52 protein-coding genes, 1 tRNA gene and 2 pseudogenes (2 of these 55 only partly in view) are annotated in these 57,149 nt (G+C 58.3%); 35 read left to right on the top strand and 20 right to left on the bottom strand.

Translation table 11 applies throughout. The features are described from left to right. Positions 1-387, bottom strand: partial view of a glutamine synthetase family protein gene (locus K1567_RS05910; protein WP_169903890.1) — the start only. The gene continues 960 nt to the left of window position 1, outside the view; only the first 387 of its 1,347 coding nucleotides appear in the window; the start codon lies at positions 385-387; the stop codon falls past the left edge of the window. Positions 388-398: 11 nt separating this feature from the next. Further along, positions 399-956 (bottom strand): helix-turn-helix domain-containing protein, encoded by a 558-nt coding sequence (locus K1567_RS05905; RefSeq protein WP_034097224.1) that lies wholly within the window; start codon positions 954-956, stop codon positions 399-401. A 161-nt stretch (positions 957-1,117) separates the two neighbouring features. On the opposite strand from K1567_RS05905, the gene K1567_RS05900 reads away from it, so the two are divergent. Both K1567_RS05900 and K1567_RS05895 read left to right on the top strand, forming a co-directional pair. Further along, a complete protein-coding gene (locus tag K1567_RS05900; RefSeq protein ID WP_034097230.1) occupies positions 1,118-1,426 on the top strand; it encodes an RcnB family protein in 309 nt (102 codons plus the stop codon). Between the two features lie 88 nt (positions 1,427-1,514). After that, the gene (locus tag K1567_RS05895) at positions 1,515-2,708 is read left to right on the top strand and encodes an MFS transporter (protein ID WP_034115560.1); all 1,194 of its coding nucleotides are present in this window, start codon (positions 1,515-1,517) and stop codon (positions 2,706-2,708) included. Here K1567_RS05895 and K1567_RS05890 read toward each other — a convergent pair. The 5 genes from K1567_RS05890 to K1567_RS05870 all read right to left on the bottom strand — a co-directional run bounded on the left by K1567_RS05890 (position 2,671) and on the right by K1567_RS05870 (position 8,876). After that, entirely contained in the window at positions 2,671-2,943 is a 273-nt protein-coding gene (locus tag K1567_RS05890) for a DUF1652 domain-containing protein (protein ID WP_034097233.1), read from the bottom strand. The genes K1567_RS05895 and K1567_RS05890 overlap by 38 nt on opposite strands. A 133-nt stretch (positions 2,944-3,076) precedes the next feature. Further along, a complete protein-coding gene (locus K1567_RS05885; RefSeq protein WP_034097235.1) occupies positions 3,077-4,573 on the bottom strand; it encodes a helix-turn-helix transcriptional regulator in 1,497 nt (498 codons plus the stop codon). A 161-nt stretch (positions 4,574-4,734) separates the two neighbouring features. Beyond that, the gene (locus K1567_RS05880; protein WP_220698252.1) at positions 4,735-5,904 is read right to left on the bottom strand and encodes a hypothetical protein; all 1,170 of its coding nucleotides are present in this window, start codon (positions 5,902-5,904) and stop codon (positions 4,735-4,737) included. A gap of 14 nt (positions 5,905-5,918) precedes the next feature. Further along, the gene (locus K1567_RS05875) at positions 5,919-6,806 is read right to left on the bottom strand and encodes a nitrilase family protein (RefSeq protein WP_034097236.1); all 888 of its coding nucleotides are present in this window, start codon (positions 6,804-6,806) and stop codon (positions 5,919-5,921) included. Between the two features lie 111 nt (positions 6,807-6,917). After that, positions 6,918-8,876 (bottom strand): FAD-dependent oxidoreductase, encoded by a 1,959-nt coding sequence (locus tag K1567_RS05870; protein ID WP_220698251.1) that lies wholly within the window; start codon positions 8,874-8,876, stop codon positions 6,918-6,920. A 201-nt stretch (positions 8,877-9,077) separates the two neighbouring features. Here K1567_RS05870 and K1567_RS05865 point away from each other — a divergent pair, with 201 nt between their 5' ends. From K1567_RS05865 to K1567_RS05835, 7 genes are all read left to right on the top strand, one after another. Continuing rightward, entirely contained in the window at positions 9,078-9,422 is a 345-nt protein-coding gene (locus K1567_RS05865; RefSeq protein ID WP_034097238.1) for an FKBP-type peptidyl-prolyl cis-trans isomerase, read from the top strand. 35 nt (positions 9,423-9,457) lie between these two features. Next, positions 9,458-10,045 (top strand): GNAT family N-acetyltransferase, encoded by a 588-nt coding sequence (locus K1567_RS05860; protein WP_220698250.1) that lies wholly within the window; start codon positions 9,458-9,460, stop codon positions 10,043-10,045. Positions 10,046-10,501: 456 nt separating this feature from the next. Continuing rightward, positions 10,502-13,207 carry a magnesium-translocating P-type ATPase gene (gene mgtA / locus K1567_RS05855; RefSeq protein ID WP_047882556.1) on the top strand — a complete coding sequence of 902 codons (2,706 nt, stop codon included), beginning with the start codon at positions 10,502-10,504 and terminating at the stop codon, positions 13,205-13,207. A gap of 16 nt (positions 13,208-13,223) precedes the next feature. After that, positions 13,224-13,940: an MgtC/SapB family protein gene (locus K1567_RS05850; RefSeq protein ID WP_034097241.1), complete on the top strand. Its 717-nt coding sequence runs from the start codon at positions 13,224-13,226 to the stop codon at positions 13,938-13,940. A 303-nt stretch (positions 13,941-14,243) separates the two neighbouring features. Beyond that, entirely contained in the window at positions 14,244-14,873 is a 630-nt protein-coding gene (locus K1567_RS05845) for a response regulator transcription factor (RefSeq protein ID WP_034097243.1), read from the top strand. 1 nt (position 14,874) lies between these two features. Beyond that, the gene (locus tag K1567_RS05840) at positions 14,875-18,489 is read left to right on the top strand and encodes a transporter substrate-binding domain-containing protein (RefSeq protein ID WP_213549284.1); all 3,615 of its coding nucleotides are present in this window, start codon (positions 14,875-14,877) and stop codon (positions 18,487-18,489) included. Positions 18,490-18,624: 135 nt separating this feature from the next. Then, the gene (locus K1567_RS05835; RefSeq protein WP_034097247.1) at positions 18,625-19,047 is read left to right on the top strand and encodes a hypothetical protein; all 423 of its coding nucleotides are present in this window, start codon (positions 18,625-18,627) and stop codon (positions 19,045-19,047) included. 75 nt (positions 19,048-19,122) lie between these two features. On the opposite strand, the gene K1567_RS05830 is transcribed toward K1567_RS05835, so the two are convergent. Then, a complete protein-coding gene (locus K1567_RS05830; RefSeq protein WP_034115554.1) occupies positions 19,123-20,193 on the bottom strand; it encodes a 3-deoxy-7-phosphoheptulonate synthase in 1,071 nt (356 codons plus the stop codon). A 619-nt stretch (positions 20,194-20,812) separates the two neighbouring features. Between K1567_RS05830 and K1567_RS05825 the strand changes: the two genes are divergently transcribed. Continuing rightward, the gene (locus K1567_RS05825) at positions 20,813-21,562 is read left to right on the top strand and encodes a carbon-nitrogen hydrolase family protein (RefSeq protein WP_220698249.1); all 750 of its coding nucleotides are present in this window, start codon (positions 20,813-20,815) and stop codon (positions 21,560-21,562) included. Then, positions 21,563-21,994, top strand: a complete 432-nt coding sequence (locus K1567_RS05820) for a GNAT family N-acetyltransferase (protein WP_220698248.1) — start codon at positions 21,563-21,565, stop codon at positions 21,992-21,994. It begins immediately after the preceding gene. A 35-nt stretch (positions 21,995-22,029) separates the two neighbouring features. On the opposite strand, the gene K1567_RS05815 is transcribed toward K1567_RS05820, so the two are convergent. After that, the gene (locus tag K1567_RS05815; protein ID WP_034097254.1) at positions 22,030-22,269 is read right to left on the bottom strand and encodes a DNA-binding protein; all 240 of its coding nucleotides are present in this window, start codon (positions 22,267-22,269) and stop codon (positions 22,030-22,032) included. A gap of 82 nt (positions 22,270-22,351) precedes the next feature. On the opposite strand from K1567_RS05815, the gene K1567_RS05810 reads away from it, so the two are divergent. The 6 genes and pseudogenes from K1567_RS05810 to K1567_RS05785 form a co-directional block, all read left to right on the top strand. Continuing rightward, positions 22,352-22,717 carry a helix-turn-helix domain-containing protein gene (locus K1567_RS05810; RefSeq protein WP_034097256.1) on the top strand — a complete coding sequence of 122 codons (366 nt, stop codon included), beginning with the start codon at positions 22,352-22,354 and terminating at the stop codon, positions 22,715-22,717. Between the two features lie 151 nt (positions 22,718-22,868). Beyond that, the gene (uvrY, locus tag K1567_RS05805; RefSeq protein WP_010566015.1) at positions 22,869-23,510 is read left to right on the top strand and encodes a UvrY/SirA/GacA family response regulator transcription factor; all 642 of its coding nucleotides are present in this window, start codon (positions 22,869-22,871) and stop codon (positions 23,508-23,510) included. 1 nt (position 23,511) lies between these two features. After that, positions 23,512-25,335, top strand: coding sequence for an excinuclease ABC subunit UvrC (gene uvrC / locus K1567_RS05800; protein ID WP_220698247.1), 1,824 nt, complete (start codon positions 23,512-23,514; stop codon positions 25,333-25,335). Positions 25,336-25,367: 32 nt separating this feature from the next. After that, positions 25,368-25,928, top strand: coding sequence for a CDP-diacylglycerol--glycerol-3-phosphate 3-phosphatidyltransferase (gene pgsA / locus K1567_RS05795; protein WP_034097260.1), 561 nt, complete (start codon positions 25,368-25,370; stop codon positions 25,926-25,928). A gap of 63 nt (positions 25,929-25,991) precedes the next feature. Continuing rightward, positions 25,992-26,067 (top strand) — tRNA-Gly (locus K1567_RS05790). Positions 26,068-26,297: 230 nt separating this feature from the next. Further along, positions 26,298-27,584: pseudogene (locus K1567_RS05785) on the top strand (tyrosine-type recombinase/integrase); the annotation flags it as partial. Between the two features lie 618 nt (positions 27,585-28,202). Here the strand turns inward: K1567_RS05785 and K1567_RS05780 are convergent. Further along, positions 28,203-28,559, bottom strand: coding sequence for a type II toxin-antitoxin system RelE/ParE family toxin (locus K1567_RS05780; RefSeq protein ID WP_220698245.1), 357 nt, complete (start codon positions 28,557-28,559; stop codon positions 28,203-28,205). 2 nt (positions 28,560-28,561) lie between these two features. Continuing rightward, positions 28,562-28,852, bottom strand: a complete 291-nt coding sequence (locus K1567_RS05775) for a type II toxin-antitoxin system ParD family antitoxin (RefSeq protein ID WP_034097264.1) — start codon at positions 28,850-28,852, stop codon at positions 28,562-28,564. Positions 28,853-29,129: 277 nt separating this feature from the next. On the opposite strand from K1567_RS05775, the gene K1567_RS27905 reads away from it, so the two are divergent. Beyond that, the gene (locus K1567_RS27905) at positions 29,130-29,402 is read left to right on the top strand and encodes a transposase (protein ID WP_169903883.1); all 273 of its coding nucleotides are present in this window, start codon (positions 29,130-29,132) and stop codon (positions 29,400-29,402) included. 25 nt (positions 29,403-29,427) lie between these two features. Beyond that, complete coding sequence (gene tnpB, locus K1567_RS05765) at positions 29,428-29,649, top strand: IS66 family insertion sequence element accessory protein TnpB (protein ID WP_103387545.1); 222 nt, start codon at positions 29,428-29,430, stop codon at positions 29,647-29,649. Here the strand turns inward: tnpB and K1567_RS05760 are convergent. Further along, positions 29,615-29,757, bottom strand: a pseudogene (locus K1567_RS05760) (integrase); the annotation flags it as partial. The gene tnpB and the pseudogene K1567_RS05760 sit on opposite strands and share 35 nt — an antisense overlap. Before the next feature lie 212 nt (positions 29,758-29,969). On the opposite strand from K1567_RS05760, the gene K1567_RS05755 reads away from it, so the two are divergent. The 5 genes from K1567_RS05755 to K1567_RS05735 all read left to right on the top strand — a co-directional run bounded on the left by K1567_RS05755 (position 29,970) and on the right by K1567_RS05735 (position 33,887). Next, positions 29,970-30,383, top strand: a complete 414-nt coding sequence (locus tag K1567_RS05755) for a hypothetical protein (RefSeq protein WP_034097266.1) — start codon at positions 29,970-29,972, stop codon at positions 30,381-30,383. A 107-nt stretch (positions 30,384-30,490) separates the two neighbouring features. Next, positions 30,491-30,709 (top strand): hypothetical protein, encoded by a 219-nt coding sequence (locus tag K1567_RS05750; RefSeq protein ID WP_152331814.1) that lies wholly within the window; start codon positions 30,491-30,493, stop codon positions 30,707-30,709. A 62-nt stretch (positions 30,710-30,771) separates the two neighbouring features. Then, entirely contained in the window at positions 30,772-31,026 is a 255-nt protein-coding gene (locus K1567_RS05745) for a hypothetical protein (RefSeq protein ID WP_034097267.1), read from the top strand. Positions 31,027-31,046: 20 nt separating this feature from the next. After that, entirely contained in the window at positions 31,047-31,595 is a 549-nt protein-coding gene (locus K1567_RS05740; RefSeq protein WP_034097269.1) for a hypothetical protein, read from the top strand. Between the two features lie 1,374 nt (positions 31,596-32,969). Then, positions 32,970-33,887, top strand: coding sequence for a LysR family transcriptional regulator (locus K1567_RS05735; protein WP_034097271.1), 918 nt, complete (start codon positions 32,970-32,972; stop codon positions 33,885-33,887). A gap of 30 nt (positions 33,888-33,917) precedes the next feature. On the opposite strand, the gene K1567_RS05730 is transcribed toward K1567_RS05735, so the two are convergent. The 3 genes from K1567_RS05730 to K1567_RS05720 are packed head-to-tail and all read right to left on the bottom strand — an operon-like array spanning position 33,918 to position 36,407. Beyond that, positions 33,918-35,117, bottom strand: a complete 1,200-nt coding sequence (locus K1567_RS05730; protein WP_034114467.1) for an NAD(P)-dependent alcohol dehydrogenase — start codon at positions 35,115-35,117, stop codon at positions 33,918-33,920. Positions 35,118-35,130: 13 nt separating this feature from the next. Then, entirely contained in the window at positions 35,131-35,919 is a 789-nt protein-coding gene (locus K1567_RS05725; RefSeq protein ID WP_034097275.1) for a carboxymuconolactone decarboxylase family protein, read from the bottom strand. Then, a complete protein-coding gene (locus K1567_RS05720) occupies positions 35,916-36,407 on the bottom strand; it encodes a cupin domain-containing protein (RefSeq protein WP_169869060.1) in 492 nt (163 codons plus the stop codon). The genes K1567_RS05725 and K1567_RS05720 overlap by 4 nt, the downstream gene beginning before the upstream one ends. A 321-nt stretch (positions 36,408-36,728) precedes the next feature. Here K1567_RS05720 and K1567_RS05715 point away from each other — a divergent pair, with 321 nt between their 5' ends. The 5 genes from K1567_RS05715 to K1567_RS05695 all read left to right on the top strand — a co-directional run bounded on the left by K1567_RS05715 (position 36,729) and on the right by K1567_RS05695 (position 43,489). After that, positions 36,729-37,976 (top strand): multidrug effflux MFS transporter, encoded by a 1,248-nt coding sequence (locus K1567_RS05715; protein ID WP_310794492.1) that lies wholly within the window; start codon positions 36,729-36,731, stop codon positions 37,974-37,976. A gap of 42 nt (positions 37,977-38,018) precedes the next feature. Then, positions 38,019-38,783 (top strand): SDR family NAD(P)-dependent oxidoreductase, encoded by a 765-nt coding sequence (locus K1567_RS05710; RefSeq protein ID WP_034097277.1) that lies wholly within the window; start codon positions 38,019-38,021, stop codon positions 38,781-38,783. Positions 38,784-38,900: 117 nt separating this feature from the next. Continuing rightward, positions 38,901-41,285 carry a membrane-bound PQQ-dependent dehydrogenase, glucose/quinate/shikimate family gene (locus K1567_RS05705; RefSeq protein WP_052202187.1) on the top strand — a complete coding sequence of 795 codons (2,385 nt, stop codon included), beginning with the start codon at positions 38,901-38,903 and terminating at the stop codon, positions 41,283-41,285. Positions 41,286-41,384: 99 nt separating this feature from the next. Beyond that, the gene (locus K1567_RS05700; RefSeq protein WP_034114465.1) at positions 41,385-41,813 is read left to right on the top strand and encodes a cupin domain-containing protein; all 429 of its coding nucleotides are present in this window, start codon (positions 41,385-41,387) and stop codon (positions 41,811-41,813) included. A gap of 245 nt (positions 41,814-42,058) precedes the next feature. After that, positions 42,059-43,489 carry an IS1182 family transposase gene (locus tag K1567_RS05695; RefSeq protein ID WP_034097281.1) on the top strand — a complete coding sequence of 477 codons (1,431 nt, stop codon included), beginning with the start codon at positions 42,059-42,061 and terminating at the stop codon, positions 43,487-43,489. 213 nt (positions 43,490-43,702) lie between these two features. Here the strand turns inward: K1567_RS05695 and K1567_RS05690 are convergent, their stop codons facing one another. The 3 genes from K1567_RS05690 to K1567_RS05680 form a co-directional block, all read right to left on the bottom strand. After that, positions 43,703-44,242 carry an AAA family ATPase gene (locus K1567_RS05690; RefSeq protein WP_080758713.1) on the bottom strand — a complete coding sequence of 180 codons (540 nt, stop codon included), beginning with the start codon at positions 44,240-44,242 and terminating at the stop codon, positions 43,703-43,705. A 511-nt stretch (positions 44,243-44,753) separates the two neighbouring features. Further along, positions 44,754-45,155 (bottom strand): hypothetical protein, encoded by a 402-nt coding sequence (locus K1567_RS27900; RefSeq protein ID WP_220698244.1) that lies wholly within the window; start codon positions 45,153-45,155, stop codon positions 44,754-44,756. 51 nt (positions 45,156-45,206) lie between these two features. Beyond that, a complete protein-coding gene (locus K1567_RS05680) occupies positions 45,207-46,145 on the bottom strand; it encodes a LysR family transcriptional regulator (RefSeq protein ID WP_220698243.1) in 939 nt (312 codons plus the stop codon). A 295-nt stretch (positions 46,146-46,440) separates the two neighbouring features. Between K1567_RS05680 and K1567_RS05675 the strand changes: the two genes are divergently transcribed. From K1567_RS05675 to K1567_RS05665, 3 genes are all read left to right on the top strand, one after another. Further along, on the top strand, positions 46,441-47,286 hold the full coding sequence (locus K1567_RS05675) for an SDR family NAD(P)-dependent oxidoreductase (protein WP_034097287.1): 846 nt from the start codon (positions 46,441-46,443) through the stop codon (positions 47,284-47,286). Positions 47,287-47,288: 2 nt separating this feature from the next. Then, a complete protein-coding gene (locus K1567_RS05670; protein ID WP_034097288.1) occupies positions 47,289-48,173 on the top strand; it encodes an SMP-30/gluconolactonase/LRE family protein in 885 nt (294 codons plus the stop codon). Between the two features lie 331 nt (positions 48,174-48,504). After that, a complete protein-coding gene (locus K1567_RS05665) occupies positions 48,505-49,125 on the top strand; it encodes a TetR/AcrR family transcriptional regulator (RefSeq protein ID WP_034097289.1) in 621 nt (206 codons plus the stop codon). 177 nt (positions 49,126-49,302) lie between these two features. On the opposite strand, the gene K1567_RS05660 is transcribed toward K1567_RS05665, so the two are convergent. Beyond that, a complete protein-coding gene (locus tag K1567_RS05660; protein WP_220698242.1) occupies positions 49,303-50,796 on the bottom strand; it encodes an efflux transporter outer membrane subunit in 1,494 nt (497 codons plus the stop codon). A gap of 301 nt (positions 50,797-51,097) precedes the next feature. Here K1567_RS05660 and K1567_RS05655 point away from each other — a divergent pair, with 301 nt between their 5' ends. From K1567_RS05655 to fabF, 3 genes are all read left to right on the top strand, one after another. Then, positions 51,098-52,207 (top strand): efflux RND transporter periplasmic adaptor subunit, encoded by a 1,110-nt coding sequence (locus K1567_RS05655; protein ID WP_034112946.1) that lies wholly within the window; start codon positions 51,098-51,100, stop codon positions 52,205-52,207. Further along, the gene (locus tag K1567_RS05650; RefSeq protein ID WP_034097293.1) at positions 52,204-55,287 is read left to right on the top strand and encodes an efflux RND transporter permease subunit; all 3,084 of its coding nucleotides are present in this window, start codon (positions 52,204-52,206) and stop codon (positions 55,285-55,287) included. The genes K1567_RS05655 and K1567_RS05650 overlap by 4 nt, the downstream gene beginning before the upstream one ends. Before the next feature lie 96 nt (positions 55,288-55,383). Beyond that, complete coding sequence (gene fabF / locus K1567_RS05645) at positions 55,384-56,679, top strand: beta-ketoacyl-ACP synthase II (RefSeq protein ID WP_220698241.1); 1,296 nt, start codon at positions 55,384-55,386, stop codon at positions 56,677-56,679. 217 nt (positions 56,680-56,896) lie between these two features. On the opposite strand, the gene K1567_RS05640 is transcribed toward fabF, so the two are convergent. After that, positions 56,897-57,149, bottom strand: the final stretch of a protein-coding gene (locus K1567_RS05640) for an SDR family oxidoreductase (RefSeq protein WP_034097298.1). The gene runs 536 nt beyond the window's last position; the window shows 253 of its 789 coding nt (coding positions 537-789); its start codon lies beyond the right edge, outside the window; it ends in the stop codon at positions 56,897-56,899.

Raw genomic sequence — 57,149 nt, 5'->3', positions numbered from 1 at the left:
CACCTTGGCCAGCACTTCGCGGGGTTCGAATTCAATGGGGGCTTCGGTGCCATCGGAGGTGATCAGCATCTGGCCCAGAGGCTGCGATTCCCAACTCACCGGCTTGAGCGTGCCGGGTACCAGGCGTCGGTTAGCGTCCGGGTCGCCGTCGTTGAAGCAGTAGTCGCCGATCTTGAACAACCCGCCCTGGGTCCCCAGCAACACGGCATTCTGCGGCAGTTTCAAGGGGCTGCCGGCGGCGACTTTTTCGAGCATCTCGATCGGGTAGCGCTTGCCGTAGAAATGCCCGGGAATGTCCAGGGCGATCAGGTCGACATAACGCACATCCGGGTGGTGCTGGCGAAAGGTCCGTACTTCGGCCAGCAACGTGGAAGATTGGCTTTTCACGGGTGATGCTCCTAGTTGTAAACCCAGAGTACGCGGGCGGGCAGGTCGGTCAGGTTGGCGTAGCGGCAACGCGCAAAGCTGGGCAGGTGAAAGCTGTCGCCGGGGCCGAGGGTCACCACGTCGTTTTCACCGTCCACCCACAGCGTCAATTCGCCTTCCAGCACAAAACCGGCCTGTTCGGCGCGGTCGCTCATGCTCTGGTCACCGCTGTTGGCGCCCGGGGCAAGCAGGCTATCGAGCATCGAGAACGCGCCGTTCATGCTGGGGGAGACCAGGATGTCGGTGATGCCATTGGCGTAGTACACCGTGCGCCGCTCGTTGGGCCGGGTTACCCAGTCAATCGCCTTGGGCTTGGGCTGGCTGTAGAAGTAGGTGGTAGGCACATCGAGGGCGTGGCTGATGGCGGTCAAGTCCGCCACCGTCGGGCGCGACAAACCACGCTCGACCTGGGAGAGGAAGCCTACCGAGCGCTCGATCTTCTGTGCCAACTGGGCCAGGGTGAGCTTCTTGTGCTTGCGCAGGTCATGGATCAGGGCGGCGAGGGTGGCGAGTTCGTCTTGTGGCGTCATGAAATTTATTTCTTAAAATTTCATGAAAAATTACACGATTAATTTCATGCGGGCAATGGGCAGGTCGGGCAGGTGTGCTTTCCCTTTGCTAAGGCCCGCTGAATGATTCCGCCCCGCTGCGGTCGGAACCTGGGTACGCATCATTCATTGAAGGAGCACCTATGCAGTCCAAAACCCTAGCCGCTTGCGTGTTGGTAGCCGCCAGCCTGTCCACCGTCAGCTTCGTGGCCCAGGCCGGTGATACGCCCCAGGAAACCGTGCAGCCTTCTACGATCAACACCCGTGATTTGAAAGAGGGCGATCGTGCCCCGGACATCTTGATGCGCAAAGAATCCGCCGTCACCGACTGGAAAAAACGCGGCCTCAAGCAGCCTGAGGAAGACAGCCAATGGGCACGCGTCGGTGATCGTTTTGTGCTGCTCAAGACCACCAACGGCACGATTCTGGAGATCACGCCGGTCAAAAAATAACTCGCCGGCAGCGCCTGCTTTTTTGCAGAAACCTGGGTTATGGTAGCCGACCGCAATGGTCGCGTTACCTTCCAGGAAAGAGAGCAGGATGCTTGCCACAATCAAACATTACCCCCGCACCGTAAACCTGTTGCTGTGTGCCACCTTGCTGCTGACCTTGGCCAAGGCGATCACCTTTCCCTACCTGGTCATCTACCTCACCAGCCATTTCTCCCTGGATATCAGCCAGGTCGGCCTGGTGATCGGCAGTTCGCTGATTGTTGGCTCGTTGCTCAGTGTGTACGGCGGCTTCCTGGTCGATCGCGTCAACAGTTATCGCTTGCTGCTGGGCCTGAGTGTGGCGTTCGTGCTGGGGTTTATCGGCACGGTGCTGGCGCAGGATATCTGGACGTTCTATACCTGCCTGATTTTGATCAACCTGGCCTACGCGGTGATCGACATTGCGGTGAAAGCCGGGTTTGCCAGCCTGCTGCCCGAAGACGCGCGCAGCGAAGTGTTTTCCATCAAATACACCCTGACCAATATCGGCTATGCCGTGGGGCCGTTTTTTGGCGCGATGGTGGCCAAGCTGGATATCAGCTTGCCGTTTATCCTGTCGACCTTGTTGGGAGTGGGGTTCTTTATGCTGTACGCACGTTGGGGGGATCGCACCCTCGCCACCGCCGAGGTTGCGCAGAAACCGGTGTCGTTCCCTGCGGTGGGCCGCGTGCTACTGCGCGACCGTCGACTGGTGTGCTTTACCCTCGGCGGTTTGCTCAGTGCCGTGGTATTCGGCCAGTTCACCGCCTACCTGTCGCAGTACCTGGTGACGACCACCACCGCGGAATACACCTACACCGTCATCAGCGCGGTGCTCACCACTAACGCCGTGCTGGTGATCGCCTTGCAATACCTGATTGGCCGGCGCATTTCCCACCGTTACCTGAGCCAGTGGCTGATCGCGGGCTTGAGCATGTTTATGCTGGGGTTGATCGGGTTCGGGTTGTCCACCAGCGTGCTGGGGTGGGTGCTGGCGATGGCGGTGTTCACGGTGGGGGAGATTATCGTGTTTCCGGCCGAGTACATGTTTATCGACCGAATCGCCCCGGACCACCTGCGGGGCATGTATTACGGGGCGCAGAATCTGTCCAACCTCGGCGCTGCGCTGGGGCCGGTGCTATGTGGGGTGGTACTGGCCAGTCTACCGGCCCATTACATGTTCTACATGCTGGGCGCGTTTATCGTCGGGGGCGGGGTGTTTTACTTTATCGGTGCGTCGATAAAGGCAAGTCATCCAGCGTGAGCTTGCCCACGTTATTGCTTTGCAGCTCGTAGCGCAGTTCTTCGACCATTTTTGCCACTTCTTGCGGGGTATGCAGCCGGTTGGTGCTGATCCCTGTGACCACCAGATCCACCCGGCCGGTTTCAGCGTCGTAGACCTTCAGGGTCAAGGACGCATCCCGGCACAGGGTGAATTCGCAGGTCAGTGGCGATAGGCCTTCTTCGATGCAGTTTCGCAGTTGAGCGAGGGTGAACATGCGGTTTCCTTCAAAGCATGAAAAAGCGACGGCACAAGGTCAAAGCTCCCTGTACCCACCGGCTGAAGGTTAGGGATTGCAGACCCAGGCCATAAGGCGAATTCGCACTAGTGGCACTGGTGCATTTGCACTGTCAGCGTCTATTTTTCACCCTCAAGTCCCCTGCAAACAGCCCGCGTTCCCGCGCCCACACGATCGCCGCACTACGGCTGTGTACCCCCAGCTTGGAGTAAACCGTGGCCACATGGTTACGCACAGTGTTGGGAGCCAGTTTCAGTCGTGAGGCGATCTCCTTGTCCGCCAGACCTTCGCAGATCAACCCCAGCACATCGCGCTCGCGGGCGGTGAGGTCGGTGAAGCTCACATTCGGCAAATTGGGACTGTTAACGCTTTTGGCGTTGGCCAGTTTTTCGATCAGCGTCTGGCTGAACCATGAAGCGTCTTGCATTACCTCTTCGATGGCCGCTACCAGCTCCAGCTCTGAGCGCTTGCGCTCGGTGATATTCATCATGACCAACAGATAGCAGGGCATGTCCTGGATCACTACCGTGTCGGCCGAGACCACACAGTCGATCACTTCGTTACCTTTCTTGCGCACCTTGAGGTCTTGGCCGTCGAGATTGCCGGCCTTCTCGAGAGTGGCGAACAACTGCTCGCTCGCCGCGTTGCCGTCGATAAACCCGATTTCTTCGATGGATTTGCCGATCAGCTCTTCGCTGATGTAACCGGTAATGCTCATGAACGCTTCGTTGACGTCCACCACATGGCGATTGTCGGCGTTGCACACCAGGGTGGGCACGGGCGTCAGGCGGAACGACTTGGCGAAGCGTTCCTCACTCTGGCGCAGGGCGATTTCCGCTTTGCGCCGCGGTTCCAGATCCATGAAAGAAAACAGCATGCAATCTTCTTCGTTCATGTCCAGCGGTTGACCGGCAACGATCACCAGTTTGCTGCCGCCTTTGGGTAGTTTCAGTTCCGCTTCCATCTGTGGGATGGTGGCGCCTTCGCTCAGGCGCTGGATGGCCAGGTCCTTGCGCTCGGCCTGTTCCAGCACGTCCAGCTCGTACACCGAGCGACCGATCACCTGATCGCGGTTGTAGCCGGTCATCTCCAGGAAACCCTGGTTGACCTTGATGTAGCGCAGGTCGCTCAAGCGGCAGATCACCGCCGGCGCGGGGTTGGCGTTGAAGGTTTTTTCGAAGCGCTGCTCGGCGCTGGCCCATTGGGTGGCGTTGCTGAGGATCAGCACCAGCAATTCAGGTTCACCTCGTGAGTCGGTGATCACCAGGCTGCGCAGGCGGTGCACCCAGGTTTTGTCCGGAGTGGCCGTGGGCGTGACCTCCACGATCACATCGCTGAATTCGTCACCGGCCGCCGCGCGAGCCAGCGGGTAGCTGTCGTCCTGCAACGGATGGTTATTGCGATAGCGCAGCGAGAAACGCTCGGCGTACTGCTGCCCATTGGCGCCCAACCCCATCACGTCACCGACGCCATGCATGGTCAGCGCCGCTTCGTTGGCCCACAGGATGGTCTGGTCGACTTCGGCCAGAATCACACCGTCGGACAAGCCGGAGATGATTTGCTGCAATTGGCGGCGGTTGGTTTCTTTGGCAAGGACGTCCTGGCTCATGCTGTCTCCCGAAAAAAGCACATGAAAATTCCGACAGCCTTGGCTCGTGATAGTGCAAACAAAATGCAGGAGTGGTAGGTAAAAATGCACTCGAACGGGTGGTGCATTTGGCCTATTAGGGTTCAAGAGATGTGGTTAGGGGCGGGCCCTAACCACACACCTCAGTTTGCCAGCCAGCCGACGATCGGCACGATCATCAGCGTGCTCAACGCCATTGAGATCACGTTGCCGATATAAGGGTGGAAATGCGCGGGTAGCCTCGACGCAATCGCAAAGGCCAACGGTGGTGCGACCAGAGCACCGAGCAATGCGCTGGCGCCCATCACGGTCAAACTCCCGCCATGGGTCAACACCGCCGCCGGAACGACCGACACCAACGGAACATAGGTGGGGTACCAGCCGTGCCGTATCCATTGCCGACGCCATATCACCACGCCCGCTGCCGATGTCATTGCCTGTGCGCCGATCATGGACAGGAGCAGGCCAGAGCCATATGCCGGGCTCATGGGGTTGAGCGCATAAGCGAGCAGAACCCCCGCCAGCAGACCGAGACTGGCCAGCTCATTGCCGAAAAACGGCGCTTCGGAAAAGTCAGCCAGCACTCGGCGCAGGCTCCAGACAACACCATGGTCAGCCGGTACAACCGGAGCGGGCTTCTCGGGAGCGATGTAGTCCGAACGCACCAGCGAGGGCACTTTATGACACAGCGTAAAGGCGATCACGCTTCCAACGGCCATGCCCAATACGTTGCCGACCACGGCGGGCAAGCCCAGCGGTACGCACACCAGATTGACGATCAGCAAGCACATGGGCGTGACCAGCAAGGCACCCAGTACCGCGCCGTTGAGGGTGACCTTCCAGCCGCCGCCAAACATCAGCACCATCGCCGCCGGCAATGAAACGAACGCCGCGAAGGTAGGCTGCCAGGTGTCCGCCGTGACACTCCAGCCCCACAGCAGATTGCTCAGCAACAAGCCGATCAACGAACTGGTCACCAACCAGGGCCACAAGCCGGTGCCATAACAGATGGAAAAGCCTTGCCAGGCTTTGCCCTGCCGACTCGCCCACCAGGCCAGATAAGCACCACTCAACAGACCCAGGGATGCCAGCTCATGCTTGTAAAAGGCGACCTCGCTGATGTCGCCTGTTACCCAACGCAACCAGGCCGCCGGATCCGGCAAGGCTGTGACCATGTCGCGATAGCCCGGCCATGAACCTTGGTGAGTGGAGACCACATAGAGCATCACTAAGATCGCGATGGCTCCCAGGGCCAGGACGGTTAAATCCAAGCGTGAGCGCGTGGGTATTTTCTTGGTCAGTAAAGGCTCCATAAATCGCCCTCCGCTCAACGAGGCAGGGCAGGGTGGTGAGAGTAGCCGAGCATCTGATCGTACAAATCATGGCGGCGGTCTCTGTGCAGGTCATTGAGGCTGTTCCAGATCGGCGCGCTGCGAGCGCTGGTTACGTCGATGTCGGCAAACAGGATTTCCTGGCGATTGGCCGAGGCCACTTCACCGATCGGCCAGCCATTGGTGCCGGCGATCAACGAGCATCCGAGGTAGCGCGCATCCCGCTCTTGGCCGATGCGGCTGGCGGCGGCGATAAACACGTTATTCACGTGGGCGGCGGTCATCGTCAGATACGACGCCATGCACTTCCCGGCTTCATCGAACAGCGGCGGTGGCGTCCACACCCAGTTGTTCACGCTGCAGATAATATCGGCGCCTTGCTGGCTGAGGATGCGCGGCACCTCCGGGAACCAGATGTCCCAGCAGATCAACAGGCCGATGCGGCCTATGGCCGTTTCAAACACCGGGAATCCAGTATTGCCCGGTGTGAACCAGAGCTTTTCCAGGTTCCATAGATGGGCTTTGCGGTACTTACCGATAAAGCCTTCGGGCCCCAGCAACACCGCAGTGTTGAACAGCTGCCCATGCTCAATCTCGTTTAGACCGGCCACCAGGTACACCTGATGCTTGCAGGCAAAATCCGTCCATTCCCTTACGCTCTGGCCATTCGGCACGGCCTCTGCGTGATCGAAGGCATCCTGACGGCTGCTGAAGAAATATCCGCAATTGGCCAGTTCCGGCAGCACGATCAGATTCGCGCCACCGTTTGCCGCTTCGGCAGCGAGGGAAAGGCTTTGACGCAGGTTATCGCTTCGATTGGCGACTCCCACCTGTGGGTCGAACTGAATGACGGCAACGCGGGCGGGGCTTGTGGGTGTGCTCATGAGGTTGGCCTCTTATTGTTGTGCAACCGGATTTGGTTGGGTGTTTATAAGAGGCGGGTTAATGTTTAAATGAAAGTCAGATGATTCCTTTTGTGTTGTAGTCGGTTTCCTTTAGAGGATTGCATGCGCTGTTTTGTACTCGGGGTAGTCTCGCATGCTAAATCCACCGTTGAAGCTCGCCTTGGTTCTGTTACAGATGTTAATTACTGTGTCGACGGCGCCCCTGAAACAAGGCTCCGTCCAACCTGAATCAACAGAAAAGGATTCGCCGCATAGATAAAGTCCAGAGATGGGCGAGAAGTCTCTGTTGTATTTCATTAAGTCTACGGCCTCGTGATAAGTTCCCGGACGATAAAGCTTTGCACAGCCTAAAGAATTTTTATCTTGCATCCATCGCTGAACAATTGCCTGGTCGCGCCCTATATAAGGGGATATACGCTGTTTAATATTATTTGAGTTTAGAAGGATCCTATCTAGTTCTGCTATGCATTTGTCGACAAGTTCTTTGTCGGTGAACGATGAAAGCTTCATTGCGTCATCCTCCCATGTATAACTCAAGAGGATGCAGTCATAAGTGTCATTGTTGTTGTAGCGGTAAGTGTAAGCGTCATGAATGAAACTGTCGGTGACAATGGCTTGGGGTATTTTTTTGTTGAAGCTTAGGAATGTTTTTTTCAATGGTGCATATACTTTGCAGCTGCTTTCCCAATGAGCTGTCTTGTAGGCGGTTATCGTTTCGAAAGGCAGCATTTTTTGATCAAATCCCTCGAGCTGAATTTGCGTTTCTATCAGCCATGACGGAAGCGTCATGACGACTGAGTCAGCATCAATAAACTCTTGCTTGGTCATGAGAGGGGATGTGACGTTCCAATCGTAATAAACCCTGATTTTTGCGTTGCTAAGTTTTTTAAGTTTTGTGACAGCGCAGTTTGTCAATAATCCAGCAGGGTTTTTAATTAGATGTTCGTAAGGTGAGTCTGCGGTTTCGCGCGATTTTATAAAGAGTAGGGACTCTGCCAGCGAGGCGAGGCCAATATAGTTTGGTTTACTAAATTTTAGCCCTCTTGAATCACTGATTGTCCTTGCTTCAAGATAGGGAGATGGTATCGGTTTACCATCGCTATCCACGCGTCCGTGGATTAGCTGTAGATGACTGCTGAAGCCAAACATCGCTGTGCGTATCGGGTAAAGTGAGCATACATCGTAGAATGCCCCCCAACTGCCGTCACCAATACCGATAGAATAAAAAATAGCAGATTCCTGCGCGGTCATACCCATCCCGCCGAAATTCCCAGGATCAATCTGCGACCATTGATCTATGGCAGGCATCTTCACGAGATCACGAAACGAAGTTGCTTCGTATTTTTTCACGATCGCAGCCCACATTGTCTCCCAGTACTCGGAGCCGTAATGCTCGCAGATATGCAGTGTCATCCGCTCGGCAAAGGTTTTCCACTTGGTAAATACGAGGCGTAAGAGTTCTCCAGGCGGAGCCGTTTTTCCATCTGTATTTTTCCAAATAAGCATGTTCGGTTCACTATCCCCATCCAAGCATCCCTCACGCAGATAGATCCCGGTTGAATGGACTGTAGGGCTTCCGGGGTTTGGGAAATCGGAGTGGACCAGTTCAAACTCGCTGGCGTAATAAGCCATGAGGGACCGGCCATCTTTGGGAGGCTCATTTGTTTTGTTGAAAAAAGGCATTCTCATTGCACCTAACTCAAAAGGAGGGCGACCAACAGTGGCCGTGTTGTTGCTGCCGAGGGCCGTAAAGTGTCGGCCGCCTACGCGGCTCGACTTTTCAATCAATGTAATATTTTCGAAACCGCATCTATGCAATTCGCGAACAGTCGTTAAGCCTGTAATACCTGCACCTATTACGCAGATTTTGTGGCCTACGTCGGTCGCTTGGGCGATGCCATTGTCTTGCTCCACCAACATTCGATAGTCGAAACACAAGTCGGGTGGATTGGGGAATGAGGCTCTCCAATTTTTGTTAGCGTTTCGCTTTTTTTGACGATGCTCCCGGGCGATATCTGCGGGGTAATTGAAACTGGAGCCGATGGTCATTTTTAATCTTCCTGTTCAGAGGTATTGGTCACTCTTTAGGTTGAACATCAACACCGAATGTGAAAATCAGCAGCGTGTGATTTGAGGTAAAGGTAAGTCGCCGTCGCGTGTAGGTGGAGGGCGTCTGACGGTTGTCTCCAAGCTTGCCAAGCCCGCCCGATTCTGGGAAAACGCTGAGTTTTCAACTTTCAAAGAGTCCCTATGAACCCCAACGAACTCCAGATCACCGACATCCGCCCAGGCACCGGCAAAGCCGTGGTCAAAGGCGCGCTGATCACCACTCAATACACCGGTACGCTGGCGGACGGCACCGTGTTCGATTCCTCTTGGGAGCGCGGCAAGCCCTTCCAGTGCGTGATCGGCACAGGGCGCGTGATCAAGGGCTGGGACCAGGGCCTGATGGGCATGCAGGTGGGCGGGGTGCGTCGCTTGTTCGTGCCGGCGCATCTGGCGTATGGCGAGCGTTCGATGGGCGCGCATATCAAGCCCAACAGCGATTTGCATTTTGAGATCGAGTTGCTGGAAGTGCTGACGCGGGATGATTAATCCCTGGGCAAATGATCAGGAGGAGGGAGCGCGACATGGAGGTTTTGCCTGAATGCGGGGTTGAAGGCATTCGCGTGAGTGAATTGCACGCTGCCGACGAGGCGCAGTTGCAGTGTTTTTTTGAGCAAGCACCGGATTATTTCATCGCGGTAAATGGCGAGCCGGCCCGCCCGACCGAGGCGCGCGAAGAGCTACAGAGCCCGTTGCCGCCAGGCTGGCAGTGTCGACGGATGTATTGGCTGGGTTACCGCGATGCGGAGGGGCGACTGGTCGCGGTCGTGAACATGGCTGCCGATGTGCTTGCTGCCGGCGTGTGGCATATCGGTTTGCTTCTGGTGCACACACGCTTGCACGGCACCGGGTTTGCTCAGCGCCTGCATTCAGGCTTGCAAGCGTGGGCGGTAAAAAACGGTGCCCGATGGTTGCGGCTGAGTGTGGTGATCGGCAATCGCAAGGCCGAGCGTTTCTGGTCCCGGCTCGGCTATGTGCCGGTGCGCACGCGCGCAGGGATCGTCATGGGACGCCAGGAAAATAGCGTGTCGATTCGGGTCATGGCGTTGTGTGGCGCAGGGATGGATGAGTATTTGAGCCAGGTGCCGCGAGACCGAGCGGATGCCTCTTGACCCAGACTCTCCGTCGCCCAAGACGCCCTTCCTGAACCCATCCTGAAGAACTTTCTTATTCATCATGCAGAAACTTTCCTACGGTTTACTCTCCGGAAATCGGGGCGTAAGCTTCGCGCGTTTTCATCAATTGCGGAGACCCTCAGTGGGTACTTGTTCGAGTGACAGTAGTCGGCCGGTTCTGATAACCGGCACATACTTGGCAAGATAACGCGCATGCTTTCGATGCCGTTGTCTCGCCACTAACGCGAGAAGCGGCATCCCGGCCGCAGCCTGTCCTGGCTGTGCCTCGATCCTCTCTCATCGACGCTGACCAGCTCCCGGGTTCTCTCGGGCTGCTACGGACGCGCCTGCCTTTTATCCGGCGGGCGAGCCCGGTGTGACTGTGCCTGTTCGAGGGCGCGGTGCGCACGGGCCGTACCTGCACGACGGTTTCCTCGCGCAGGAGTAATACTCATGAACCTTGCTCTGCTTAAAGAGTTCTTCGCCGGCTTCCTGCGGACCCGGCACATTGCCCGGCACTTCCGTCGCCTGGCCATGCTTGAGACCGTCAACGACGCCAGCGTCAGCCGCGAAGTGCCGCCGACCCTGGCACAAACCCTGGTCGGCGCGGCTAACAGCAGCGCTGTGCAATTGCTCGGTACGCTGGGCAGCCACACCGACGGCCTGACCGCCGCCGAGGCCGACGCCCTGCGCGTGCAGTACGGCCTCAACGAGGTCGAGCACGAGCAGCCGCTGCCGTGGTGGGTGCACCTGTGGCACTGCTATAAAAATCCGTTCAACCTGCTGCTGACCCTGTTGGCGGTGATCTCCTGGCTGACCGAGGACATGAAGGCCGCCACGGTGATCTTCTCCATGGTGGTGCTCTCGACCTTGCTGCGCTTTTGGCAGGAGGCCAAGTCCAACAAGGCCGCCGATGCGTTGAAGGCCATGGTCAGCAACACTGCCACGGTGCTGCGCCGGGATGACGGCAAGCGCATCGAACTGCCGATCAAGCAACTGGTGCCGGGCGATCTGATCGTGCTGTCGGCCGGTGACATGATTCCCGCCGATTGCCGCGTGCTCAGCGCCAAAGACCTGTTTGTCAGCCAGGCGGCGATGACCGGCGAATCGATGCCGGTGGAGAAATTCGCCCTGCAGCAGGACGCCCAGACTCGTAACCCGTTGGACCTGGAAAACATACTGTTCATGGGCACCAACGTGGTTTCCGGTGCGGCCACGGCGGTGATCCTCACCACCGGCAACAGCACCTATTTCGGCGCGCTGGCCCAGCGGGTCACCGCTACTGACCGTGCCACCACCTCGTTTCAGCATGGGGTGAACAAGGTCAGTTGGTTGCTGATCCGCTTTATGTTCGTGATGGCGCCGCTGGTGCTGTTCATTAACGGCTTCACCAAAGGCGACTGGACCGAAGCGCTGCTGTTCGCACTGTCGATTGCCGTGGGCCTGACCCCGGAAATGCTACCGATGATCGTCACCTCGACCCTGGCCAAGGGCGCGGTATTTCTGTCGCGCAAAAAAGTCATCGTCAAGCGCCTGGACGCGATCCAGAACTTTGGCGCGATGGACGTGCTGTGCACCGACAAGACCGGCACCCTGACCCAGGACAAGATTTTTCTGGCACGCCATGTCGACGTGTGGGGCGAAGAGTCCGATGACGTATTGGAAATGGCCTACCTCAACAGTTACTACCAGACCGGCCTGAAAAACTTGTTGGACGTGGCGGTGCTTGAACATGTGGAAGTGCACCGTGAACTGAAGGTGGGTACGGCGTTTCAGAAAGTCGATGAGATTCCGTTCGACTTCAACCGCCGGCGCATGTCGGTGGTGGTGGCTGAACAAGGCCTGCCGCACCTGCTGATCTGCAAGGGCGCCGTGGAAGAGATTCTGTCGGTGTGCAACAGCGTGCGCCACGGCGACACCAATGAAGCGCTGACCGAAGAACTGCTGGCGCGCATCCGGCAGGTGACTGCTGCGTTCAATGAAGAAGGGCTGCGAGTGGTAGCGGTGGCCGCGAGGCCAATGACAGCGGGGCGTGACACCTACAGCCTGGCCGATGAAAACGACCTCACGCTGATCGGTTATGTAGCGTTTCTCGATCCGCCCAAGGAAAGCACTGCACCGGCACTCAAAGCGCTCAAGGCCCACGGCGTGGCAGTCAAGGTGCTGACTGGCGATAACGAACTGGTCACCGCAAAGATCTGCCGCGAAGTCGGCCTGGAGCAACAGGGCCTGCTGATGGGGAACGACATCGAAGCGATGACCGACGCCGAACTAGCCGTGGCGGTGGAAACCACCAACGTGTTCGCCAAGCTCACGCCGGCTCACAAGGAGCGCATCGTGCGCCTGCTCAAGGCCAACGGGCATGTGGTGGGCTTTATGGGCGATGGCATCAACGATGCACCGGCGCTGCGTACGGCGGATATCGGTATTTCGGTGGACAGTGCGGTGGATATCGCTAAGGAAGCTGCGGACATCATCCTGCTGGAAAAGAGCCTGATGATCCTGGAGGAGGGCGTGCTGGAAGGTCGGCGCACCTTCGCCAACATGCTCAAGTACATCAAGATGACCGCCAGCTCCAACTTCGGCAACGTGTTCTCCGTGCTGGTCGCCAGCGCGTTCATTCCGTTCCTGCCGATGCTGCCGATGCACCTGCTGGTGCAGAACCTGCTGTATGACATCTCGCAGATCGCAATTCCGTTCGACAACGTCGATGCGGACATGCTGGCCAAACCGCAGCGCTGGCAGCCGGGGGACGTGGGGCGCTTTATGTTGTTCTTCGGGCCGATCAGTTCGATCTTCGACATCACCACCTTCGCCCTCATGTGGTACGTGTTCGATGCCAATACACCGGATCACCAGACGCTGTTCCAGTCCGGCTGGTTCGTGGTGGGCCTGCTGACCCAGACGCTGATCGTGCACATGATCCGCACCCCGAAAATCCCGTTCCTGCAAAGCCGCGCGGCGCTGCCGTTGATGGTGATGACCGGCGTGATCATGGCGGTGGGCATCTTTTTGCCAATGGGCCCGCTGGCGCACTACTTCAAATTGCAGGCGCTGCCATCGCTGTACTTTGTGTTTTTGCCGGTGATTCTGCTGGCGTACATGGGGCTGACCCAGGCGGTGAAGGGCTACTACATCCGTAAGTTTGGCTGGCAGTGAAACGGGGCGATTTACCATGCAGGCAATCAACAACATCAACCTCGATTCCCTGATCGATACCCTGGTCAGCCTCACCGCGGCGTTTATTCTCGGTGGGCTGATCGGCTTCGAACGTCAGTACCGCCAGCGCACGGCGGGGCTGCGCACCAACGTGCTGGTGGCGGTGGGCGCGGCCATTTTTGTCGACATGGCCAACCGCCTCGGCGGTGCGGACGGCGCGGTGCGCGTGGTGGCGTATGTAGTGTCGGGCATCGGCTTTCTGGGCGCGGGCGTGATCATGCGTGAGGAAGGCAATGTGCGCGGGCTTAACACCGCCGCCACGCTGTGGGCGTCGGCGGCGGTGGGTGCCTGCGCCGGCGCGGACCTGATTCTCGAAGCGCTGCTGGGCACCTTGTTTGTGCTGGCGGCCAACACCTTGCTGCGGCCGATCGTGAATAACATCAATCGTCAGCCGCTGGATGTGGTGTCGGCGGAGGTCACCAATATTCTGTATGTCATCGCGCGGCGTACCCAGCAAAAGGCCGTGTTGGCATTGCTCGAAGCGGAACTGGCGCGCTGCAACTACCCAGCCAGCGACGTGGACGTGCGCCCGTTCGGTCCTGAGGAAGTGGAGATCGAGGCCACACTGGCCGTGACCTCGGTGGACGGTGACGAGTTGGATGCGCTGGTGGCGCGCATCTCCATGTCGACCCTGGTGGTGCAGGCGTTCTGGAGCCCCAGTACCACCGAGTAAGCCCCTGAGGGCGGACGCCTACGCTGCCGAGCTTGGCTATGCTCTAGTGAGGAAAACTCCTACAAGTATTCGGGACTAGCCCTTCATTTGAACACGCGCACCGTTGCTATGGTTGCGCGCTTGCGCCCGCTTTGCATCAAGGCGCAACGCTACGTTTTTACTGTGTGTTCGAAAAAGAGGGGGCCTGTACTGCCTGTAGGCGTTGCGCTGAGTGATCAGAACCGTTTGTCGGAACTGTTACTTTTCACAGGTAGATGAGGCTCGCTTGATATGTAAGCGTATTGATCCTCCCAGGGGAGTCTTATGAGCAACAAAGCTTTAATTGTGGATGATCATCCTTTTATACGTGCCACCGTCAAATACCTGTTGAAGCAAGAAGGCTTCGATAAGATTTTTGAAGCAGGCAATGGTGCCGATGCGATGCAGATTGCCCGAGAGGAACGCCCGGACCTGGTCATTCTCGACTTGGCGATGCCCAAGCTCGGGGGGTTGGAGGTTATCAGTCGTATCAAGGCCCTGGAACTTCCCTGCAAGATCCTGGTGCTCACGTCGTATCTGGCGGAGTTCTTTTCCACTCGCTGCATGCGCGCCGGTGCGATGGGGTTTGTCGCTAAAACCGGTGAACTCGATGAACTGCAAAAGGCTATCAGAGCGATCCGCTCGGGCTACAGTTGTTTTCCCAGCCTGGCCACCAGTTCGGTACGCCGTGACGATCTGCAGTCCTCGGAGAAGGAATTGGTGGATTCGTTGTCGGACCGCGAACTGACTGTGTTGCAGAAACTGGCCCTGGGCCTGGGCAACAAGCAGATCGCTGCGGATATGCTGTTGAGTCACAAGACCATCAGCACCTACAAAACCCGGCTCAAGGAAAAACTACGCATGTCCTCGGTGGTGCACTTGTCCAAGTTCGCCCAACGCAATCATCTGATTTGAAATGATCACCTCTCGGCTGGCGAAACTCACGGCCATCCTTCTGATAGGGCTGTTGCCGCAGGCGGCGATGGCCCTGGACGAACCGCATCAACTGCAGTTGCTGGGTCACTCCACCCTGAAAGACGCTTCCGTGACGCTGGACGAAGCCGACTGGCGCTGGCTGCGGGAGCGCCGCGTGCTGGTGATGGGCGTGTCCGGGCCGGATTACGCCCCGTTTGACTTGACCAACAACAAGAACGAACTCGAAGGCATCACCGCCGATTATGCGGCGTTGATTGCGGACATATTGAATGTGGCGGTTGATGTGCAGCGCTTCGACACCCGCGATGAGGTGATCGAAGCCCTCAAGACCGGTGTCGTAGATTTTGTGGGTTCGGCCAATGGCTATGAAGCGGCCGACCCGCAACTAGTGCTGTCCCGCTCTTATGCCAATGACCAACCGGCATTGGTCACACGCAGCGGCGACAGTCACGCCCTCAGCGCGGACCTGGCGGGCAAGCGCGTGGCGATGCTTTACCACTATATGCAGCCCGACGCCGTACAGGCCTTTTATCCCGATGCGCAGTTGCTGTTGTTTGGCTCGACGTTCGAAGCCATCGGCGCCGTAGCGTTCGGTCAGGCGGATGTGTACCTGGGCGATGCGATCAGTGCGCGTTACCTGATCAACAAGAACCATCTCAATAATGTGCGCTTGGCGGATTTCTCTGCGTTGGAGGTCAACCCGTTCGGCTTTGCCTTCGTCAAGGACAATACCCGTCTGCTGACGATTATCAACGCTGCGCTGGCCGCGGTGCCGGCTAACCAGCAGATGGAAATCCTGCGCCGCTGGAGTGCAGGCGGCAGCGGCTTCCTGGACGCCGACCGGCTGCGTTTGAGTGCGAGTGAGCAGCGTTGGCTGGAGAAAAATCCCCGAGTGAAAGTGGCGGTGCTCGATAAGTTCCTGCCGCTATCGTATTTCAACGAGCAAGCGCAATTCGAAGGGTTGAGCGCCGAGGTCTTATCGCGCATCAGCCTGCGTACCGGTTTGAAATTCGATGTGGAGCGTGGCAGTTCGCTGCCTCGGCAAATTGATGAGGTCAGTACTGGGCGAGCGGACATGCTGGCGGTCGTCACGCCAAGCGTGGAACGCTCGGAGAAAATCCGTTTTACCCGGCCCTACCTGTCTAACCCCTATGTACTAGTGGTGGCCTCCGGCAATGAGAACCTGATCACCCTGGAAGACATGGTCGACAAGCGTCTAGCGTTGATCGGCGGTGGCGGTCTGGCGTCCTACATCGCCGTGCACTACCCGCGGGTTGTTTTCGTCGATGTGGAAAACCCTGAGCAGGCCATGGAATTGGTGGCCAATGGCAGTGTGGAGGCTGCCGCGGTTTCGCTGATCAGCGCGCGTTATATGATCGCGCGCCATTACCGTGATGGACTGCGCATCACCAGTACCATCGGCACCGAGCCGGCGCGCATCACCTTCGGGGTCAATCGTGGCCAACTGGAGCTGTACTCGATTCTCGATAAAGCCTTGTTGAGTATCACGCCAGAAGAAATGGACGAGCTGACCAATCACTGGCGCAACGAGATCATCGTGGAAGACAGCTATTGGATGCGTCATCGCAATGTGATTATTCAAGGCTTTGGCCTCGCCGCGTTGCTGCTATTGGTGACGTTGGGCTGGATCCTCTATCTACGCAACCTGATTCGCAAGCGTGCCCAGGCCGAGCGGGCGTTGAGCGATCAGATGCGGTTTATGAGCGTGCTCATCGACGGCACCCCCCATCCGATTTACGTGCGTGACCGCCAGGGTCGGCTGATGGCCTGTAACAATGCTTACCTGGACGTGTTCGGCTTCAAGCTCGAAGACGTGATCGGCAAGACCGTGGTGGAAACCGACACCGGCAACCCGCCTCAGGCCCAGTCGTTCCATGCCGATTACCTGCAGTTGATGGAGCGTGGCGAGCCACAGATTCATGACCGCGTGCTCAAGCTTCCCAGTGGCGAAGTGCTGACCATCTATCAATGGATGCTGCCGTACCGTGACGGTGACGAAAAGGTCGTGGGCATGATTGCCGGCTGGGTCGATGTCAGTGAGCGCCAGCGCTTGCTGGGCCAATTGCAGGAAGCCAAGGAAGACGCCGACGCCGCCAACCGCGCCAAGACCACGTTCCTGGCCACCATGAGCCATGAGATTCGCACCCCCATGAACGCCGTGATCGGCATGATCGAACTGGCGCTGAAGAACGCCGAGCAGGGCCGAGCCGATCGCGATGCACTGGAAGTGGCCTCGGTGGCCTCGCGCGGCATGCTGGAGCTGATCGGCGATATTCTCGATATCGCGCGCATCGAGTCCGGCCATCTATCCCTGACCCTGGCTCCGGCCAACCCGCACGAACTGCTGACGTCAGTCGCACGGGTGTTCGAGGGCCTGGCGCGAGACAAGGGACTGGCGCTGCAGGTGGAACTCGATCCGTTGATCGACTGTGCGGTGATGCTTGACCCGTTGCGCTTCAAGCAGGTGGTGTCCAACCTATTGGGCAATGCGATCAAGTTCACCGCCACCGGCCAGGTGCGCCTCGGCGCAATGGGCGCGACCCATCTGGACGGTCACTTGAACCTGAGGTTATGGGTTGAAGATACGGGCATCGGCATCAGCGCCGAAGACCAGCAGCGTTTGTTCAATCCGTTTATACAAGGCGGCAATCACGAACAGTCCGCGCGCAGCGGTTCGGGCCTGGGCCTGGTGATCAGTCGCAACTTGTGCGAGATGATGGGCGGCCAACTGCACCTCACCAGTGTGCTGGGCAAAGGCACACGGATTGACGTGGCGTTGGTGCTGGCACTGACGACCGAGGCGCCGGTCTCTTTGCCTGTGCCGCACATCCCGCCGGCCCGGGCGCTCAACATCCTGGTGGTGGACGACTACCCGGCCAATCGCGTGCTGTTAGCGCGGCAACTGAGTTTCCTTGGGCATCATATCGTGACGGCCGACGACGGCGAGCAAGGGCTGGCGTTGTGGCAGAGCGGGCATTTCGATGGGGTGATCACCGATTGCAACATGCCCCTCAAGGATGGTTACGCGCTGACCCGCGACATCCGCGCCCAAGAGCGCCAACGTGGCCTGGTGCCGTGCCTGGTGTTGGGATTTACCGCCAATGCCCAGCCCGAAGAAACCGCGCGTTGCCGTCAGGCCGGCATGGACGGGTGTCTGTTCAAACCAACCGGTCTGGAGGATTTGCGCTCGGCGCTGGCGCCACGCACAGCGTGTGTCGTCAGCGACGAGGCTGAACCGGCGTTCAACTTGAGTGCATTGACCGCGCTGACGGGCGGTGACAAGGCCGCGCTGGAGGAGCTGTTGGCGCCGTTGCTTGCCAGTCTTAAAGAAGATAGCGCCATGTTGTCGACGCTGTACGAGCAGCGCAATTTTCCCAAGCTGCATGATTTGGCCCATCGTGTTAAAGGAGGGGCGCGTATGGTCAGAGCCCAGGTGCTGATCGAGTGCGCCGAAACCTTGGAAAACGTTTGTGAGCGTCGTCAGCTCGACGCCTTGGGCCCGGCGGTCGAGGCCATAAGGTCGGCCATCGACAGTCTGCATCACAGCTTGGCACTTCACTGCAATCAGACATGACGGGGATAGAAGGTCATTCGGCCGATTTGGGAGAACTCCTACGTGAACGGGGAACATGCCTGATTTTGTCGTCGGAATATGTCTGGACAATGGGCGGGGCTCAATCACGAGCACTGCCTGCCCAGGGGGGTTGCCATGCCGAACAAAGCACTGACTATCCTGATTGCCGATGAACAGCACCTGCAACGGCTGTACATCGAAAAAATGCTCAATCAATTGGGGTACCACCGGATTGTCCCGGTGCAAACCTTTGAAGAGGTTCAGATACTCACGGCCATCCCGGCCGAGCCGTTTGATGTGCTGATCATCAATGCGGGGCTCCTGGTCGATACTTGCGAGCCGCAACCTCAGGCGCGCCATGTGCTGGTCTACGACCACCTCGATCTCTGCAAGCCGACCGGCGCTACGCCGGCGGTACTGGTGCGCTTGCCGGGTGTGCCTGACAACGTCAATCTCGAACACTTCATGGATATCATCGACCCACCCGAGGCCGCTACCGGCCTTCGGGTGTTGCCGTGGCTGCGCGAGCTATCGCGCCAGCCGGTGGCAGGCGCCTAGCCTCACTGCGAAACGATGCCTGGGCCGCTCAGCGGCGGACATGTCCGCACTACGCGGCGAGCAAGTTCGGCTGAATCAGCAGCGCTCGCGCAAGCGTTGTGCCGCGCCGCGTAGCATCTGCTCGGTGCCATCCCAGCCCAGGCATCCATCGGTCACCGACACACCGTATTGCATCGACGCGCTCAAGGGCTGGCAGCCCTCGAACAAATGGCTTTCAAGCATCATGCCGATCAGCGAGGTGTCGCCCTGCAGGCGTTGCTCCAGCACGTCGTTGAATACCGCTGGTTGCCGCAATGGGTCCTTGCCACTGTTGGCATGGCTGCAATCGACCATGACCCGAGCCGCCACCTTGGATTTGGCCAGGTCGCCCTTGACCTGCGCCACGCTCTGCGCATCGTAGTTCGGGCCACGGTGGCCACCGCGCAGCACCAGGTGCGTATCAGGGTTGCCTGAGGTCTGGATGATCGCCGGATGCCCCTGGCTGTCGACGCCGAAGTGGCGATGTGGGTGGGCCGCCGAGCGCATGGCGTCACAGGCGATGGCAACGCCACCGTCGGTGCCATTCTTGAAGCCTACGGGCATGTCCAGGCCGCTGGCCATTTCGCGGTGGATCTGCGATTCGGTGGTGCGCGCGCCAATCGCCACCCAACTGAGCAGGTCGTCGAAGTACCCGGCGGCCATGGGTTGCAGCAGCTCGGTCGCGACCGGCAGGCCCAGACGCAGCATTTCTCGCATCAATTGGCGTGACAGGGTCAGGCCGGCGGCCATGTCATCGCTGCCGTCCAGGTGAGGATCATAGGCCAGGCCTTTCCAGCCGATGGTAGTGCGCGGTTTTTCGACGTAGGCACGGATCACCAGCAGCATCTGGTCGCTGACGTCGAGGGCAAGTTTCTTTAACTTGCGCGCGTATTCCATGGCCGATTCCGGGTCGTGGATCGAGCACGGGCCGACAATCACCAGCAAACGCGAATCCTCGCCATTGAGGATGGCACGCACGGCTTGGCGATGGGCGTGGATCTGTTCGACAAGGAACGGACTGAGCGGCAACTGGTGCTTGAGCTCAAGGGCGCTGGGCAGACGCTGGGTCAGGGCCTGATTGGCGCTGATCAGGGTGGAGACGGGCAGAGCGGCGACGGAGGAGTTCATATTCAAAGCTTCCTGGGCGAGCAGCGGGCGATTCCCGCGCTCGGCCCTACAGGGGTGTTCGACAATTGGCCATATCGGCGATGTGTGTTGGTTTGCCACCCATAGGTGACCGATCGGAGGCGGCAGACTGTCCCGAGCGGAGCTGGCTAAATCGCCATGCGGTGGAAGTGTCGTAGCGGTAATAAGTGGCGTAGTTCATGTCGTGCTTCCTGTTAAATATTCGTGATCAAGCAAAAAGAATTAAGGGCCAGAAAAAACAAAACCCCCGGTCGGGGAGCCGACCGGGGGTTAGATTTCTCTGGCAGGCGACCCCTTGAGTAGTGGCCGCCGATTTCAGGTATCAGGCGCGCCAGTGGCTAAACCAATACCCAAAATACAAGCTGACAGGTGCGCTCGAACCGTTCACGCAGGCGACCGACACCGAACGCATGGCGCTGGCGGCTAGGCAAACCTGAGGGTGGGCGAGTTGCAACATGTTATGTCTCCAAACGATGGCGGGAGCTTACTAGAGACGTGCGATGGGATTCAATCGGTAATTTCTATTGCGTGATGGGACTTACCGCTATGGGGGAGTGCCGATATGCTGGTAACACGTTGCGACTGATTATTCGGACACCCCATGACGGCCTTGACTCTTGCTGCGGCTCAATCGATTTCCCTCCCCGGCGATGTACCCGCCAACATTAGGCAGCACTTGGCGTTTATGCAGGTGGCGGCAGAACAGGGCGTACAACTGCTGGTATTCCCTGAGCTGTCGCTGACAGGCTATGAACCTTCGCTCGCGGCCGACTTGGCCATCGCACCAGACGCTACGCAACTGACGCCTTTGCGCGTAATGGCCAGGGAGCTTCGGCTGACCGTCGTGGTGGGGATGCCGATCCGGATGGCGCCCGATGCCGGGGTCATGATTGGCGCACTGGTACTGGGAGCGGATGGTTCCCGGGCGGTCTACACCAAGCAGCACCTGCATCCAGGCGAAGAAGTGGCGTTTGCCCCGGGGCAGGGCGGTGTGGCCTTAGAGTTCGGGGATGACCGCATCGCTTTATCGGTATGTGCGGACTTCACTCATGCCAGTCATCCGCATGCCGCCGCTGAAGCGGGCGCGAATGTCTATGCCGCCAGCGTGCTGATCAGTGAAGGCGGTTATGCAAAGGATTGTGCACAGTTACAAACTTACGCCGCCGAATATCGTCTGTTGGTGTTGATGGCCAATCATGGTGGCCCTTCGGGGGGCTGGGATTGTGCTGGCCGTAGCGCAATCTGGTCCCCCGATGGCCGATTGCTTGCCGCTGTGCCTGGCGTGGGCGAGGCGCTCTTGGTGGCGCGCCGCAATAACGACGTGTGGGCGGGCCACGTAGTGGCGCTCTGAATGATGTTTAACCTGCGCGCCGCCACGGACAATGACCGAGCTTTCGCCCGAACCCTGACCTATGAGGCGATGAGCCGCTACTACCAGCAGTACGGTTTGCTGTGGTCCAACGATGGCTTTGATGTGGCGTGGGGCGGTCGCGAAAACTGGCTGATCTGCCGCGAGGCTTCAGTTTTGGGCTTTATCAGCTTGAGCCGCGACAGCAAGGCGCTCTACATCCGTGAGCTGCATATGCTCGAAGGCTGTCGTGGGCTGGGTGCCGGCAGTTGGGTGTTGCAGCAAATGGCCGTGAAGGCGCAATCCTTGGGGCTATTGCGATTGACCGTATTCAAAACCAACCCGGCGCGCAGGCTGTATCAGCGCATGGGGTTGAGTATTGTTGGCGAAGAGGATTGCTTCTGGCGCATGGAGCGCGTCTGTCGTCCAAGCTAAACAGTGCGTGTAAACCTAATAAGCGCATACTGGCCTCAGGAGTCGACTTCCTGATCGTTGTTTTGGCCATCAGCCTCAGAAAGGATGATCCCTTCTTTCATGCCCAAAAGGACCGCTACCTTATGGGCTTCTCCACGTCGCCCCTTTTTGCGCCCAGCGAGCACTTGATAGGTGGTTGCCGGATCTACGCCATGTTCACGGGCGAACGCTTGAACTGACTTTCCTTGATGTTCCAGCCAGGCCTTGGCTTGTGCAGCAGTACGGATTCCGGGCATAGTTCAAAACCGTTCAAGTTCGTTTAACGAAGAGATGATGGTGTCACCTCTTGGGGTGTGCCAACTAGGATCATACATCCAAATGAGTGGAATCGGTTCGCGTTTGAGGCAAGAAAGAGAGCGACTTGGCCTGTCGCAGAAAGTTTTTGGTGAAATTGGAGGTGTCGAAGCCAATGCACAAGGTAAATACGAAAGCGGCGGGCGCGCGCCTAAAGCCGATTATTTGTCACGCGTCGCAGCAAGAGGCGTAGATGTGCTCTATGTATTGACTGGCACCGCCACGCCCCTTCAACTCGATAATTTGAGCCAGATCGAAGAGAAAGTATTGGGTGACTACCGCGCGATGTTCAAGGAGGACCAAGATGCAATTCGTCGCCTCACCTCCACCTTGGCCGAACACAGCGCTTCAGTGAACGGAAAATCCAAGGTCCAGCCCTCGGATTCCTGACCTTTCGTCCAGCAATTGCGGCTATCCGCCCCTCGGCGGATGGCCTTTGCTTATCCAACGTCCATATATATGACGCGTGCAGCTAGGTCTGCGCCTTGGTTTTTTGCTAAGGTGTTCAGCAACCTATAAGACCATATCGCGAGGTGTCTGCTTGATTAGGGTGCTAGTAGTCGATGACCATGATCTCGTTCGTACAGGCATTACACGAATGCTGGCTGACATCGACGGCCTGCAAGTAGTCGGTCAGGCCGAGTCGGGGGAAGAGTCCCTGATCAAGGCCCGGGAATTGAAACCCGATGTGGTGTTGATGGACGTCAAGATGCCAGGCATCGGCGGTCTGGGTGCCACCACCAAATTGCTGCGCAGCCATCCGGATATCAAGGTCGTGGTAGTGACTGTGTGCGAGGAAGACCCGTTCCCTACGCGCTTGCTGCAGGCCGGCGCGGCCGGTTACCTAACCAAGGGCGCCGGCTTGGCGGAAATGGTGCAAGCCATTCGTTTGGTGTTTGCCGGTCAGCGCTATATCAGCCCGCAGATTGCCCAGCAGTTGGCTATTAAATCGTTCCAGCCCACCAGCGACTCGCCGTTCGATGCTTTGTCTGAGCGGGAAATCCAGATCGCTTTGATGATCGTCGGTTGCCAGAAAGTGCAGGCCATCTCCGACAAGCTGTGCTTGTCGCCCAAGACCGTCAACACCTACCGTTATCGTATTTTCGAGAAGCTCGCCATCAGCAGTGATGTTGAATTGACCCTGCTCGCGGTGCGCCACGGCATGGTGGACGCCAGCGCCTGACATGACCACGCCGTTTGATCCCAGCGCCTTTCTCTCGACTTGCAGCGGCCGCCCCGGCGTGTACCGCATGTTCGACAGCGAGGCGCGCCTGCTTTATGTGGGCAAAGCCAAGAACCTGAAGAACCGCCTGTCGAGCTACTTTCGCAAGACCGGACTCGCGCCGAAAACTGCGGCCCTGGTGGCGCGTATCGCTCAGGTCGAAACCACCATCACCGCCAACGAAACCGAAGCGCTGTTGCTTGAGCAGACCCTGATCAAGGAGTGGCGGCCCCCCTATAACATCCTGCTGCGGGACGATAAGTCTTACCCGTACCTATTCCTGTCCGACGGCAACTTCCCACGCCTGAGTATTCATCGCGGGGCCAAGAAGCAGAAGGGCAAGTACTTCGGGCCGTATCCCAGCGCGGGGGCGATTCGTGAGAGCCTGAGCCTGCTGCAAAAAACCTTTTTTGTGCGCCAGTGCGAAGACAGCTTCTACAAAAACCGCACGCGGCCTTGCTTGCAATACCAAATCAAGCGCTGCAAGGCGCCCTGTGTGGGGCTGGTGGAGCCGGCGGAGTATGCCGAGGATGTACGGCATTCTGTGATGTTCCTCGAAGGTCGCAGCAACGCGCTCACCGACGAGTTGTCAGCGGCCATGGAGCAGGCAGCCAATGCCCTGAATTTCGAACGGGCTGCCGAACTGCGCGACCAGATCTCGTTGCTACGGCGGGTGCAGGATCAGCAGAGCATGGAAGGTGGCAGTGGCGATGTCGATGTGATCGCCGCGTTCGTCAACCCGGGCGGTGCTTGTGTGCACCTGATCAGCGTGCGGGGCGGGCGGGTTCTCGGTAGTAAGAATTTCTTTCCGCAGACCGGTATCGACGAGGATGTGGCCGAAGTCATGGCGGCGTTTCTGGGGCAGTACTATGTCAGCAGTCCGGAGCGCGACTTGCCTTCGGAACTGATTGTCAACGTGGTCCATGAAGACTTCCCCGCACTGATCGAAGCCATTCACGAACTGCGCGGCCGCGAGCTGGATATCAGCCATCGCGTGCGTGGCACTCGTGCGCGTTGGCAGCAACTGGCGGTGACCAACGCTGAACAGGCTCTGAGTGCACGCCTGGCCAATCGACAGCATGTTGCCGCACGCTTCGATGCCTTGGCTGAGGTGCTCAATCTGGACGAGCCACCGCAGCGCCTTGAATGCTATGACATCAGCCACTCCAGCGGCGAAGCCACGGTGGCCTCCTGCGTGGTGTTCGGGCCGGAAGGGCCGATCAAGTCCGATTACCGACGCTACAATATTGAAGGGGTCACCGCCGGCGACGATTACGCGGCCATGCATCAGGCCCTCACACGGCGCTTCAGTAAATTGAAGGATGGCGAGGGCAAACTCCCTGACATCCTGTTGGTGGATGGTGGCAAGGGCCAACTCTCCATGGCCCGTGATGTACTCAACGAACTGGCGGTGCCCGACCTGATCCTGCTGGGTGTCGCCAAGGGCACCACGCGCAAGGCCGGTTTTGAAACGCTGTACTTGAATGATGCCGCCCACGAGTTCACCTTGAAGGGTGACTCGCCGGCCCTGCATCTGATCCAGCAGATCCGCGACGAAGCTCACCGTTTCGCCATTACCGGCCATCGCGCCCGCCGTGGCAAAACTCGACGAACCTCAACCCTGGAAGGGGTTGCGGGGGTGGGCCCGACGCGCCGCCGCGACTTGCTTAAACATTTTGGTGGCTTGCAGGAGCTGTCCCGTGCCAGCATTGACGAGATAGCCAAAGCACCCGGTATCAGTAAAAAGCTCGCTGAGTTGATTTATGCGAATCTGCACAGCGAATAGAATGCCTTTCCACCTCGTAGCCAGTTGTGCCGATGAATATCCCTAATCTGATTACCGTTCTACGCGTCCTGCTCATTCCGATTTTTATTTTGCTGTTTTATTTGCCCTACCAATGGAGCTACCTGGCCTCAAGTTCGGTATTCGCCTTCGCGGCAGCGACCGACTGGCTCGATGGCTACCTGGCGCGTCGCCTGGAGCAGAGCACGCCGTTCGGCGCATTTCTCGATCCCGTGGCCGACAAGCTGATGGTGGCTGTGGCCCTGGTGCTGCTAGTACAGGAGCACGGCAACCTGTGGCTCACGTTGCCTGCCGCCGTGATCATCGGCCGCGAGATCGTGGTGTCGGCCCTGCGTGAATGGATGGCCGAAATCGGCGCCCGCGCCCACGTTGCGGTCTCCAACATGGGCAAGTGGAAAACCGCTGCGCAGATGCTTGCCCTGGTGATCCTGCTGGCCAATCCGTCCGATTTCACCTTTTGGGTCCTGTTGGGCTACGCCTTACTGCTCATCGCCGCTGGCCTCACCTTGTGGTCCATGCTCCAATATTTACGCGCCGCCTGGCCTCATCTGCGCACCACCGTTGAAAAGAAATAAAACATTTTTGAATCAAGGGGTTGACGGGTGATGAGGATTCTATAGAATGCGCACCACCAAGACGCGGGAATAGCTCAGTTGGTAGAGCACGACCTTGCCAAGGTCGGGGTCGCGAGTTCGAGTCTCGTTTCCCGCTCCAAATATAGATCTACAGAGTTCCATGGAAGTCTGTAAGTCATTGAAAATAGACGCTTAGGCGTCTTTTTTCGTTCCGTTGGCATCCACTCAAAGCTACGGGTATCTGGACTAGATTTAGTCCAGAATCTAGTCCATAAAAATGGCGGGCTTCGAGATCGGATTGTTGCAGGAGCCCAACGAGTCATTTGCTGAACATCTAGCCCTGAATCCAACCTTCAGGAGGCTAGAAGCATGGCTCTTTCAGATGCTGCCGTCCGGCAGGCCAAGCCCACCGGCAAAGACTACACTCTCGGCGATATTGACGGTCTGTCCCTGGCGGTGACGGCTTCGGGCGGGCGTTCGTGGCACTTCCGTTACTGCTGGAACGGTAAGCAAAAGCGCATGTCGATGGGCACCTATCCCGAAGTCAGTTTGCGTGAGGCGCGTTCCCTTCGGGACGAAGCGCGCAAATTATTGGCGCAAGGGGTCAACCCCCAGGCGCATCGCCGGCACACCCGTGAAGCTGACCGGCTGGCAGAAGAAAACACATTTAAGAGTACGTTCGACCACTGGGTCGAGCATCGGTCGCTCTCCCTCAAGGAAGGCCGGCAAAGCACGCTGTCTCAGATTCGGCGGATCTTTGGCAAGGACGTGCTGCCCACGCTTGGCCTGTGCTCCATCGGTGACATTCGTCGCCCTGATCTGCTAGCGGTGTTGGCGCGGATCGAGCAGCGCGGCGCGTTCACGACTGCCGAGAAGTGCCGGACCTGGTTCAATCAGCTGTTTCGTTTCGCCATGGTCAAGGTTCCGGCGCTAGAGCAGAACCCCGCCTCAGACCTGGACGTGGTGGCGATGCCCAAGCCGTCGGTGGTCCATCAACCCTTCCTGCGTATGGCCGAGCTTCCGGCCTTGTTACACACCTTGCGTGATTACGGCGGGATGGAACAAACGCGGTTAGGAATACGGCTGTTGCTGTTGACGGGAGTACGCACGGGAGAACTGCGTTGGGCGACCCCCGCTCAGTTTGATCTTGAGCGAGGGTTGTGGACCATTCCCTCCGAGGTGGTCAAGCAGTTGCAACTGAAGATGCGCAAAAAGCGCAGGCGTGCGCAGGACATCCCTCCCTATATCGTGCCGCTGTCGACTCAGGCGATGGAGGTGGTGCGCCAACTGTTGAAGCGAGTGCGTCCCGCGCAACGCCACTTGCTGGCCCATCGCAGTAACCTGGGCCAGCGGATCAGTGAAAACACCCTCAATGGCGCCCTGCGCCGGATGGGTTATGTCGATCAACTGACGGGGCATGGAATCAGGGCCACGCTGTCCACTGCGTTGCATGAGATCGGTTACCCCAAACCGTGGATTGACGCCCAGCTATCCCACGCGGATCCAGACAAGACCAGTGCCACCTACAACCACGCCGAGTACGTGGAGTTGCGGCGGCACATGATGCAGGACTGGGCCAATCGGCTGGATCTGCTGGAGCGGGGCAATCTGAAAGCTGCCAGTACACGACTGATCATTCGTCTGGAGGGCGTGCCTCAGTTGGGCGAGGGGGTAGAGCTGAATCCTGCGGTTGCTTTGGCTGTGCAGGCGGGATAGGGCCTTGGGTCAGTCGCAGATAGGGGGTTGTCGAACGTAGCTGACGGCATCACTGCCTGCGGGTCGCGCAACAGGTACCCTAGAATTTCATATAAGGTTTGGTTGTTCATGGGGCATTCTCGAGAACCAGGTGACGTCCAAGCGCGTGGGTGGCGAACTCGGGGTTGCGTCATTTTGAGTATTTATCAAACTCGCCAAAATTAGTGACTTTGAAGGCACTTAAAGACTCTCGGGAACGCCGAAAAGCATTTTCACTAGGCTCTAGGACAATTTTTTCAGCTCAAAAAATCTTTAATATGCCCCCAGATTTGCCCCCGCTCGCACTGGGTGCACGAGCGATCGCGAATGGCGATTTCTGACACGGACCTCGGTGGCCGTGGCTGGTATTCAGTGCACTTCCTTATACTGGATGAGCAACCCGTCTCTGGCAAACCCTTGCTCGTTCGGAAGAGGACGTGGGTGATGAGTCGATACCTTTAAGCGGCGTTGTCGGGGCTGTTTTTCAGCACCTATCCTTCGCTGTTCATGGCCAGTTAAGCCTTTGGGCCAGGTCGGTGATCAGTCGTTAGGCAAGTGCAACTGCACTTCCATGGCGTCATGCAGGAGTCGGACGACCTCGATCACGTCGTCATTTGCCACGCGATAGAACACGACATGGCGCGGGCTTTTGACCGTTCCATGAGGGTGTTTAGCCTGCTGGCGTGAGTAGATGAGGTGATAGCTGCGAAGGCCCGGTGCAAGCTCATCGCGGTCGTGGCTGCCAATTCGATAGAGCGTGTCGGCGATAGCTTGTAATGCGGAGAGGATCAGCGCCTGGTAGCGGTGGCGTGCTTGATCGCCGAACTGCGTCTGGGAGAGCCTGAGGATGTCGACAATGTCGGTGCGCGCCGCGTTGGAAATCCGATATTGCGGCATGCTCAGTGTTTCTCGCGCGCGGGGAGGGTGGCCTCCAGGCTCAAGCCCTCGAGGTAGTGCTCCAGATCTCCTTCGTTCAACTGAGTAAAGTGCCCGTGCTCAAGATCCATGATGCCGATCGAGGTCGCCTGACGCAGGGCCTCAATTTTGGCGGTGTCTTCGGCGACGCGCTGTTCCAATAGGCGCAAACCTTCTCGCATCACTTCGCTGGCATTCTGATAACGGCCGGACTGCACCAGGTCCTGGATAACCTGTTCCTGGTGAGGGGTGAGCACAACGTTTCGCGTCGCCATAACTAGCTCCAGGTCCATGCAAACAGGTACTTTTGATTGTTGGCATATTATGCCATTTTCGTTCAGGGGAATAGTTTGGGGCCGACATTCGGCGATCAGCTGATGGCTGACTCGGCGCTAATCAGCAAGATTCAAAGTGATCCACCCATTAATAAAACAACCTGTAGATTGATTGTATGCGTCCGGCCAAGTCATCTACCCAGCCCCGCAAAGCCAAGAGATGGTGTGCACTTAAATTTAAGTGGGCACCAGCTCTAGCCGTTTAAGCGGGTATTTCATGCGGCCAACACGCCGTTCCTATTCCAAATCCTTCAACGCCCAGGTCATTCAAGAGTGTGCCCAGCGCGGTGCTTCGATTGCCAGCATTGCGCTCAGCCATAGCCTCAACGCAAACCTCGTCCACAAATGGATTCGGGTGCACACGCACAAAAGCGTCGTGCTTTACATGCATTTATTCCATTACCCATGCCGTTGGCCGCAGCAAGTTCGCACGCAGCGTCATCGAATATCTGCGTTGAGATCCAGCACCCACGCGGCATCGTTAAATTGAACTGGCCCACTGAAAATGCTGCTGCATGCGCGACCTTTCTTCGAGACCTGTTGCGATGATCCGCATCGACGCCATCTGGCTCGTCACCGCTCCGATGGACATGCGCGCTGGTACCGAAACTGCGTTAGCTAAGGCGATCGTGGTGTTCGGTGCGGCGCAGCCGCACTGCGCTTATCTGTTCGCCAACAGCCGCGCCAATCGCATAAAGGTGCTAGGAGCTGAAGTGCCCTCAGGTTTCTGGTCCTGAGATAGGTCAGTGACGCCTTCATACGTCTCATCATGTGGGTGCCGAACATAGCCGGTTCAAGGCCAATAGCTTTTTTCCACGCTTGACGATTCGGGCGTACTGCCGGGTCAGGGCTGGTCTGTGAGAGCCAGCAATGCCAGTAAGCTTTTACGGCCGCTCATTTCCTCCGCAGAAGTTGCTCCAGTAATAGCTCACGGCTCGAGGTATGGGGCGGATGAAGCTACTGGGTGCCAAAGTGCTAGTGTCGAGACTTTTTCGATTGCTAGAGCACCGCAAGGAGTAGCGCATGTCATGGCTAATTAAGCTGGAGGGGGCGCCCGATGGTTTTGATAAGTATCTCGCGAGATTCCATTGCCAATCTACCGGACGCCCAAGGCATGCTTAGAAAAACCACGGTGTATGACTTTGGCGGTGCATTCAATGTCTATCGCGCCGATGAACAGCTGGCCTATTTGCAAAATCGCGCAGCCGTCACCGACCCCGTCGAACGGGCGAACCTGGTCCTTAAGTACGAGGTCCATAACTACGACCCGGTAGGTACGTGGTTCATCATGGGCAATAACCCAGGCACCGGCGGGGTGATACCCCAGGGCAGTAGCCTGTTTAAAGAGCTTATCAACGTATTGAAGGGCGAGACGACAATGCACAGCTGTTACGCCTACGGCCCAAATGCCTGCACACGATACTGGCCCGAGGGTCGGCCCGTGCTGGCGCCGGTGAGCCCGCGCAAATAAGGAAATTCAGGATGCAGCTCAAACGTCTGGCGTTAATTGTGTTGATTGCACCTTTTGTCAGCGCTTGCTTTAGCAAGCCCTTCTAGCCCCCCACGGCCGATGCCGACTTGTGGGAGAAGCCCGGCGCCAGCCACCAGGATGTGGTTGCGTCCATGTTGGCGTGTGGTGAAAAGAATGGTTCCGGCATTGATCCCAGGGCCAGCTTCCAGGAGATGGCCCAGCGCTTTGTGTGTATGAAGCGCGCGGGCTACACCCGGCGTGACGGTTTCGATATCTGTGCATCGCACCCCAAGGAGCCGTTGAAGGCCTGCGAGTCGGCGCAATGAAACCACAAAAAAACCGCCTTCTTTTTGAGGGCTCGTCACTCAACACGATAGGGACATCACCTGTGAAATATCCAATCTGCGCCACCTTGGCGCTGTTACTGAGCGGCTGTCTGACCATGTCGGGTGAATACACCGTGACGGCTCAGGACGCCTCCGGCGGCCCGTTAACCAAGCTTGGCACCTTCACCGCCGAGGGCCATAACATCTACCCCATACGCAATGCGTTCTGCCTCAATGCGCCGGGGGCGACGGTCATCATTCGCGATGCCCGCACCGGCGAGGAACTGCGCAGCGAAAGCCCTTATCACTGCCGTTAAGCCTCAAAAAAAGGATTTCCATGAGAGCGTTTCTGATCGCAGGCCTGGCTCTGGCCGTGAGTGGCTGCGGCAATATTTCCAATATCCGTGCTTACAATACGGCCTATGTTGAACCCACATCCGGGGATACCGCACGCTTGCGTGTGATCACCAATGGCATGGCGCGCGGCGTGCCGGGCCGTGACTGCATCGACTGGCGTGTGCCTGGCGCCGGGGTGATGGCCGTGTCCGAGTCCGGCTTTGCGGGGCAGAATAATGGTCGCAGCCTGGGCATGCCCGAGAGCAACCGCCGGGTGGAGCCGCAAGGCTCCGCGCGTAGCGAACTGAAGGTGCCGGCGAACAAGCCTTTTGCCATGAACTTCCAGAGTGAGGGCTATGTTTCCGGCGGTAATTCCTATAGATGCAGGCAAAGCTTTCACTTCACCCCCAAGGCCGGGCAAGATTACGAACTGATCCTGCTCGACGGTGGCCAGTGCCTGGTCGCGTTGCAGCGCTTAAACCCAGCTGGAAAACCTGAAAACGAGCCTGTTGAGAAGGCAGGGCTGTGTAGAGCATTGGATGCCTTTTAGCTTGGGATATTCAGAATTCCAGCGATAGGTAGCTATCCGGACATTGCGGATAGTTCAAACCTAAACGTGAGCCGAATCAATGCGCATCGGGGGCGTGGCCTTTAGCCGACTTGACATACCAGGCGTATCCAAGAGGCAGAGAAGTGAGCCAGCTTGCACTTGCGGAGGAGGCAAGCTGGGCGAAACCAGAACCGAGTTGGTCGTCCGCTTTTGAGGTAGACATCCAGACAAAGGCCAAGCGTTTTCTGGCGCTGTCACGAGATGGAGATAGATGGCATCACCGACCACAATTTTTCTGACATGTCCGCTTATGGCCGAATTCAATCGGTCGTCACAGGCAGAAAACGGCCAGAACCGGATGTTTAAAGCTGGGACAATGAACTTGTCGAATTTCTTCCCGCTTTAAGAGTTTGCCGGCGCGCTTTTACACACTCTGGGCTGGCAAGTAGAGTTAGGAAATCAGCTCGTCCCTTTTTATAAAGTAGGTGCAAATGGTGGCTCCCTTCGTTCTCCAGGACTTTGATGTTGGATGGGTCGCCACCGACGCCGTCGGGCAGGTTGCGCTCTTCACTACGGGGGGGCCGGGGCCGGTTCCTGATTCCGCAATGCCCTCCGTCGAAAACTCCGAAGAATTTGTCCTCTCATTGCCGGAGGTGTCCGATGCAGATCGGGTCACTGCCAGGGCTGGCGTAAACGCTTTCGTTGAATTTGCCAAACGTGGGTTCTTCGCGTACGACTGGTCAGACGTTCATCGCGATTCACGCCAAGCCTTGAGGGGGTATGAGCTGCAATGCCGCCCACTGAATCCACTGACACTTTTCGATTTGCCTGCCCCTTTACGGGCATTAGCTGAGGCTACTCGGCTATCTGATGTAACCTTCGGAGCACCCATCATAGTGATCGGTGATCAGGTTTCTTAGCCTTCATTCGGCGATTCGGAGCCGCTTTTTTGGGCCGGAAGCTTTCAGTTGCGTACCGCAGCTCCCGGCCAATAGCTGCGCTTCGCGATTGACGACTTTCGACCCAAAGCGGTCATCCCGGGGCTAGCTCCCTAGACTGCCTCACAGTTGGGTATTAGCTGCTAGGTGACGTTCCAATCGCTCATCCCCGACAGAACATTAGGACGTCCGGTACAGCTCCTCGCGAATCAGAACCGATGTCGATTACCGACTACTCGTGTCACTCGCAACTCATTAAGCAGATTCGTGAGGGTGGAGCCCATAACACGCGCACAATCGACCCTAAAAATATTGATGAGCAATTTATACTTATGTGCTGATTAATGCTCATCGGTCATCAGCTCCATAACCCGTAGAATGGTGGCCACTTTGGATGGCTAACGGGGCCTCGTCCATCACGAACGGACCATGGGATATGAATCTTAACCGTGCGAATCTTGCCGATTTCGTTTATTTCCTGGCCATTGTCCGGCACGAGAACTTCAGCCGGGCGGGCAAGGAGGTTGGCATCAGTGCGTCTGCGTTGAGCCATGCCATCAAGGGGCTTGAGACGCGTCTCGGCGTTCGTCTCCTCAACCGCACCACTCGCAGTGTCACGCTGACGGCGGCAGGCGAGGAGTTGCACGGCTTTATCTGCAAACCTATGGACGAAATCGCTCAAGCAGCCGAAGCGTTGAATCGTTATCGGGATGAGCCTACCGGGCGTATTCGTCTTAATCTTCTCAGTGACGCTGCCGATCTCTTGTTGGGCCCGGTTCTCCCGGTGTTTAACGACCGCTACCCGGACATGCAAGTCGATTTGACAGTCACCAACCTGATCGTCGACGTCATCGGCGGCGGGCACGATGCCGGTATCCGTTACGGCGGTACGGTGCCCGAGGACATGATCGCTCAGCGTCTGTCGCCGGACATCCGCTGGGTGGTGGCGGGCAGTCGGGGCTATCTCAAACGTTTCGGCGTGCCACAGCATCCGAACGATCTTGTGCAACATCGCTGCCTGCGCATTCGCCTGGGCAATGGTGCCATGTATGACTGGGAATTCGAAAAGGACGATGAGCAGTTGGCAATTGCCGTCCCGGGCTGCATCACCATCGACGAAACACGCGTCGGGCTTTCGCTGGTGCGCCAGGGAGCTGGTCTGATGTACGCCCCGGAGCCTGCGATTGCTCCTCTGGTGGCGCGCGGGGAGGTGATCCGGGTGCTCGATGACTGGGCCAGCGTAGCCCCGGGATTCCACATGTACTTTTCGAGCCACCGGCAGGTCCCGATGGGCCTTACGCTGTTGATCGACCTGATCAGGGAACTTAAACCAATGGGCGAGTGCCTGCCGTAGCCGCATCAGACCTCGACGCGGCTGGGTATCTCAGGCTCGTTTCGAGGCGGCTATATCGACGACGAATCGATAGCGCACATCCTTATCGACAACTCGTGCATAGGCCCGGTCAATCTCGTCTGGATTGATCAATTCGATATCCGCGGTGATGTTGCGTGCCGCACAGTAGTCGATGACTTCCTGAGTTTCGGCGATCCCGCCAATCAGGGATCCAGCGAATGTTTTGCGCCCAAACGCCATCAGCATTCCGCTCAATCCTTGCAAGTCATCCAGAGCGCCGACATTAACGAACGTCGCATCCAGTTTCAGCAGGTTGACGAAGCGCTGCATGGGGTAGGCCTGCGGCACCGTGGAAATGATCAGGTCGAAGTGGTTGGCGAGTCGAGCAAAGGCTGCTTCATCGCTCCACAAGATCGCCTCACCCGCACCCAAGCGCTTGGCGTCCTGAACTTTGCTGGCAGTGGTGGTGAAGACCGTCACCTCGGCTCGCCGAGCGGCACCCAGTTTCACTGCAACATGTCCTAATCCTCCCAGGCCGATGACGGCGACTTTTTGCCCAGGTTTGAGGTTCCAGTGCTGCATCGGTGAGAAGGTCGTGACGCCCGCGCAAAGCAGTGGCGTCATGGCTGCCAGGTTGGCGCCCGACGGCATGCGGATCGCAAAATGCTCGGCCACCACGATGCGTTCCGAGTAGCCGCCATACGTCATCCCTCCCAACACCTTGTCTGGGGATGCGTAGGTGAATGTCGTCCCTTCGAGACAGTTCTGTTCGCGGTCTGCCAGGCAGTTTTCGCAGTTACCGCAAGCGTCCACCATGCACCCGACACCTGCATAATCACCCACCTTGAATTTGCTGACCTGCGCTCCAACAGCTGAGACCTTTCCGACAATTTCATGGCCAGGCACGCAGGGGTAGGGTGTCTCGGACCATTCGCTGTGTGCGATGTGGATATCCGAGTGGCAGACGCCTGCATACTCAATATCGATCAACACATCTTTGGGGCCTACGGCCCGGCGCTGGATCTGCATGGGCGCAAAGCCCGCCCTGGCCCCTTTCGTGCCGTAGGCACGGACGCTGAACGGCCCTTTGAGTTGTGCGGGTTCCGAAGCCTGGGCTACTGATTCGCCTGCTCCGCTCAGCAAGGGAGCAGCCGCCAGTCCTGCTCCCGCCATCAGTACTTTGCGCCGACTCATGGCCGAAGGCGTCGCGTCAGATGTCTTTTCACTCATGCAGCTTCGCTCCTTAGGTTTTCTTGCGGCCAGCAAATACATCGTTGACCACAGGCACTGCGGTAAACACATTTGGCCATCCGGTGTAGAACGCCAGTTGTGTCAGCACCTCAGAGGCTTCTCCCTGAGTCAGCCCGTTGTCCATGGCTCGGTTGAGGTGTGCGCCGAGCTGTGCGACCTGCCCGGTGGCGATTAGAGCGCTGACCGTTATGAGGCTTCGATCTCGTGGGGCGAGCCCGGGTCGTAGCCACAAGTCATGAAAGAGCGCAGCGCTGGTGTAATGCACCACACCCGGTGATACCGGACCGACTGTCTTGTCGACAAAGGTCGTGCGAACTTTCTCGGATGCTTGGTCGATAGGTAGCAGCGGAGGGGACACGGGGGGGAGTTGCTCCACTGTGACGCCGCGCTGGGCGAACACCTGCTTGGTCACCAGGATGGTTGCGGTGGCATTGCCCCAACCGGTGTAGAAAGCCAGATGGTTGATGACTTCGGAAATTTCCGAAGGCTTAACGCCGTTATCCAAGGCCAGGTTCAGGTGGTAGGCCAATTCGACCGTTTGCTGCTTGGAAATCAGCACTGCGAGGGTGACCAGACTGCGGTCGCGAGGAGACAACCCGGGGCGTTTCCACACTTCTCCGAGCAGCATCGATTCAGTGTTGTGTGCCAACGTTGGAGACACGGCACGCATGTCATCCAGGCTTGGAACAGGAGGTACTTGAGCCGAGTCGCCGGGCGTATGGTTGGAGCACGCTGCCAGCAACAATGACAGTGAGGCCAGTCCGGCCTTTGCCCATTTCATCGCGACGCCTCGTACTGTGCCTCAGTGACAGGCTCCAGCCACTCCACATTCTTGCCATCCTGAGACTCCTGGATCGCAATGTGGCTCATCCCGGTCGTTGCAGTCGCGCCATGCCAGTGTTTGACGCCGGGTGGCGTCCAGATCACATCGCCAGGCTTGATAACGATTTTCTCGCCGTTTTCCTGCTGGATCCAGCCCATGCCAGCCGTGACGACCAATGCCTGCCCCAAGGGATGGGTGTGCCACACCGAGCGCGCGCCGGGCTGAAAGGTCACTGCACCTGCCGACACTTTCGAGGGTGCACGTACCGCAATCAGAGGATCGATCCGGGCGCTACCCACAAAATTTCCGGGCGCACCCATGATGGACGCCTGCTCGCCGTTGCGAACCACGTTCATGGTTTTCTCGGTGGGAATTTCGGCGCCGTAACCAGACATTGAGGCCATCAATGTCGCGGCCAGCGCAGATAGGGTGGCGAGTGCTTTCATCGGTAAGCTCCTGCTCGTTATTCGGAGGAGCTGAAACGCTAGAGGAACATCTTCGACAGAACTACCCCTCAAATCCTGCATGAAGCGATGAGCAATGCTCATCAGTAGGCCGTCAGACCACTGCCAACGCGGCGGGGACTATTGATGAGCATTCCTCACAGGAACATCCCGATCTTGGCGGGTTATCGTCTCAATCGAGGTTGATTACCGTAATCCCATCGAACAATGGCGTCGCGTTCCCCTTTCCAGCATTGAAGATCAAGGCTCCAGGAGAATAATCCTGCGCGGCAAGCATTCGTATTTTCCCCGAGAGAACACACAGTGAGCAAACTGGAGTTGATTGCGCCGCGTAGTGACGTCGCGCTGGCCGATGTATCGAAAAATACTGTTGAGCATGGGCTGCGGGTTCTGTTGATTCTCAGTGCATTGTTGGCGTTCGCCTCTATTTCCACTGACCTCTACCTGCCCGCGATGCCGGTCATGGCGACGTCGCTGCATGCCACCAGCGGCATGATGGAACTGACGGTCAGCGGTTATCTGGCGGGGTTCAGTCTGGGCCAGCTGTTCTGGGGGCAGTTCAGTGATCGCTTCGGGCGGCGCCTGCCAGTCGCGCTGGGGTTGCTGCTGTTCATCATCGGTTCCAGCGGCTGCGCGCTTGCTGCTGACGGCTCGACGATCATTTTCTGGCGAGTTGTTCAGGCATTGGGCGCGTGCGCCAATGTCGTCCTGGCACGAGCCATGGTACGCGACCTTTACGAAGGCCAGCGGGCAGCGCAGAAGATGTCGACGCTGATGACCATCATGGCAATTGCCCCATTGGCCGGTCCGACTGTGGGTGGGCAGATTCTGCACTGGTTGTCCTGGCAGGCGATCTTCTGGACGCTGGTGCTGGTCGCGCTGACGACATTGGCCAGTCTACTGTGGCTGCCCGAGACCCTTCCAGTTCGCCGTCGAACGCCTACTTCACCCCGTGCAATCCTGATGCGCTACGGAAGTTTGCTAAGCCACCGCAAATTCATTGGTTATGTCGCTGCGGGTGGGTTCTTTTACGCCGGAACGTTCGCCTACATCGCCGGCTCTCCGTTTGCCTACATCACCTACCACCACGTCACTCCCCAATGGTACGGCGCCTTGTTTGGCGCCGGGATCGTCGGGCTGATGCTCACCAATCAGATCAACGCCAGGCTGCTCAACCGCTACACCAGCGACACGATGATGACCGTGGGTGGGTTGGTCTCTTGCGTGGCCGGACTGGTGCTCGCCATCAATACGTGGGCCGATCTGGGCGGACTGCCTCTGATGATCTGCGGCTGCCTTTTATTCGTATCAGCCACAGGGCTGGTGTTGGCGAACTCGATCTCGGGTGCGCTGGGCTGTATGCCTGAGTTCGCAGGCTCAGCCTCGGCGCTGGCCGGTGCTCTGCAATACGGCGCGGGCATTTTCGGCTCGGCGCTTGTGGCGATTTTCGCTGACGGCACACCCTGGCCGATGGGGTTGGTACTGGCCGTTTGCGGAGTGGGTTGCCTTGCCAGCGCGGTATGGGTGCTGCGCGCCCCTGACGATCACTGATCCATTTTAGAACTTGAACCATTGAAACTGAGGAACACCCCCATGAGCTTTTCATTCGAGAATCAGGTCGCACTGGTCACCGGCGCTGCGTCCGGTATCGGTCTGGCGACCGCGCAGGCCTTTGCCCGTGCAGGTGCCGCTGTGGCATTGGCCGACGTCAACGGCGAAGCCGCGCAGGCGGCTGCCGAGGCTTTGATCGCCGAAGGTCATCGCGCCATCGGTATTCGTTGCGACGTCTCTGACATGGATCAGGTCGAAGCGATGGTCAAGGCAGCCGTCGCCACTTTTGGCCGTCTGGACGCGGCGTTCAACAACGCCGGTATCCAGAACAAGCTGGCGGAAATCGCCGATGCGACGGTCGAGGACTACGACAAGGTCATGTCGGTCAACCTGCGCGGCGTCTGGAGCTGCATGAAGTTCGAATTGGAACACATGCGCCGCCAAGGCAGCGGCACCATCGTCAATTGCTCGTCTTTGGGTGGCCTGGTGGGTGGTGCCGAGCGTGCCAACTATCACGCGGCGAAGCACGGCGTGATCGGCCTGACCAAGAGCGCGGCCCTGGAATACGCCGCTCGCAACATCCGCATTAACGCGGTCTGCCCAGGGCTGATATGGACGCCGATGGCCGATCAGATGGTCGCAGCGGGGCAGGGTGACGCGCTAGCTGGCATGACCCGGATGATTCCGATGGGCCGTCATGGAAAACCTGAAGAGATTGCCGATGCCGTGCTCTGGCTGAGCAGTTCGACTTCAAGCTATGTCACTGGCCAGTCCATCTCCGTGGACGGCGGGTTCATCATGCGCTGATGTGATTGCAGCCGCATACACCTGACGCCTAACGACAAAACCCCGGATTTCAGATTTCAACCTTGTTGAAGTCGTGGCCACGCTTCGCCTGAAATCATCTGAAAGGAACCCAGACCCATGCCGCCATTGAGCACTTCCAGGTTAACAACTGCACTGCTGATCATCCTCGGTATCGTCGTCTTACTTGTTGGTTTGGCGTTGCTTGTGGGGGGCGGGTATCTCGTCGTGCTGGGCGGGTCGTGGTATTTCGCGTTGGCGGGAGCGGGACTGTTTGTCAGCGGCCTGTTTTTGATACGGCAGCGGTTACCGGGAGCGGTGGTGTATCTGCTGGTGTTCGCCGCGTCGGTCGTCTGGTCGGTGTGGGATGTGGGCCTGGCGTTCTGGCCACTGTTTTCCCGGCTGTTCGCGTTGGGCGTGGCGTTGGTTTTTGTGCTGCTGGCGGCCCCGCATCTGCGGGCTCGCCGACGTCCCGCATCGGCACCGCTGGCATACCTTACGGCGGCAGTGGTGGCGGTTGGTCTGGGCGTAACCTTTTACACGGCGCTGCAACCGCAGCCTATCCAGACGGCTGACGGAACGCCAGCGCCTGTGCCGGGCAAGGCAGTCGGAACGGTTGAGCCTGCGACCGACTGGCGCTATTTCGGTCACACACCTTCAGGCACACGCCATGCGGTGGTCGACCAGATCACACCGCAGAACGTATCGGGTCTGAAGGTGGCGTGGACTTACCGGACAGGCGAAATTCCCGCAGGCAGCCAGGGCCATGTCGTGACGCCGCTTCATGTCAACGGCATGGTCTACGGCTGCACCCAGTCCAGTCAGTTGTTCGCGCTCGACGCCGACACCGGCAAGGAGATCTGGCATCACGATCCCAAGGTGCAAGCCAACAACACCTACCCGCGCTGTCGCGGCGTGGGTTACTACGACGCGACACCTGAGCAGGCCGCCACTGTCACGGCTGCTGGCCCGCAAGCCTGTGCGCGACGGATCATCGCCACCACCGTCGATGCACGACTGGTCGCAGTGGATGCGCGGACCGGGCAGGCCTGTACTGACTTTGGCGACCATGGCAGCGTGAGTTTGCGCATCGGCATGGGAGGCCAGGATCAGGATCTGTATTTTCCGACTGCGGCACCCACAGTGGTTCGTGATCTGATCGTTGTCGGCGGGCTGGTGTGGGACAACCAGAAAACCGGCGAACCGTCTGGCGTAGTCCGCGCGTTCAATGCGCGAACCGGGCAACTCGCCTGGGCCTGGGATCTGGGTAATCCGGCGATTACGCGTGAGCCGCCAGAAGGTCAAACCTACACCCCCGGCACACCGAATGTCTGGTCCACACCTGCCTTCGATGATGCGCTGGGTTTGATCTACCTGCCGACCGGCAACGCGACCCCGGATTTTTGGGGCGGCCATCGCACCGAAGCCGATGATCGCTATTCCTCTTCCATCGTCGCGCTGGACATTGCTACCGGCCGCGAACGCTGGCGTTTCCAGACCGTTCATCATGATCTGTGGGACTACGACGTACCCTCGCAGCCAGCGCTTTATGACGTTCCGGATGGCCATGGCGGCATGCTCCCGGCGCTCATCCAGACCACCAAGCGCGGCCAGATTTTCATGCTTGACCGTCGCACCGGCACCCCGATAGCGCAGGTCGAGGAACGACCGGTTCCACAGGGCGGCGTGGCTGACGATCGTACCGAACCGACGCAGCCATACTCTGTGGGCATGCCGTCCATTGGCACCGAGCCTCTGAGCGAAAAGCGCATGTGGGGTCTCACGCCGCTGGATCAGTTGATCTGCCGAATCGATTTTCGCAAGGCGCGCTATGAGGGTGAATTCACGCCTCCGAGCGAGCGCCTGACGATTCAGTATCCGAGCTGGTTGGGAGGCATGAACTGGGGTTCGGTTTCCATCGCTGAAAACCTTGGCTACATGATCGTCAACGACACCCGCGTTGCCATCTGGAATCGCATGATTCCACGCGCCGCCTACGACGAGAAAACCCTCAGTGGCGGTGGCCATGAAGGCAACGCGCCGCAGGCGGGCACTCCGTGGGGTATCGAGCAAGGTCGCTTCCTCTCGCCGCTGGGCATCCCATGCCAGGAACCGCCTTATGGCACTCTCACGGCCATTGATCTGGCGACGCGCAAGATTGCATGGTCAACGCCCTTGGGTACGACCGAGCAAACCGGTCCGTTGGGTATTGCAACCCATTTGTCGATGCCAATCGGTATGCCTACTCGGGGTGGTCCGATCACCACCTCGACAGGGTTGGTGTTCATGGCCGGCACTCAGGATTTCTACATCCGCGCCTTCGATGTGCGCACGGGCAAAGAACTCTGGAAGGGACGTTTGCCGGTCGGCGCTGAGGCGACGCCAATGACCTACGTCTCGCCCAAGACCGGCAGGCAATTCGTGCTCATCAGCGCGGGCGGCAACTCCGCCACTACGCAAAAAGGAGACTACATCGTGGCATACGCGCTGCCTGATCAGGCCTGATGGCGGACATCGCTGATATCAGTCGGCATTGCAGCGGCCTGACCCAGGTCACCGCTGCATACACACCTCAAAACCAACACCGAAACGAAAGGAAAAGTCATGGAACTCAAACGCCCAGGTTCGCAGCCCTCCATCAAAGGCCCGGAGGAGTGGTTCACCGGTACTGTGAGGATCGACCCCCTGAACTTCCCGCCGGAACCGGCCCGAGTGTCCGTTGCCAGTGTGACCTTCGAACCCGGGGCACGCACTGCCTGGCACACCCACCCGCTCGGACAGACCCTGATCGTCACCGCCGGCTGCGGCTGGACGCAGTGCGAAGGCGAGCCCATCGTCGAGATTCGTGCAGGCGACGTCATCTGGTGCCCGCCCGGCCACAAACATTGGCACGGCGCAACCGCCACCACCTCAATGACTCACATTGCGGTGCAAGAAGCGTTGAATGGCAAAAACGTTGAATGGTTGGAAAAGGTTACGGACGAGGAATATGGCGTTGGTCCTGCTGTTGCGCCTCATGACCACAGCCACTGAAGCGTTGGTCAGCTATTTAACATTTATTCATGATCACTGATTGATCGCACTCGGGCCCATTTGGCTAAGCCTTGGTATTCAGGACGCAGTGCTGCTTCACCGCTGACCGATCCTTGCAACCTACTGTGGAAATGCTGAGCCAGAAGCCGTCTTTTTTTAAATGACCGCTTCTGGCCCAGAGTGTGTAAAAACGCCCGGACATACCCTTGCTATGATTTCTGAGAATTTCATCGCAAGGGAAGCCCATGAAACGGTTTATCCAGGGTGAGCACCGAGGGCAAAGCACCTTACTTCCCGAGAGGCTCGACGACTACGTCAGCGATTCCAACCCGGTACGGGTGGTTGATGCCTTCGTCGATGAACTCGATTTGGCCTCGTTGGGTTTTGATGGCGTCATTCCCGCCGAAACCGGCAGACCTGCGTATCACCCTGCGATCCTGCTGAAGATCTATATCTACGGCTACCTCAATCGCATCCAATCGAGTCGACGTCTTGAGCGAGAAGCCCAGCGCAACATCGAATTGATGTGGTTAACCGGGCGCTTGATGCCCGACTTCAAAACCATCGCCAACTTCCGAAAAGACAACAGCAAAGCCATTCGCGGCGTGTGCCGCCAGTTCGTTGTGCTGTGCCAGCAGTTGGGGTTGTTTAGCGAAAACCTGGTGGCCATCGACGGCAGCAAATTCAAGGCAGTGAACAACCGCGACCGCAATTTCACCAGCGCCAAACTGAAGCGGCGAATGGGAGAAATCGAGTCGAGCATCAACCGTTACCTGACCTCCCTTGATGCAGCTGATCGGCAAGTGCCAAGCGCCGCTGAGCCAGACGCTACGCGCCTGGAAGAGAAAATCGCCAAGCTCAAAGCTCAGATGAAAGAGCTTCAGGTGATCGAGTCTCAGCTCAACGACTCTCCAGACAAACAGGTCTCACTGACCGACCCCGATGCCCGCTCGATGATGACGCGTGGCAATGGCATCGTCGGCTACAACGTACAGACGGCGGTCGATACCCAGCACCATTTGATCGTTGCTCACGAGGTCACGAACGTTGGCTCTGACCGCGACCAACTCAGCTCGATGGCGAAGCAGGCGCGGGAAGCCATTGGTTCAGAAACGCTGTCCGTCGTGGCTGATCGAGGCTACTTCAAAAGCGAGGAAATCCTGGCCTGCCATGATGCAAAAATTACCGCCTATGTACCCAAGTCGATGACTTCAGGAGCTAAAGCGGACGGGCGTTTCAACAAAGATGCCTTCGTTTTTAACGCAGCTAAAAATGAATACCTTTGCCCGGCTGGCGAGGCATTGATTTGGCGTTTCTCCAGCGTCGAGAAAGGCCTGAACATGCACTGCTACTGGAGTTCGAACTGCCAAAGCTGCGCCCTGAAAACTCAGTGCACGCCGAGCAAGCAGCGACGAGTGCGGCGTTGGGAGCATGAAGCCGTGCTAGACGAAATGCAGAACCGGCTGAACCAGGCGCCGGACATGATGCGAGTCCGAAAGCGCACTGTTGAGCATCCCTTCGGGACGCTCAAACAATGGATGGGATCCACGCATTTCCTCACGCGTAGGCTGGCCGGCGTCAGCGCGGAGATGAGTCTAAATGTGCTCGCCTACAACATGAAGCGGGTCATGAGAATCATCGGTGCCGAAGGCTTGTTGAAGGCAATAGCGGCGTAAAAACCTCCGGCTTTTGCTGCTCCAGGTTGCGCTAAAACGCTTCATAAGCGCTCCGGAGCGTTACCGATGCTGATCGTGGCAAATACGTGGCCAATCGACTCGCCTGGCTGCGCTGGGCTGAGGCATCCACGATACGGAAGTGTTTTTACACACTCTGGGCCAATAGCAGCCACTCGTAAACGGTAGTCCCGCATCGCATCAGGCAACCGTCGATCAATCTCGCGGAGTCTGGACGTTCGAATTTTCAATGCTCGCGAGAAAATTGCAGGTATCCCGATTAGAACGCAGACAAACCACGCGGCAAGCTGGTGGTGCTGTTGCAACAAGTTGCCGCATCTTTTCTCGCGCTGATTTTTTCGTCCGCCACATGAATCTAAAAAACTCCGGCAGGTTCATCAGCAGTTCGGGGCAGTTCTCAGGCAAGTCAGGCCGAGACTGACCGCGTTGGAGCAGGGTTCTGCGCAGTACGCGTAAGAATCGAAGCGTCGCCGAACGATCAATCCATATCAAAAGGTCTGCACGGGCCAGCCGGTTGTCCCAAGTGGCTGAATGGCCGCCTTCGAATATCCAACAATCTCGGGCCTCAACATCGAGACAAAGCTGTGTCTTCTCGTCCGGACTTCGCTCGATCCACCCTGGCTGCCAGTGAATAGTGTCGATATGAATGACCGGCAAACCTGTGCGCTGACCAAGCTCACGCGCCAAAGTGCTTTTGCCTGACCCAGGTTGACCAACAATCATCACCCGTTGCATCGAAGCTCCTTCTCACTATGCCAGCTGATTTTTCCGGGGCGGCGATTTTACGTCAAGACCTATCTCGGTCAACAAAAAGCGGTCAGTATGACAGGCAGCTTCTGGCCGATTGTGTTGAAAAAGTCAGTTTTCCCAAAACACTCGAATATTAATGTATGAAAACACCTCTGTTGCCCGCTGCTACGTGAGCTCCGAGTACTGAACCTTCTGCCAAAAATTCAGATTTCAATCTCAGGCGCGTACTTTTCTGGCGTGGAATTCGAAGCCGACTGTTTTCAACAGAATCGGCCAAAAGCGGTCACTCCGCATGCCTACGAAGCCAGGGGCGATTCAGGTGTCGCCGAAAACATAAAAACTGTACGCCCGAAAGTCACATCCCCTCATGGAACTTCCCGAAAAAATGATGTCAATTTGATTGCTCGTTACAGCAACAAGATCATCTTGGATCAGTCAGCGTCAGGCTATTTCCTGAGACCCCATGGAGAGAGTGATGAGAGCCATCATTGCGATGTTATTGATGTTGAGTACCTACGCTCATGCTAGTTGCGGCAGCATCAGTGACAGCGATCAACGCGCTTATTGCGAGGCCAAAACCAATGGCCAAAGCTGCGGCAATATCCGGGACAACGACCTTCGGGCCAGTTGCTCGGCGGAAATGAACGGTCAAAGCTGCGGCAACATCAGTGACAACGATCAACGCGCTTACTGCAATGCCAAAGTCAACGGTCAAAGCTGCGGCAATATCCGGGACAACGACCTTCGGGCCAGGTGCTCGGCGGAAATGAACGGTCAAAGCTGCGGCAACATCAGTGACAACGATCAACGCGCTTACTGCAATGCCAAAGTCAACGGTCAAAGCTGCGGCAACATTCAAGACAACAACTTGCGTAACGAGTGTGATGCCATAAAGCATTGATCTCCGAATCACGCATGACCAGCCGCTCTTCATCGATCCGCTGGCGCTCTAACTGATCTGGGCGGCGCTCATCCCCTCGACCCGGGGAGCGGCATTGAAGTCCAGCATGGAAATGAAGCTGTCCATCAACGGTGATTCGTTGTGGGTGTTCCAGCTCATGTACAGACCGATGGCCGGGTTGGGGGAGGCGGTCACGGGGCAGACCCGGCGGAACAGGACCTTGTCGCGCATGATTGTGTTAGCAATCGACTCAGGCACCAGGGCAACGCCAAAACCGCAGGCTACCAAGCCGATCAAGGTATGGATCTGCGCGGCCTCCTGCATCACCTTGGGGTAAAAACCGGCGGCCTCACACAAGGCGATCAACTGGCTGTGATAGCCGGTGCCCAGGGCTTCGGGGGTGAATACGAAGTCTTCCCCAGCGAAATCCCTCAAGTCGATCGGACCTTCCTTCGCCTTCGGGTGACGGGCGGGCAGCGCCATCACGATCTCTTCGTCGAGCAACAGGCGTGACTCAACGTTTTCCGCCGAGATCGGCAACTTGCGCATAAAGGCAATATCCGCTTCCCCGGACAGAATAGCTTTGGCCTGGCTGGCAGAGGGCATCTCCTTGATGATCAACTGGACTTTGGGGTAGGTCTCGCGGAACTGGCGCAGGGTGCTGAGCAGCGACTCATAGTAGGCGATCGACACCGCAGTCACTGTGAGTTTGCCGGCAATACCCTCGGATACTTGGCGTGCGTGTTCGATGCCCAGCTCCAACTCCTTCAATGTGCTGTAGGCGGCGTTCAGAAACGCACCGCCGGCGGGGGTCAGCTTGACCCCGCGTTTATTGCGCGTGAACAGACGGAACCCCAGTTTGTCTTCCAGTCGATGGATGGCTTGGCTCAACGGGGGCTGGGCCATATGCAGGCGAATGGCGGCCCTGTGGAAATGCAGCTCTTCAGCCACGGCGATGAATTGACGTAGCAGGCGGGTTTCGATCATTTCTTCTGGTCCTTCATTTGAACTGATCTGTGGACTGGGCGAGGCAATGTTACCTGTAAACAGGCGCTCGACAGGGTAAGTTGAACTTCGGACCTAAAGCTTGCAAGTGCTGTCGAGCAAGCCTGAACGCCGTGGGGAAGTTTTGAGACGGGCATCCAGGCGAATAATCGCCAAGGGTTCATTCGCGTTGAGCATCAACTTGATACGAACCAAGTATCAACTTGGGCCGCCGTTAGTATTAAACAGAGAGAATATACATTGTTAAGGTGAGGTGGCACTCAAGAGGAAACAGCCAATGAACTTTACAGGAAAGACGGCAGTTGTAACGGGCGCTGGCCGAGGGCTCGGTTTTAGTTATGCGCAGGTGCTAGCCACGCTGGGTGCCAATGTCGTGATCAGTGATATCGGCGCAGACAAGCTGGGCGCCGGGGGCGATGGCTCCATCGCCATGGAGGCTGCGCAAACCCTCAGGGACAAAGGTTTCAACGTGGTGGGGCATCATGGCGACTTGTCCAGTGAACAGGGTTGCGAGCAATTGGTGGCAACGGCCATCCAGACGTTTGGCCAACTCGATATCTTGATTCACAACGCCGGTTGGGTCGGTTATCAGGCGATTGAAGAGGCCGATACAACATTCATCGACCGCGCGGTGGATATCAATATCTATACCCCCGTGTGGTTATGCAAACATGCCTGGAAACATCTCAAACAGTCTGCTGCCCCACGGGTCGTGCTGACGTCATCCGACCGCGCGATGTACCAGCAATATGCCCAACCGGGCCTGGTGGCGTATGCCGCCGGCAAGATGGCGCAACTGGGCATCATGAATGCGCTGAGCATGGAAGGCACGGATGCGGGCATCCTCGTCAATGCGGTATCCCCAGTGGCCAAGACCCGCATGTGGGGCGTGACGGGCGAACCGGAGAACCTCAAGCCAGAGTGGGTGACGCCTGGCGTGGTGTTTCTGGCGTCGCAGCATTGCCAGGACTCCGGTTATGTCCTGCGTGCCAGCAATGGGCAATTTACGGCGACGCGGTTTGTCGAAAACCCAGGTGTCGACTACCCCGTCAATCTGGCCCGCGTGAAGGCCACCAGCGCCGAACAAGTTGCCCAGCTTTGGGACCAAATTAAGGAGCATTGAATATGCCTGCTCAGGAAGAGCTCAAACTGTTTTCAGCGTGCCAGGCCGATCTGGGTGAAAGCCCGGTCTGGGATGAAGCCCATCAGTGCCTGCTGTTTGTCGACATCAGTGGCGGCCAGATCAATGCCCTGGACCAACATGGCCGCCTGACGCGGCTGTATGAGTCGCCTGCGCGCATCGGCGCCCTGGCCTTGACTGACAAGGGCAACCTGATTTTTACCCAGGATGCCGGCGTTGCCGTCCTCGACCGCACAAGTCTGCGGGTCACCCACAACTCAAAGTTGGCCATTACGCTGTCGTCCTATCGCTTCAATGATGGTGCATGCGACCCCCAGGGGCGCTTCATCACCGGTTTGATGGATGAAGGTCACAGCCGCAATACGGGCAAGCTCTATCGCTACGACGCCGGCCTGAACGCCTCGGTCATAATGGACGGCATCAGCCTGCCCAATGGACTTGCGTGGTCGAGCGATGGCAGCGAGTTGTTTTTTGTCGACTCAGTGGCCCGTACCCTCTATCGCGCCCGTTATCCGGCGAACGGAAACGGCCTGGAACAGGTATTGGTGTTCGCCCAGACACCGGCTGAACTTGGCCGGCCAGATGGTCTGGCGCTGGATGTCGAGGGTAACCTGTGGGTCTGCCAATTCAACGGCAGTTGCGTGCTCCAGTACGACCGCCATGGCGTGCTGCTCCAGGCCTTGCCAATGCCGGTGCCACGCCCCACCAGTTGCTGCTTTGGCGGGCCGGACATGCGCACCTTGTACATCACCACCGCCAAGTTCGGCATGTCGGCGGCCGAGCAGGCGGACTATCCGGCGGCGGGCAATATCTACAGCATCCGTTTGCCAGTGCCCGGAAGGCCGCGACACCGTTTCAAGGAACTTTAATCGCACAGGCATCAAGGACGTGGCAGGCCAGCAGGTATTCTTGAATAGTCGATCAACGCCATCACCTTTTTCTCGAATCTGGCCCACCATTGCGCCGTGCTCCGCGGCGCTTTTTTCTTTGATGGCGGACTATTCCTGGTCAGCCATCAGGTTTACCCAACCCATGCGCTTCCATCCGCCCACCTGATCAGATAGACAAGCTCAGTACCGTGGTTCTGGAAAGCTTGGGAGTGGGGCGGGTTTGTGTAATATCGATGGAGCAAGTCTGAGTGACAAAAGGATAATTTGGTCACTCGTTGTCAAGCGCATTTCGGGTGCGTAAGCTAGCCGCATGAATAAGACAACCATCGCTTCCACGAGCATCCGTGGTCCTGCCGATCATGAAATCCGGAACCAGATCGTCGCAGCGGCCAACCAGCACTTCAGTCAATACGGCTATAGCAAAACCACGGTTTCCGATCTGGCGAAGGCGATCGGGTTTTCCAAGGCGTACATCTACAAGTTTTTTGATTCCAAGCAGGCGATTGGTGAAGCTATCTGTGCCAATTGCCTGGCGCAAATGATCGCGGCAGTGGAGCAGGAAATTAACGTTGGTGGCCTCACGCCGACCGAGCGTTTACGACGCTTGTTGAAAACGCTGGTGGCTACCGGTGTGAATTTGTTCTTCAGTGAGCGAAAACTCTACGACATCGCTGCTTTTGCAGCGTCTGAAAACTGGCCTTGCGCTCAGCAATACGATGCCTTGATCAGGGGCTTTGTCGTGCAGATTGTGCGTGAAGGGCGAGAGCTCGGCGAGTTTGAACGTAAAACGCCGTTGGACGAAACAGTCGATGCAATCCACCTGGCGCTACGGCCTTTCGTCAATCCGTTGCTATTGCAGTACAACCTTGATGTTGTCGAGGTGGCTCCGGTCCTCACCTCCAATCTCATTCTGCGTAGCTTGATGCCGTGAGCCTACGCCAAACCCTGTATATCTTTTTGCGCTGATATCAACGTTTAGTCTGTGGGCGAACACTGCCCAACTGGGCCTGTCCGCTTGCCAATAATGTGACTGTTTTTGGAAGTGGTCACGTTAATAAACCTCACATACCTGTCCTTGAGAGATTGCCCTCAAGCAGCGCTGTTGCAATCAACGACTCATGGTGGCGGATCTTCCGCTGAGCGGATATCGACTCGTCAGTTGGGTATCCGAGGGCTGCCAGCCGCCGCCCAGTGCCCTGAACGTGGCGACGGCCGCGCGTGTCGATTCGGTCTGTGCCTGTGCCCGAGCGTCGGAAGCTTGAAGCAAGGTCTCGTCAGCGTGCAGGACGTCCATCAAGCTCGCCGTGCCTTTCTCATAAGCAATGAACGACGATTGGCGAGCTTGAGTAAGAGACGTCTCGCCTCCCATTAGGGTGGTGGCTTGGGCGCCCCGATTGACCAGCGAGGAGAGCGCGTTCTCGACGTCCTCGGTGGCGCGCAGCACCGATTGACGGTAAGCGGCCAGGGCTTCGCCTTCCTGTCCTTTGGCTTGGTCGATTTGGGCGTTGATGCGGCCGAAATCGAAAAGTCTCCAGCGCAGTCCCAGTACGCCAGCCGATTGACTGGCGCCGCCGGAAAAAAGATTGCCTGCGGACACCGCCGTCGCGCTCCCCAGTAGCGCACTCAGCGAGAACTTCGGGTAGTACTCGGCAATCGCTTCCCCGATGCGTGCGTTGGAGGCGGCAAGGCGGCGCTCGGCCACGATGAGGTCAGGCCTGCGCCGCAGTAAATCGGCGGGGGTTCCCAAGGTCTTTAACTGCGGTGCCACCGGAATGCTCCCGACCATGGCAAGTTGCGTACGGTGAGTACCGGGTGGCGTGCCGAGCATGACATCGAGTGAGTTCATGGCAGCATCCAGACCGGCCTGCAGGACCGGCACCGTGGCTTGGACCTGGGCTAACGCCCCCTCGGTTTGACGCACCTCGTAGCTGGCGGCAAGCCCTTTGCTATAGAGCAATTGGACTTTCTCCAGCAGTCCTTGCTGGGTTTTGACTTGTCGATTCGCAATGTCCAATCGAGCCTGCAGCCCACGGATAGTGATGTAGGTATCCGCGGTCTGCGCGGCGATGGCCAATCGTGTGGCAGCGGCGCCTGCCTCGCTGGCCTGGTACTCGGCCAGCGCCGCCTCGCGTCCGCGTCGCAGGCCGCCAAAGATATCCACTTCCCAACTGGCATTGAGGTCGGCCTCGTAGGAACTCCCATACCGATCGTAGCCAGGCGTTGAGTTCAACACCTGGCCGAGTGGGGTCTCGATGGATTGATAAGCGCGTGCGGCCTGAGCGCTGATGTTTGCTGAGGGCGCCAAAGCGGCATTGGCGGCGCTGAGTCCGGCCCGCGCCTGCGTGACTCGCGCCTGGGCCTGTGCCAGATCGAGGTTCTGCTCAAGCGCCTTGGAGACGAAGCCGGCGAGCAGTGGGTCCCCGAAACTCTCCCACCAGATGACGAGACTGGCAGGCGTTGCCGCTGGTCTCTGCCCGACAGAAAACTGGCCCCAGTATCGGTCCGGGAGCGGGGCGTCTGGACGGCGATAGTCCGGGCCGACCGCACAGCCTGTCATCAAGGTGGCGCTTATCAGAAAAGCAGCGGGGCGCAGGGAGAGCATTGAGATTCCTTGAATCGCGAGATGTTTGTGACCATATTACTTTATGGTCACAAACTGTCAATTGAGGCCACTGAGCTAAATTCAGGCATGGCTAGAAAATAACCCTCGACTGCCTCACATGCAGCCCTTGCAAAACGTCGCCTTGTACCGATCCCGTCTGAGTGAAGGGGCACCTAGAGCTTTCGCGTAAGGGGCATTGCACGGCTAAGGTCCAGCTGGATTCTTGGTTTGTGACTGTTGACAACAATGGTCACCAGTCTGAATATAGCGCTCCTGCTCTCTCTATTTAATAAGGGAACCTATGCTCCGGCTCCGACCTTTCCCCATTGCCGCCTGCTTGTTGCCTCTCGTCCTGACGGCGTGTGGTGACTCCTCCAATCTTGACGATCCGCGCACGCAGGCTCCGCTGGTAAGGCCCGGAACGGTTGAGGGTGCCTCAGAGGCGTCACGCTCATTCACAGGGGTAGTGGCGGCCCGCGTGCAGAGCGATCTGGGCTTTCGGGTTTCCGGCAAGATTCTTGAGCGGTTGGTCGAAACCGGCCAGAGCGTTAAACGCGGTCAGCCGCTTATGCGCCTTGACCCTATCGACCTCGGGTTGCAGGCGCGAGCACAGCAAGAGTCGGTCATCGCCGCCAAAGCCCGAGCCAAGCAGACAGCCGATGACGAGGCGCGATACCGCAGCCTGGTAGCCGCAGGCGCTATTTCTGCATCGGCCTATGACCAGATCAAAGCCTCAGCAGATACCGCAAAGGCGCAGCTTAGCGCCGCTGAAGCGCAGGCTGACGTTGCCCGCAATGCTTCAGGCTACGCAGTGTTATTTGCCGACTCCGACGGTGTCGTGGTGGAGACGCTCGCCGAGCCCGGGCAAGTCGTCAGCCCGGGGCAGCCTGTGGTTCGACTGGCGCGCGCAGGTCAGCGCGAAGCCATCGTGCATCTGCCCGAGACGTTGCGTCCTGCCCCAGGTTCCACTGCGCAAGCGACGCTTTATGGAGATACCGCCAACGCAGTGACTGCGAAGCTGAGGCTGCTTTCCGACTCTGCCGACCAAGCCACGCGCACGTTTGAGGCGCGGTACGTGCTGGCGGGCGCGCTGACCAATGCGCCGATAGGTTCGACGGTTACCCTGCGCATCGCAGAAGGCGCCGCGCAAGCGCAGGCTTTACGAGTGCCCATCGCGGCCCTTTATGACCCAGGCAAAGGCACAGGCGTGTGGGTGATCGCCGGCTCACCGGCAAAAGTTTCTTGGCGCCCTGTTCAAGTGCTGGGGTTGAGCGACGATGCCGCGCGCGTGGCAGGCGATCTCAAGGTCGGTGAGCAGATCGTAGCGTTAGGCGCCCATCTGTTGCGCGATGGCGAAGAAGTGCGAGTGCCCGGGCAGGATCAAGCCAACGTTGCCGGGAGCCATCCATGAGCGAAGGCCGCTTCAATATTTCAGCGATCGCCGTTCGTGAGCGATCTATCACGGTATTTCTGATCTTTTTGATCGCGGTGGCAGGCACCCTGGCGTTCTTCAAGCTGGGGCGTGCGGAGGATCCGCCGTTTACGGTCAAGCAGCTGACAGTCATTACCGCGTGGCCCGGCGCAACCGCGCAGGAGATGCAGGACCAGGTAGCCGAGCCCCTTGAAAAGCGGTTGCAGGAATTGAAATGGTACGACCGCACGGAAACCTACACGCGGCCGGGTCTCGCTTTCACCATGGTGTCGCTGCTCGACAGCACGCCGCCGTCGCAAGTGCAGGAGGAGTTTTACCAGGCGCGCAAAAAACTCGACGACGAGGCCACCAAGCTACCGGCGGGTGTGATCGGGCCATTGGTCAACGATGAGTATTCGGACGTGACGTTCGCGCTGTTCGCTCTCAAAGCCAAAGGCGAGCCGCAGCGCCTGTTGGTGCGTGATGCGGAGTCGTTGCGTCAGCAACTCTTGCATGTGCCGGGCGTGAAGAAGGTCAATATCATCGGCGAGCAGGCCGAGCGCATTTTTGTGTCTTTCTCCCACGATCGGTTGGCCACTTTGGGCATTGCGCCTCAGGAGATCTTTGCCGCGTTGAATGATCAGAACGTACTGACGCCGGCCGGTTCGATCGACACCAACGGGCCGCAAGTCTTCCTGCGCCTGGACGGTGCCCTCGATAAGCTGGAGAAGATTCGCGATACGCCGATTGTGGCTCAGGGGCGCACGCTCAAGCTTTCCGATGTGGCGACTGTCGAGCGTGGTTATGAAGACCCGGCCACCTTTGTGGTGCGCAATAACGCAGAAGAGGCCCTGCTGCTGGGGGTCATCATGCGCGAAGGTTGGAACGGCCTGGATCTGGGCAAGGCGCTGGACGCCGAGACCCGCAAAATCAATGAGCACATGCCACTGGGCATGACCCTGACCAAGGTCACCGATCAAGCCGTCAACATCGACTCGGCCGTAGGCGAGTTCATGGTCAAGTTTTTTGTCGCGCTGCTGGTGGTGATGCTCGTTTGCTTCCTCAGCATGGGCTGGCGTGTGGGCGTGGTGGTCGCCGCTGCCGTGCCATTGACACTGGCGATCGTGTTTGTGGTGATGGCGGCCACCGGAAAGAACTTCGACCGTATTACCCTCGGGTCATTGATCCTGGCGCTCGGGTTGCTGGTAGATGACGCGATCATTGCTATCGAAATGATGGTGGTGAAAATGGAGGAGGGCTACGACCGCATCAAGGCCTCGGCGTATGCCTGGAGTCATACGGCCGCGCCGATGCTCTCCGGCACACTGGTAACGGCGGTTGGCTTCATGCCCAACGGTTTTGCCCAGTCCACTGCCGGTGAATACACCAGCAATATGTTCTGGATCGTGGGCATTGCGTTGATTGCGTCCTGGATTGTCGCAGTGGCTTTCACCCCTTACCTGGGCGTGAAGTTGTTGCCAGAGATCAAGCCGGTCGAGGGTGGGCATGCTGCTATCTACAATACTCCCCGCTACAACCGCTTCCGCCGGGTCCTGACACGGGTCATCGCCCTCAAGTGGCTGGTGGCTGGCACGGTTATTACGTTGTTTGTTGTAGCCGTTCTGGGCATGGGGCTGGTGAAGAAGCAGTTCTTCCCGACGTCGGACCGTCCCGAGGTGATGGTCGAGGTGCAAATGCCCTACGGAACCTCCATCGAACAGACCAGTGCCACCGCGGCAAAAGTCGAGGCTTGGCTGCAACAGCAGGAAGAGGCAAAAGTCATCACCGCCTACATTGGCCAGGGCGCGCCGCGCTTCTTCCTGGCGATGGCACCCGAACTGCCGGACCCATCGTTCGCCAAGATTGTGGTGCTCACGGCCAGTCAGGAAGCGCGCGAAACCCTCAAGGTTCGTTTGCGTGAGGCTGTGGCTGCAGGGCTCGCCCCAGAGGCCCGTGTCAGGGCGACGCAAATTGTGTTCGGTCCGTATTCACCTTTCCCTGTCGCTTACCGAGTGATGGGGCCTGACCCGACCAAGCTGCGCGAGATTGCCGGGCGCGTACAAGCGGTCATGCAAGCGAGCCCGTTGATGAGGACGGTCAATAGCGATTGGGGCCCACTGACACCGACTTTGCATTTGCGCTTGGATCAGGATCGCTTGCAGGCGGTAGGGCTGACCTCCAGCGCAGTCGCCCAGCAGTTGCAGTTCTTGCTGACCGGCGTGCCGATCACAGCGGTTCGTGAAGACATTCGTTCAGTGCAGGTGGTGGGGCGCGCCGCGGGTGACATCCGCCTGGATCCGGCTCGGATCGAGGGGTTTACAGTGGTGGGCGCGGCGGGCCAGCGTATCCCTCTGTCCCAGGTCGCAGAGGTGGATGTGCGTATGGAAGACCCCATTCTCCGGCGCCGTGACCGTACCCCGACGATCACCGTGCGCGGCGATATTGACGAAGGTCTTCAGCCACCTGATGTGTCGGGTGTGATCGTCAAGCAACTACAGCCGATTATCGACACGCTTCCCAACGGCTATCGGATCGAGCAAGCGGGTGCAATCGAGGAGTCGGGCAAGGCCGGCCAGGCGATAGTGCCGTTACTACCCATCATGATTGCCCTGACGCTGCTGATCATCATCGTTCAGGTACGTTCGATCTCGGCAATGATCATGGTGTTTTTCACCGCACCGTTGGGCCTGATTGGCGTAGTACCGACCCTGCTGATGTTTCATCAACCGTTTGGTATCAACGCCCTGGTTGGTCTCATCGCGCTGTCGGGCATCCTGATGCGTAACACGCTGATTTTAATTGGGCAGATCCATCACAACGCTCAGGAAGGCTTGGATCCATTTCACGCCGTCATCGAAGCCACCGTGCAGCGGGCTCGTCCGGTGCTGCTGACGGCGATGGCGGCGATCCTGGCATTCATCCCGCTGACCCATTCGGTGTTTTGGGGCACCCTGGCCTACACGCTGATCGGAGGCACGTTAGTCGGCACCGTTATGACGCTGGTATTCCTGCCGGCGATGTACGCCATTTGGTTCAAGATCCGTCCTGACAATGCAGGTCAAACCGAGCCAGCGAATTAAGTAAGCAAACCCAGTGGATGGGGCGCCATCCCGTCCTCTCGTCGTGCACCTCATCGTTGTAGCATGGGCGGCGACTGAAAAAATGAAGAGGGTTCAATGAGTAATCTCGAAGCTCAAAAGCGAATCGTGGTCACCGGCGTCGGCATTGTCGGGCCTTTGGGGTGCGCAGTAGAGGAAGTCTGGAAGAGATTGCTGGCCGGGCGTTCTGGTATCCGCAACCTGCCCGACGACATTACTGAGGGTACGGGCATCGCAGTGGGCGGCCAGGTGCCGTCTCTCGAAGAGGATGCCATCGCCGGTTACGACCCGGAGCGCATCATCTCGGCCAAGGATCGCAAAAAGATGGATCGCTTCATCGAGTTTGCATTGGTGGCAGCGCACGAAGCGCTGGAGCAGGCCGGCTGGCATCCAACAGAGGTCACCGACCAAGTGCGGACGGCCACGATCATTGCGTCGGGCGTGGGTGGCTTCGGCGCGATTGCCGACGCAGTCCGCACCACCGATGCGCGTGGTCCTCGCCGACTGTCGCCATTCACTGCACCGTCCTTTCTCGCCAATATGGCGGCCGGGCACGTCTCCATCCGTCACGGCTTTAAAGGCCCGCTCGGCGCTCCCGTCACGGCCTGCGCCGCAGGGGTACAGGCCATCGGCGACGCGGCCAGAATCATCAGAGCCGGTGAGGCGGATATCGCGATATGCGGCGGTACCGAGGCGGCGATAGACCGTGTGACCCTAGGCTGTTTCGCAGCGGCCCGCGCGCTATCCACGGGGTTTGCCGAGCACCCGCAGGCAGCCTCGCGACCGTTCGATCGTGATCGCGATGGCTTCGTCATGTCCGAAGGTGCCGGTTTATTGGTGATCGAGTCACTGGAGCATGCCCTCAGGCGTGGGGCCAAGCCCCTGGCGGAGTTGGTCGGCTACGGCACCAGCGCTGACGCGTATCACCTGACGGCCGGTCCGGAGGACGGCAGCGGCGCACGTCGCGCCATGGAGCAGGCGCTGCGCCAGGCGGCGGTGAGTCCCGCCGACGTTCAGCACATCAACGCGCATGCAACCTCCACCCAGGTCGGCGACAAAGGCGAGTTGGCAGCGATTCGCTCGGTTTTCGGGAGCGGCGCCAGTGTCGCGATCAGTTCGACGAAGTCCGCCACCGGGCATCTGCTTGGCGCAGCTGGAGGTATTGAAGCGGTGTTTACGGTGCTAGCGCTTCGCGACCAAGTGGTGCCACCCACGCTCAATCTCAATCATCCCGATGAGGCAGCCGACGGCCTTGATCTGGTCGCCCTGAACTCGCGACAGTTGCCAATTACCCATGCGCTCTCGAATGGGTTCGGATTTGGCGGTGTGAACGCCAGCGTGCTGTTTCGCCGCTGGGCGCCGGAGGTTGAATAATGAACGCGGCGTGACGTGGCGAGGGTTTTGTCCAGTGGGCCGAAGCGATCTGGCCGTCGGGTTTGAGCACCCCGCGGCTTTTTCACGCCCTCATAGCCGCTCAGCACCTGTTCAAAGCCAATATCCGGGGCTTTGCCGTAGCGTTTGAAGGCCAGTGCTTTCAAAACTGCCTTGGGCCCGATGCCATTGAAGGAAATGAGCGGCTAATGACGTTTGCTCAGGACTGCGCCTGATACCGCTCGGCGGCGCGCGCCTGGCGGATATCCGAGAGCAGCCCCTGGCGCGCCTGATCCAGTTGGTCCCAACGACCTTCGACGTGCAGCGGCGGGATGGTCACTGGCTCGCGGCGGTCGAACCCCAGCAGCGCCGCGTCCACCAGCTCATCCACGTCCATCACTTCCGGCAGTGCGTTGATATCGATGCCGGCGCGTTCCCAGATTTCGGTGCGGGTGGCGGCGGGCAGAACGGCT

The sequence above is a fragment of the Pseudomonas sp. S5F11 genome (assembly GCF_019641515.1).
Classification (GTDB): domain Bacteria; phylum Pseudomonadota; class Gammaproteobacteria; order Pseudomonadales; family Pseudomonadaceae; genus Aquipseudomonas; species Aquipseudomonas rhodesiae.
The sequence above is the reverse complement of the archived record's forward strand: the minus strand, read 5'-3'. Positions and strand labels throughout refer to the sequence as shown.

Bases quoted from the DNA above. Each gene is read 5' to 3' on its own strand.
- K1567_RS05890 (WP_034097233.1), bottom strand. From the start codon at position 2,943: ATGTTCACCCTCGCTCAACTGCGAAACTGCATCGAAGAAGGCCTATCG.
- K1567_RS05810 (WP_034097256.1), top strand. From the start codon at position 22,352: ATGAGTGGAATCGGTTCGCGTTTGAGGCAAGAAAGAGAGCGACTTGGC.
- K1567_RS05655 (WP_034112946.1), top strand. From the start codon at position 51,098: ATGCTCCGGCTCCGACCTTTCCCCATTGCCGCCTGCTTGTTGCCTCTC.
- pgsA (WP_034097260.1), top strand. From the start codon at position 25,368: ATGAATATCCCTAATCTGATTACCGTTCTACGCGTCCTGCTCATTCCG.
- K1567_RS05860 (WP_220698250.1), top strand. From the start codon at position 9,458: ATGGAGGTTTTGCCTGAATGCGGGGTTGAAGGCATTCGCGTGAGTGAA.
- K1567_RS27900 (WP_220698244.1), bottom strand. From the start codon at position 45,155: ATGCTTTATGGCATCACACTCGTTACGCAAGTTGTTGTCTTGAATGTT.
- K1567_RS05710 (WP_034097277.1), top strand. From the start codon at position 38,019: ATGAGCTTTTCATTCGAGAATCAGGTCGCACTGGTCACCGGCGCTGCG.
- K1567_RS05705 (WP_052202187.1), top strand. From the start codon at position 38,901: ATGCCGCCATTGAGCACTTCCAGGTTAACAACTGCACTGCTGATCATC.
- K1567_RS05695 (WP_034097281.1), top strand. From the start codon at position 42,059: ATGAAACGGTTTATCCAGGGTGAGCACCGAGGGCAAAGCACCTTACTT.
- K1567_RS27905 (WP_169903883.1), top strand. From the start codon at position 29,130: ATGCGGCCAACACGCCGTTCCTATTCCAAATCCTTCAACGCCCAGGTC.
- K1567_RS05905 (WP_034097224.1), bottom strand. From the start codon at position 956: ATGACGCCACAAGACGAACTCGCCACCCTCGCCGCCCTGATCCATGAC.
- uvrC (WP_220698247.1), top strand. From the start codon at position 23,512: ATGACCACGCCGTTTGATCCCAGCGCCTTTCTCTCGACTTGCAGCGGC.
- K1567_RS05870 (WP_220698251.1), bottom strand. From the start codon at position 8,876: ATGACCATCGGCTCCAGTTTCAATTACCCCGCAGATATCGCCCGGGAG.
- K1567_RS05720 (WP_169869060.1), bottom strand. From the start codon at position 36,407: ATGAAAGCACTCGCCACCCTATCTGCGCTGGCCGCGACATTGATGGCC.
- K1567_RS05880 (WP_220698252.1), bottom strand. From the start codon at position 5,904: ATGGAGCCTTTACTGACCAAGAAAATACCCACGCGCTCACGCTTGGAT.
- K1567_RS05850 (WP_034097241.1), top strand. From the start codon at position 13,224: ATGCAGGCAATCAACAACATCAACCTCGATTCCCTGATCGATACCCTG.
- K1567_RS05875 (WP_034097236.1), bottom strand. From the start codon at position 6,806: ATGAGCACACCCACAAGCCCCGCCCGCGTTGCCGTCATTCAGTTCGAC.
- K1567_RS05885 (WP_034097235.1), bottom strand. From the start codon at position 4,573: ATGAGCCAGGACGTCCTTGCCAAAGAAACCAACCGCCGCCAATTGCAG.
- K1567_RS05730 (WP_034114467.1), bottom strand. From the start codon at position 35,117: ATGAGTGAAAAGACATCTGACGCGACGCCTTCGGCCATGAGTCGGCGC.
- K1567_RS05740 (WP_034097269.1), top strand. From the start codon at position 31,047: ATGAGAGCGTTTCTGATCGCAGGCCTGGCTCTGGCCGTGAGTGGCTGC.
- fabF (WP_220698241.1), top strand. From the start codon at position 55,384: ATGAGTAATCTCGAAGCTCAAAAGCGAATCGTGGTCACCGGCGTCGGC.
- tnpB (WP_103387545.1), top strand. From the start codon at position 29,428: ATGCGCGACCTTTCTTCGAGACCTGTTGCGATGATCCGCATCGACGCC.
- K1567_RS05820 (WP_220698248.1), top strand. From the start codon at position 21,563: ATGATGTTTAACCTGCGCGCCGCCACGGACAATGACCGAGCTTTCGCC.
- K1567_RS05735 (WP_034097271.1), top strand. From the start codon at position 32,970: ATGAATCTTAACCGTGCGAATCTTGCCGATTTCGTTTATTTCCTGGCC.
- K1567_RS05775 (WP_034097264.1), bottom strand. From the start codon at position 28,852: ATGGCGACGCGAAACGTTGTGCTCACCCCTCACCAGGAACAGGTTATC.
- K1567_RS05680 (WP_220698243.1), bottom strand. From the start codon at position 46,145: ATGATCGAAACCCGCCTGCTACGTCAATTCATCGCCGTGGCTGAAGAG.
- K1567_RS05830 (WP_034115554.1), bottom strand. From the start codon at position 20,193: ATGAACTCCTCCGTCGCCGCTCTGCCCGTCTCCACCCTGATCAGCGCC.
- K1567_RS05825 (WP_220698249.1), top strand. From the start codon at position 20,813: ATGACGGCCTTGACTCTTGCTGCGGCTCAATCGATTTCCCTCCCCGGC.
- K1567_RS05725 (WP_034097275.1), bottom strand. From the start codon at position 35,919: ATGAAATGGGCAAAGGCCGGACTGGCCTCACTGTCATTGTTGCTGGCA.
- K1567_RS05755 (WP_034097266.1), top strand. From the start codon at position 29,970: ATGGTTTTGATAAGTATCTCGCGAGATTCCATTGCCAATCTACCGGAC.
- K1567_RS05665 (WP_034097289.1), top strand. From the start codon at position 48,505: ATGAATAAGACAACCATCGCTTCCACGAGCATCCGTGGTCCTGCCGAT.
- K1567_RS05835 (WP_034097247.1), top strand. From the start codon at position 18,625: ATGCCGAACAAAGCACTGACTATCCTGATTGCCGATGAACAGCACCTG.
- K1567_RS05840 (WP_213549284.1), top strand. From the start codon at position 14,875: ATGATCACCTCTCGGCTGGCGAAACTCACGGCCATCCTTCTGATAGGG.
- K1567_RS05700 (WP_034114465.1), top strand. From the start codon at position 41,385: ATGGAACTCAAACGCCCAGGTTCGCAGCCCTCCATCAAAGGCCCGGAG.
- K1567_RS05650 (WP_034097293.1), top strand. From the start codon at position 52,204: ATGAGCGAAGGCCGCTTCAATATTTCAGCGATCGCCGTTCGTGAGCGA.
- K1567_RS05865 (WP_034097238.1), top strand. From the start codon at position 9,078: ATGAACCCCAACGAACTCCAGATCACCGACATCCGCCCAGGCACCGGC.
- K1567_RS05780 (WP_220698245.1), bottom strand. From the start codon at position 28,559: ATGCCGCAATATCGGATTTCCAACGCGGCGCGCACCGACATTGTCGAC.
- K1567_RS05845 (WP_034097243.1), top strand. From the start codon at position 14,244: ATGAGCAACAAAGCTTTAATTGTGGATGATCATCCTTTTATACGTGCC.
- K1567_RS05675 (WP_034097287.1), top strand. From the start codon at position 46,441: ATGAACTTTACAGGAAAGACGGCAGTTGTAACGGGCGCTGGCCGAGGG.
- mgtA (WP_047882556.1), top strand. From the start codon at position 10,502: ATGAACCTTGCTCTGCTTAAAGAGTTCTTCGCCGGCTTCCTGCGGACC.
- K1567_RS05900 (WP_034097230.1), top strand. From the start codon at position 1,118: ATGCAGTCCAAAACCCTAGCCGCTTGCGTGTTGGTAGCCGCCAGCCTG.
- K1567_RS05895 (WP_034115560.1), top strand. From the start codon at position 1,515: ATGCTTGCCACAATCAAACATTACCCCCGCACCGTAAACCTGTTGCTG.
- K1567_RS05660 (WP_220698242.1), bottom strand. From the start codon at position 50,796: ATGCTCTCCCTGCGCCCCGCTGCTTTTCTGATAAGCGCCACCTTGATG.
- K1567_RS05815 (WP_034097254.1), bottom strand. From the start codon at position 22,269: ATGCCCGGAATCCGTACTGCTGCACAAGCCAAGGCCTGGCTGGAACAT.
- K1567_RS05670 (WP_034097288.1), top strand. From the start codon at position 47,289: ATGCCTGCTCAGGAAGAGCTCAAACTGTTTTCAGCGTGCCAGGCCGAT.
- K1567_RS05690 (WP_080758713.1), bottom strand. From the start codon at position 44,242: ATGCAACGGGTGATGATTGTTGGTCAACCTGGGTCAGGCAAAAGCACT.